General features: G+C 46.3%; 47 protein-coding genes and 3 pseudogenes (1 of these 50 only partly in view). 36 read left to right on the forward strand and 14 right to left on the reverse strand.

Annotation, left to right across the window (positions count from 1 at the left end; all coding sequences use genetic code 11):
* Both ACWGOO_RS15160 and ACWGOO_RS15165 read right to left on the reverse strand, forming a co-directional pair.
* Window positions 1-1,001: the 5' portion of a sensor histidine kinase gene (locus ACWGOO_RS15160; protein WP_452484700.1), read on the reverse strand. 4 nt of this gene lie to the left of the window's left edge; the window shows 1,001 of its 1,005 coding nt (coding positions 1-1,001); it begins with the start codon at window positions 999-1,001; the stop codon falls past the left edge of the window.
* On the reverse strand, window positions 994-1,689 hold the full coding sequence (locus ACWGOO_RS15165; protein ID WP_452484702.1) for a response regulator: 696 nt from the start codon (window positions 1,687-1,689) through the stop codon (window positions 994-996). The genes ACWGOO_RS15160 and ACWGOO_RS15165 overlap by 8 nt, the downstream gene beginning before the upstream one ends.
* A 168-nt stretch (window positions 1,690-1,857) precedes the next feature.
* Here ACWGOO_RS15165 and ACWGOO_RS15170 point away from each other — a divergent pair, with 168 nt between their 5' ends.
* Window positions 1,858-2,487: a YfbR-like 5'-deoxynucleotidase gene (locus ACWGOO_RS15170; protein WP_354450522.1), complete on the forward strand. Its 630-nt coding sequence runs from the start codon at window positions 1,858-1,860 to the stop codon at window positions 2,485-2,487.
* Between the two features lie 146 nt (window positions 2,488-2,633).
* On the opposite strand, the gene ACWGOO_RS15175 is transcribed toward ACWGOO_RS15170, so the two are convergent.
* A complete protein-coding gene (locus ACWGOO_RS15175) occupies window positions 2,634-4,172 on the reverse strand; it encodes an FAD-dependent oxidoreductase (protein WP_452484704.1) in 1,539 nt (512 codons plus the stop codon).
* A 272-nt stretch (window positions 4,173-4,444) separates the two neighbouring features.
* On the opposite strand from ACWGOO_RS15175, the gene ACWGOO_RS15180 reads away from it, so the two are divergent.
* Complete coding sequence (locus tag ACWGOO_RS15180) at window positions 4,445-5,431, forward strand: aldo/keto reductase (protein WP_452484706.1); 987 nt, start codon at window positions 4,445-4,447, stop codon at window positions 5,429-5,431.
* Window positions 5,432-5,514: 83 nt separating this feature from the next.
* Here ACWGOO_RS15180 and ACWGOO_RS15185 read toward each other — a convergent pair whose 3' ends face one another.
* Window positions 5,515-6,138, reverse strand: coding sequence for an acetate uptake transporter (locus ACWGOO_RS15185; protein ID WP_452484708.1), 624 nt, complete (start codon window positions 6,136-6,138; stop codon window positions 5,515-5,517).
* Window positions 6,139-6,366: 228 nt separating this feature from the next.
* Here ACWGOO_RS15185 and ACWGOO_RS15190 point away from each other — a divergent pair, with 228 nt between their 5' ends.
* The 9 genes from ACWGOO_RS15190 to ACWGOO_RS15230 all read left to right on the forward strand — a co-directional run bounded on the left by ACWGOO_RS15190 (window position 6,367) and on the right by ACWGOO_RS15230 (window position 14,168).
* Window positions 6,367-7,038 carry a hypothetical protein gene (locus tag ACWGOO_RS15190; RefSeq protein WP_452484710.1) on the forward strand — a complete coding sequence of 224 codons (672 nt, stop codon included), beginning with the start codon at window positions 6,367-6,369 and terminating at the stop codon, window positions 7,036-7,038.
* 327 nt (window positions 7,039-7,365) lie between these two features.
* Window positions 7,366-8,094, forward strand: a complete 729-nt coding sequence (locus tag ACWGOO_RS15195; RefSeq protein WP_452484712.1) for a YheC/YheD family protein — start codon at window positions 7,366-7,368, stop codon at window positions 8,092-8,094.
* A gap of 42 nt (window positions 8,095-8,136) precedes the next feature.
* Window positions 8,137-9,036: a phosphoenolpyruvate mutase gene (aepX, locus tag ACWGOO_RS15200; protein ID WP_452484714.1), complete on the forward strand. Its 900-nt coding sequence runs from the start codon at window positions 8,137-8,139 to the stop codon at window positions 9,034-9,036.
* On the forward strand, window positions 9,036-10,196 hold the full coding sequence (gene aepY, locus ACWGOO_RS15205) for a phosphonopyruvate decarboxylase (RefSeq protein ID WP_452484716.1): 1,161 nt from the start codon (window positions 9,036-9,038) through the stop codon (window positions 10,194-10,196). The genes aepX and aepY overlap by 1 nt, the downstream gene beginning before the upstream one ends.
* Window positions 10,193-11,305, forward strand: coding sequence for a 2-aminoethylphosphonate aminotransferase (locus ACWGOO_RS15210; protein ID WP_452484718.1), 1,113 nt, complete (start codon window positions 10,193-10,195; stop codon window positions 11,303-11,305). Before aepY ends, ACWGOO_RS15210 begins: the two co-directional genes overlap by 4 nt.
* Window positions 11,306-11,320: 15 nt before the next feature.
* Entirely contained in the window at window positions 11,321-12,061 is a 741-nt protein-coding gene (locus ACWGOO_RS15215) for a YheC/YheD family protein (protein ID WP_452484720.1), read from the forward strand.
* A gap of 105 nt (window positions 12,062-12,166) precedes the next feature.
* Window positions 12,167-12,523 (forward strand): nucleotide excision repair endonuclease, encoded by a 357-nt coding sequence (locus ACWGOO_RS15220; RefSeq protein ID WP_452484722.1) that lies wholly within the window; start codon window positions 12,167-12,169, stop codon window positions 12,521-12,523.
* Between the two features lie 109 nt (window positions 12,524-12,632).
* Entirely contained in the window at window positions 12,633-13,577 is a 945-nt protein-coding gene (locus ACWGOO_RS15225) for a helix-turn-helix transcriptional regulator (protein WP_452484724.1), read from the forward strand.
* 66 nt (window positions 13,578-13,643) lie between these two features.
* Entirely contained in the window at window positions 13,644-14,168 is a 525-nt protein-coding gene (locus ACWGOO_RS15230; protein WP_452484726.1) for a DinB family protein, read from the forward strand.
* Here ACWGOO_RS15230 and ACWGOO_RS15235 read toward each other — a convergent pair.
* Window positions 14,101-14,637, reverse strand: a complete 537-nt coding sequence (locus ACWGOO_RS15235; protein WP_452484728.1) for a Crp/Fnr family transcriptional regulator — start codon at window positions 14,635-14,637, stop codon at window positions 14,101-14,103. The two genes, ACWGOO_RS15230 and ACWGOO_RS15235, sit on opposite strands and share 68 nt — an antisense overlap.
* A 183-nt stretch (window positions 14,638-14,820) precedes the next feature.
* On the reverse strand, window positions 14,821-15,399 hold the full coding sequence (locus tag ACWGOO_RS15240) for a TetR family transcriptional regulator (RefSeq protein WP_452484730.1): 579 nt from the start codon (window positions 15,397-15,399) through the stop codon (window positions 14,821-14,823).
* A 457-nt stretch (window positions 15,400-15,856) separates the two neighbouring features.
* On the opposite strand from ACWGOO_RS15240, the gene ACWGOO_RS15245 reads away from it, so the two are divergent.
* Window positions 15,857-16,585 (forward strand): YheC/YheD family protein, encoded by a 729-nt coding sequence (locus tag ACWGOO_RS15245; protein ID WP_452484732.1) that lies wholly within the window; start codon window positions 15,857-15,859, stop codon window positions 16,583-16,585.
* A gap of 118 nt (window positions 16,586-16,703) precedes the next feature.
* Here ACWGOO_RS15245 and ACWGOO_RS15250 read toward each other — a convergent pair whose 3' ends face one another.
* Both ACWGOO_RS15250 and ACWGOO_RS15255 read right to left on the reverse strand, forming a co-directional pair.
* Entirely contained in the window at window positions 16,704-17,414 is a 711-nt protein-coding gene (locus ACWGOO_RS15250; protein ID WP_452484734.1) for an SDR family oxidoreductase, read from the reverse strand.
* 31 nt (window positions 17,415-17,445) lie between these two features.
* Window positions 17,446-17,997: an NAD(P)H-dependent oxidoreductase gene (locus tag ACWGOO_RS15255; protein ID WP_452484917.1), complete on the reverse strand. Its 552-nt coding sequence runs from the start codon at window positions 17,995-17,997 to the stop codon at window positions 17,446-17,448.
* Between the two features lie 213 nt (window positions 17,998-18,210).
* On the opposite strand from ACWGOO_RS15255, the gene ACWGOO_RS15260 reads away from it, so the two are divergent.
* Complete coding sequence (locus ACWGOO_RS15260) at window positions 18,211-18,561, forward strand: winged helix-turn-helix transcriptional regulator (protein WP_354450500.1); 351 nt, start codon at window positions 18,211-18,213, stop codon at window positions 18,559-18,561.
* A 186-nt stretch (window positions 18,562-18,747) separates the two neighbouring features.
* Here ACWGOO_RS15260 and ACWGOO_RS15265 read toward each other — a convergent pair whose 3' ends face one another.
* The gene (locus ACWGOO_RS15265) at window positions 18,748-19,488 is read right to left on the reverse strand and encodes an SDR family NAD(P)-dependent oxidoreductase (protein ID WP_452484736.1); all 741 of its coding nucleotides are present in this window, start codon (window positions 19,486-19,488) and stop codon (window positions 18,748-18,750) included.
* Between the two features lie 149 nt (window positions 19,489-19,637).
* Between ACWGOO_RS15265 and ACWGOO_RS15270 the strand changes: the two genes are divergently transcribed.
* Window positions 19,638-20,543: a LysR family transcriptional regulator gene (locus tag ACWGOO_RS15270; RefSeq protein WP_452484738.1), complete on the forward strand. Its 906-nt coding sequence runs from the start codon at window positions 19,638-19,640 to the stop codon at window positions 20,541-20,543.
* 6 nt (window positions 20,544-20,549) lie between these two features.
* On the opposite strand, the gene ACWGOO_RS15275 is transcribed toward ACWGOO_RS15270, so the two are convergent.
* Both ACWGOO_RS15275 and ACWGOO_RS15280 read right to left on the reverse strand, forming a co-directional pair.
* Entirely contained in the window at window positions 20,550-20,999 is a 450-nt protein-coding gene (locus ACWGOO_RS15275; protein WP_452484740.1) for a JAB domain-containing protein, read from the reverse strand.
* A 319-nt stretch (window positions 21,000-21,318) separates the two neighbouring features.
* Window positions 21,319-22,187, reverse strand: a pseudogene (locus ACWGOO_RS15280) (AraC family transcriptional regulator).
* Window positions 22,188-22,435: 248 nt separating this feature from the next.
* Between ACWGOO_RS15280 and rlmN the strand changes: the two are divergent.
* The 3 genes from rlmN to ACWGOO_RS15295 all read left to right on the forward strand — a co-directional run bounded on the left by rlmN (window position 22,436) and on the right by ACWGOO_RS15295 (window position 25,285).
* Entirely contained in the window at window positions 22,436-23,533 is a 1,098-nt protein-coding gene (gene rlmN / locus ACWGOO_RS15285; protein ID WP_452484742.1) for a 23S rRNA (adenine(2503)-C(2))-methyltransferase RlmN, read from the forward strand.
* 137 nt (window positions 23,534-23,670) lie between these two features.
* Window positions 23,671-24,372 (forward strand): dihydroorotate dehydrogenase electron transfer subunit, encoded by a 702-nt coding sequence (locus tag ACWGOO_RS15290; RefSeq protein WP_452484744.1) that lies wholly within the window; start codon window positions 23,671-23,673, stop codon window positions 24,370-24,372.
* Entirely contained in the window at window positions 24,353-25,285 is a 933-nt protein-coding gene (locus ACWGOO_RS15295) for a dihydroorotate dehydrogenase (RefSeq protein ID WP_452484746.1), read from the forward strand. The genes ACWGOO_RS15290 and ACWGOO_RS15295 overlap by 20 nt, the downstream gene beginning before the upstream one ends.
* Window positions 25,286-25,385: 100 nt before the next feature.
* Here the strand turns inward: ACWGOO_RS15295 and ACWGOO_RS15300 are convergent, their stop codons facing one another.
* Window positions 25,386-25,568, reverse strand: coding sequence for a DUF2524 domain-containing protein (locus ACWGOO_RS15300; protein WP_452484748.1), 183 nt, complete (start codon window positions 25,566-25,568; stop codon window positions 25,386-25,388).
* Between the two features lie 294 nt (window positions 25,569-25,862).
* Between ACWGOO_RS15300 and ACWGOO_RS15305 the strand changes: the two genes are divergently transcribed.
* The 3 genes from ACWGOO_RS15305 (at window position 25,863) to mmuM (ending at window position 27,700) form a co-directional block, all read left to right on the forward strand.
* Window positions 25,863-26,219, forward strand: coding sequence for a hypothetical protein (locus ACWGOO_RS15305; RefSeq protein ID WP_452484750.1), 357 nt, complete (start codon window positions 25,863-25,865; stop codon window positions 26,217-26,219).
* Window positions 26,220-26,285: 66 nt separating this feature from the next.
* Window positions 26,286-26,531 (forward strand): hypothetical protein, encoded by a 246-nt coding sequence (locus tag ACWGOO_RS15310; RefSeq protein WP_452484752.1) that lies wholly within the window; start codon window positions 26,286-26,288, stop codon window positions 26,529-26,531.
* A 221-nt stretch (window positions 26,532-26,752) separates the two neighbouring features.
* Window positions 26,753-27,700: a homocysteine S-methyltransferase gene (gene mmuM / locus ACWGOO_RS15315; RefSeq protein ID WP_452484754.1), complete on the forward strand. Its 948-nt coding sequence runs from the start codon at window positions 26,753-26,755 to the stop codon at window positions 27,698-27,700.
* A 211-nt stretch (window positions 27,701-27,911) separates the two neighbouring features.
* Here the strand turns inward: mmuM and ACWGOO_RS15320 are convergent, their stop codons facing one another.
* Window positions 27,912-30,215, reverse strand: a complete 2,304-nt coding sequence (locus ACWGOO_RS15320; RefSeq protein ID WP_452484919.1) for a GDYXXLXY domain-containing protein — start codon at window positions 30,213-30,215, stop codon at window positions 27,912-27,914.
* 298 nt (window positions 30,216-30,513) lie between these two features.
* Window positions 30,514-30,930, reverse strand: coding sequence for a hypothetical protein (locus tag ACWGOO_RS15325; protein ID WP_452484756.1), 417 nt, complete (start codon window positions 30,928-30,930; stop codon window positions 30,514-30,516).
* A gap of 353 nt (window positions 30,931-31,283) precedes the next feature.
* On the opposite strand from ACWGOO_RS15325, the gene ACWGOO_RS15330 reads away from it, so the two are divergent.
* The 16 genes and pseudogenes from ACWGOO_RS15330 to ACWGOO_RS15405 form a co-directional block, all read left to right on the forward strand.
* On the forward strand, window positions 31,284-31,901 hold the full coding sequence (locus tag ACWGOO_RS15330) for a xanthine phosphoribosyltransferase (protein WP_452484758.1): 618 nt from the start codon (window positions 31,284-31,286) through the stop codon (window positions 31,899-31,901).
* A complete protein-coding gene (locus ACWGOO_RS15335) occupies window positions 31,895-33,193 on the forward strand; it encodes a nucleobase:cation symporter-2 family protein (protein WP_452484760.1) in 1,299 nt (432 codons plus the stop codon). The genes ACWGOO_RS15330 and ACWGOO_RS15335 overlap by 7 nt, the downstream gene beginning before the upstream one ends.
* Window positions 33,194-33,376: 183 nt before the next feature.
* Window positions 33,377-33,750: pseudogene (locus ACWGOO_RS15340) on the forward strand (ABC transporter permease); the annotation flags it as partial.
* Window positions 33,698-34,139, forward strand: a pseudogene (locus tag ACWGOO_RS15345) (ATP-binding cassette domain-containing protein); the annotation flags it as partial. The pseudogenes ACWGOO_RS15340 and ACWGOO_RS15345, both read left to right, overlap by 53 nt.
* Complete coding sequence (locus ACWGOO_RS15350) at window positions 34,113-34,409, forward strand: ATP-binding cassette domain-containing protein (RefSeq protein ID WP_452484921.1); 297 nt, start codon at window positions 34,113-34,115, stop codon at window positions 34,407-34,409. The pseudogene ACWGOO_RS15345 and the gene ACWGOO_RS15350, both read left to right, overlap by 27 nt.
* 232 nt (window positions 34,410-34,641) lie before the next feature.
* A complete protein-coding gene (gene nikA / locus ACWGOO_RS15355; RefSeq protein ID WP_452484762.1) occupies window positions 34,642-36,267 on the forward strand; it encodes a nickel ABC transporter substrate-binding protein in 1,626 nt (541 codons plus the stop codon).
* A gap of 46 nt (window positions 36,268-36,313) precedes the next feature.
* Window positions 36,314-37,258 (forward strand): nickel ABC transporter permease subunit NikB, encoded by a 945-nt coding sequence (gene nikB, locus ACWGOO_RS15360; RefSeq protein ID WP_452484764.1) that lies wholly within the window; start codon window positions 36,314-36,316, stop codon window positions 37,256-37,258.
* A complete protein-coding gene (gene nikC / locus ACWGOO_RS15365; RefSeq protein ID WP_452484766.1) occupies window positions 37,258-38,088 on the forward strand; it encodes a nickel ABC transporter permease subunit NikC in 831 nt (276 codons plus the stop codon). The genes nikB and nikC overlap by 1 nt, the downstream gene beginning before the upstream one ends.
* Window positions 38,089-38,107: 19 nt before the next feature.
* A complete protein-coding gene (locus ACWGOO_RS15370) occupies window positions 38,108-38,938 on the forward strand; it encodes an ABC transporter ATP-binding protein (RefSeq protein ID WP_452484768.1) in 831 nt (276 codons plus the stop codon).
* A gap of 32 nt (window positions 38,939-38,970) precedes the next feature.
* Window positions 38,971-39,780 carry a nickel import ATP-binding protein NikE gene (nikE, locus tag ACWGOO_RS15375; protein WP_452484923.1) on the forward strand — a complete coding sequence of 270 codons (810 nt, stop codon included), beginning with the start codon at window positions 38,971-38,973 and terminating at the stop codon, window positions 39,778-39,780.
* A 140-nt stretch (window positions 39,781-39,920) separates the two neighbouring features.
* The gene (locus ACWGOO_RS15380; RefSeq protein ID WP_452484769.1) at window positions 39,921-40,730 is read left to right on the forward strand and encodes a transporter substrate-binding domain-containing protein; all 810 of its coding nucleotides are present in this window, start codon (window positions 39,921-39,923) and stop codon (window positions 40,728-40,730) included.
* 30 nt (window positions 40,731-40,760) lie between these two features.
* Entirely contained in the window at window positions 40,761-41,477 is a 717-nt protein-coding gene (locus ACWGOO_RS15385) for an amino acid ABC transporter permease (RefSeq protein WP_452484770.1), read from the forward strand.
* Between the two features lie 4 nt (window positions 41,478-41,481).
* Entirely contained in the window at window positions 41,482-42,249 is a 768-nt protein-coding gene (locus ACWGOO_RS15390) for an amino acid ABC transporter ATP-binding protein (RefSeq protein WP_452484772.1), read from the forward strand.
* Window positions 42,250-42,375: 126 nt separating this feature from the next.
* Window positions 42,376-45,519, forward strand: coding sequence for an ATP-binding protein (locus tag ACWGOO_RS15395; protein WP_452484774.1), 3,144 nt, complete (start codon window positions 42,376-42,378; stop codon window positions 45,517-45,519).
* Window positions 45,512-46,624 (forward strand): response regulator, encoded by a 1,113-nt coding sequence (locus ACWGOO_RS15400; protein ID WP_452484776.1) that lies wholly within the window; start codon window positions 45,512-45,514, stop codon window positions 46,622-46,624. Before ACWGOO_RS15395 ends, ACWGOO_RS15400 begins: the two co-directional genes overlap by 8 nt.
* A gap of 447 nt (window positions 46,625-47,071) precedes the next feature.
* Window positions 47,072-48,514 (forward strand): YVTN family beta-propeller repeat protein (locus ACWGOO_RS15405; RefSeq protein WP_452484778.1); only part of this gene is annotated, 1,443 nt, incomplete at its 3' end.

Here is a 48,514-nt window from a genome sequence, read left to right on the forward strand (position 1 = left end):
ATGCTCACCATACTCACGAAATCATTTCGTTTGGGAAAAATTAAAGTGAAGGTTGTACCCGCGTTCGGTTTGGAGTGCACATCTATATGTATAAGTAAGGACTTTGCTGCCTTTTTCGTTAGATATAACCCCATGCCCGTTGAAGTATGATCAGAATGTTGGGTCGTGGATGTAAAACCTTTCTCGAAAATACGGGGTACATCCTTCGGATCAATACCGCGACCAAAGTCTTGGACCTCAAGCCGTATTCGATCCTTTTGTTCACAGCTGTGAATGATAATATCACTGGCATCGCTATATTTGATGGCATTGGTTAAGAGCTGTCTGACGATAAAAGCAAGCCATTTGGCATCACTCAGCACTTCCATTTGCTCAAGTTGGATGTCAAAACCGATCCCTTTTTGGATGCACCATGACTGTAAGGCTTTGATCTCTTTAAAAACCAGAGATTTTAAATCCACTTGCTCGACATACAAATCATTTTCAATAAAAGATATGCGTTTTTGATGGAGCTGCTGGTCCAGCAGCAAGTGAATTCGTAGCCATTCATAGGTTAACTGAGCCTTTAGGGATTTGTCATCCAATCGCTCAATCATCAAATGCATGGCGGTCAAAGGTGTTTTTACCTCATGAATCCAGGATAATAGTTCATCTTTTTCGTGTTCCAGGGTCAATTGATTTTGCGAGATGATCTGTTGTAGCCGTTCGGTCTGGTCAGTGATTTTTTGTTCAATGATTTGCTCAAATGGACTCTCCGGTTCGCCTATACCCGTTAATTCGAGAGGGCCCTGCCATTCTTCTAGTGATGTATAGAATTTGGTTTCCTTGAGATAGCGAATGATTAAAAAAACCAAGAAAATCATCATAGATAAGAAGACAATATAAAGGATCGGCATCAACGGGATTGCCGCATCCACATAAGCAATGAACAGGATCAGGAATTGCTGACACAGAAACAGTAGAATCCAGCTCCGCCTTTCCATTAGATATTTTTTAATCATAGGCAGGTGCCTCTTCTGTAGCCATGTAGCCTTGTCCCACCTTCGTTTCAATGAAACGGCCCAAATCCAGCTCATCCAGTTTTTTTCGCAGGCGATTCAAGTTGACGGTTAAGGTGTTGTCGCTGACAAAACGTTCATCATCCCATAGGCTTTTAATTAATTCCTCCCGGGCGACAATTTTATTTTTTTGCTCGATGAGCAGTTTTAGAATGAAAATTTCGTTCTTGGTTAATTCGATGGACCCGGCTTCATTGGCAACTACATTTTTTTCATAATCCACCGTGGCCCCGCACCATGTTTTCAGGGAGACGGGTTCTGTATTGTAATTATATACACGGCGAAGAGTCGCCTGTAATTTGGCAATGAGTACATCAAAATGGAACGGTTTTTGGATAAAATCATCAGCTCCAAGCTGCATGGACATTACCATATCCGTAGGGTGATCACGGGATGATAAAAAAAGGATAGGGATGTTAGAGTGAGATCGAATCATTCGACACCAATGAAACCCATCAAATTTTGGCAATTGAATATCAATGACGACCAGATCAGGCTTTATGGCTGAGAATTCCTGAATTACTTTACTAAAGTCCTGAATACCATACACATCATAGGCCCATTGAGTTAACCTGTCCTTCATTTCATAGAACAAAGTTTTATCATCTTCAATTAGCAAGATTTTGAACAACGATTTCACCACTTTTTACTTTTTTATATAAATTGTATAGCAAAATTAGTTTATGTGCTATATGTGTGAGTCTCCACTTTATACTGCGCTAATCTGTAGTTAATAGTTGAGGCCTATAGTAGGATCTATATCCACAAATATCATATAAACTAAAGGATGGATGCAAGCATGGGGATTCATACGTATTTTCGGTCACTAAATGAGTTGGAAAGGATCATCCGTTGTCCTGGTAAATTTAAATTTGAGGAACATAGCGTATCTGCTCATTCCTGGAAGGTTGTACAATATGCCAAAACACTGGCCGATATCGAAGAGAGAAACGGCGTAAGCATTGACTGGAAAAAGCTTTACGAGATCACAAGTAGCCACGATTATGGGGAGATTTTTATTGGAGACATTAAAACACCAGTCAAACATTCCTCCAGGCAGCTTCGGTTATTAATCCAGCAGGTCGAAGAGGGCATGATTGAGTATTTTATTGAAGAGAACATTCCAGAGGATTTCAAAGCCATTTTCCGCAGACAGCTCCGAGAAGGCAAAGACAATTCAGTAGAAGGTTTAATCCTTGAAGTTGCTGACAAGATGGATCAGGTGTACGAAGCATTTGCCGAGCTACAGCGGGGAAATACCGAAAAAGAATTTATAGTCATGTATCGTAATGCGCTTGTGAAAATTAAAAATATTCAATTAAAATGTGTTGATTATTTTCTGGAACATATTTTGCCGGATATGGTTAAGGAAGAAACGCCATCATCCATTGATATTAAAAAGATTACGGAAGAAGCCTTGGCTCTGTAAATGAATTGCCTCACCGTTCAGAAGCTACAGCAGCGCTTCTGTTCATACATAATGATGTTCATTTCTGCTTGCAATGCAGTCACGAAAAAAAGAGCAATAAGGGACAGTGATTGAACTGTTCTTATTGCTCTCTTGGGTTGATGGTGCTATTCGAATTCAACCTTGCCAAGTGATTTTTTGGCCGGTCCTTCGATTACTTCGCCTTGATAGGAATAGCGAGAGCCATGGCACGGGCAATCCCATGTTCTTTCCGCCTCGTTCCACTCGACTTCGCAGCCCATATGGGTGCAAGTTGTGTCCACTAGGTGCAATGCTCCTTGCAGATCTCGGTAAGCGCCCGCCCTTTTGCTATTTACCTGGATGACCGCTCCTTCGTCGTGCTGTAGTTCTTCGGCTTTTTTCTGGATCATTTCCAACTTTCCAGCAATCAAGTGTTTAGCCACATTCGCATTTTGTGTCACGAATGTTTTAATGTCGGGGTCCATATGAAACCTTGAGGGGGAGAAAAGATCCTGGTACGAGCTTTCCTTTCTGGTAATCAGATTCGTATTTAATAAAGCTGCCGCCACACTTGTGGTCATCCCCCATTTTCTATAACCCGTAGCCACAAAGATGTTAGGAATGGTGGATAGCTCCTGTCCAATATAGGGGAGCTTGTCTAGCGTATACAAGTCTTGGGCTGACCAGCGATACATGATTTCCTTTAATCCAAATGTTTGCTCTGCGAACTTTTCTAGAGCTTCATAGTACTGGAAGGTGCAGATTCCTTGGCCTGTTTTGTGGCCTTCCCCGCCGACGATGACCATCGGTTCTCCCTTTACCAGTACCGAGCGAAGCGAACGTTTTGGGGTTTCCGCACTTAGGTACATACCACCCGGATAGATTCTGTCGGTCTTGACGGCTAGTACATAAGAACGCTCGGCATGCAATCGCGCAAAATAAAGACTGTTTGGATCATTGAATGGAAAATGCGAGGAGGACACGACATGGTTGCAGGTAATTTTATGTCCGTCGTTTGTTTTAATGATAGCAGGGTTTCCTTTTTCCACACCTACAACGGTGGTTTGCTCATAAATTTTCCCGCCTTGACGGATGACTTGATTTGCCAAATACCTTAAGAAAGGAACCGGATTAAACTGGGCCTGGTTTTTCATCATAATAGCTGCTTTAGTTGAAAACGGCAGAGGCGTTTGCTCGACATAACTTCCCGAGATGCCCAATTCTTCGTAGGCTTTATATTCGGCAGCGATTTTCTCCACATACGTATCTGCACATGTATAAACGTAGGCATCTTCTTCTGTAAATTGACAATCGATATTGTATTCCTCTACCGTTTGTTTAATGAATTGAAGAGCGTCACGGTTGGCTTCGTAATAGAGCCGGGTTTTCTCCTTGCCAAAATGTGAAAGAAACTCGCCGTAGATCAAGTCATGCTGCGCGGTTATTTTGGCGGTAGTATGGCCCGTTGTTCCATGAAGTATCCGCCCTGCGTCGACGACTGCGACGTTTAGTCCTTTTTTAGAAAGTAAATAAGCAGTGGTAATACCGGTGATCCCCGCACCTACAATGGCAACATCCACCTGAATATCCCCACTAAGCTTGGGAAAACTGGGGATGTCAGTTGAAGCTAACCAATACGATTTCGGAAATTGCGGAAATTTTGTATGAGATTCATTTTGATCCATTATTACAACCGACCCCTTTGATTACACTTTATGTTTATTATTTCTATTTAAGGATTTTATATTCACTAAACGATACTCTGCATGATAAATTTTCCTGTACCTTCCAGGCTTTTTAGTGTTGGCTTTCACTCCTGAAAATTAAAAATTCACCTGAATCATTTGATATAGAGCGTGTAATTAGACAATGTTTGACTTTAAGTAGTAATATACTGGATGTAACGTGATGGTGATTAGAAAGGCCGATGGCATTCTTTTGATAGGAGTGATGGAAATTGAAAAAGAAACAACTGGGTAAAAGTGACCTTCAAGTATCTGCACTGGGTCTGGGCTGCATGGGAATGTCCGAATTTTATGGTGAGTTGAATGATCAGGAGTCGATCAAAACGCTTCATCGTGCGTTGGAGTTGGGGATCAACTTCTGGGATACAGCGGATGTCTATGGTGTGGGAGAAAATGAAAAACTGATCAGTGAAGTTCTGCGAAGCCACCGGGATGAGGTGGTATTGGCTACGAAATTCTCCATTATGCGCGGAGCGGACGGGGCATTCTTGGGTGTCAACGGCCGTCCTGAATATGTAAAACAGGCATGTGACCGCAGCCTGCAAAGACTGGGAGTCGATGTCATTGATTTGTACTACCAGCACCGTGTCGATCCGAATGTACCTATTGAGGAAACGGTCGGCGCGATGAGTGACTTGGTTCAGGCGGGAAAAGTCCGCTATTTGGGGCTGTCCGAAGCTTCTCCTGCACTCATTCGGCGTGCTCACAAGGTTCACCCGATCACGGCCCTACAAACGGAATACTCTTTATGGAGCCGGGAAGCGGAAGATGAAGTTATACCCGCTTGTAAGGAGTTGGGAATCGAATTTGTAGCGTACAGTCCGCTGGGACGCGGCTTTTTGAGCGGGCAAATTCAGAAGTTTGATGATTTTGCAGAAAATGATTTCCGTCGCACCGTGCCACGCTTTCAGCCTGAGAATTTCCAGAAAAATCTCGATCTCGTACAGCATATTAAGGACCTCGCTGCTCAAAAAGGGGTCAAGCCTTCTCAACTGGCCTTGGCATGGCTGCTTGCGCAAGAGGGAATTGTACCGATTCCAGGCACCAAGCGGGTTGCTTATTTAGAGGAAAATGCGGGGGCAGTCGATATCGCTTTATCTACGGAGGAAATGGGAAATATTAATGAGATCATTCCCAAAGGGATGGCAGCTGGCCTTCGTTATGCGGCAGAGCGGATGCCGAGTTGGCAAGCCGAATAATTCCAATTTTATAACCCAAAAAGCCGTCCTTAACGCGGATCGGCGCGAAAGGCGGCTTTGCGGGGCTTACATATACAGTACAGCTAAGGGCGTGGCTTGAAAATACCGAAGGGACGTCCTACAGGCAGGAACGTACGACCAAAATGCGCATTCAGAACTGCGGCTCCTGTACCATACAGTGAGAGCAAAGCAATACCCATTTCTGCATAAGCTGCGAGGGTGTGGAACACCTCTGGAGCAACGCCGAATGCATCGAAGCTAAGACCCAGGAACAGGAAATCAATTAGGACAAAGATAAAGAACAGGACCTTATTCGTCTCCATCGCTCCAATGGTCATGAATAGCGTGAAGATGAGATAGCCCGCAAAGGCAAAACCGAGCTGCTTACCGTCTATAGCAGAAGCCAGCTCAGGGCCGAATACGCCCATTTTGATCATCCAGCTACTAGCTACGGCTAACCAGAAGAAAGCGTAAGCACCAAAAGCCGTCATGCCAAAGGTGTTGTTATGCTTTGCATCCTGAATGCAGGCAAACAGCTGTGCGAAGGCACCGAGGAAAATAGCCCAGGGGATGATAAAGCTCAAGCCCTCAGTGAGACCGAGCTTTTGGGATGAAGCGACAAGCGTTACAATAGCCAAGCCGAATAGACCGATCGCGCTTGGATCGGCTGTTACAATTTTTACGTTTGAATGAGATTCGTTTTGCATGAAAATAGCACCTCCAATAATGTTCAAGTACGTGTTAATCTGCCGATGCCAGAATCACATTATATATTGTAACGGAAACAGAGGAGCTAGCATAGTACGTAATTTTGCTACCGATTGCGATCTCCTGTATTAAAGTTATTACTCTCGCTTGAAAGGTATGCTTTTAATTTTAAATTCAGATTGATGGGGTACAATCAAGGCAATTTTCCTGGAAGGGATGTATAACTAATGAAAACGAAAAAGACCGTTTGGATTCCGGCAATGATTGCAGTTACGGTAGCAGCTTTGCTCGTAATCTACTATTACTACATTTCTTCCGTTTCCGGCGGGGGATCTGGACCTCGACCGCTAGAAGGCGGCGTAAGCAACGTGCCTGCAGGACAAATGGGCCGTCCTCTCGGAGGGGAGGGACGTGGGGGCAACAGGGAAATATTCAAGACTTTGGGTACGATCTCCGTGTTCCTTGGAGCGGCAGCTTTCTCTTGGTTCTGGTTTAAGAAGAAGTTGAGATCGCCATCGAATTTGGTTAGAAAGACAGGGAAGTTGTTACATTCCCTGCATAAACTGCTGGGTTGGGCGACCTTGGTTCTTATTGCCGTTCACGGTGTCTATTTTCTGATTACCAAACTTCAAGATAACAAAACATATACCGGGCTTGCGGGCTTTGCCATTCTGCTGGCGATCGCCGGGTATGGCTTCTTCATTAACAAAGTTCGTAACAAGTGGATGCGGACCGTGCATCGTTCCCTCGGATTGCTTTGGGTTCCCGTGTTGCTGCTACATGCCGGCGGATCCGCGATCATGGCGGTCATCGCCAGCCTTGCAGTGGGTGTTCTTGTCTGGGTATTGGAAAGAATGGCGGGGAAAACGTCGGGACCGATCCTGGGGTCCGATGATTAGCCAAGCAGCAGTCAAGCGGCCGTGAGCCATATACCACCTGGCACGAGAGCAGGCTGCGTCATCAGCGTCTTGCTGGAAATAAAAGATCCGCCACCTTCTGGTAGCGGATCTTTTATGATTTGGCGACAGCCTATTTTCTGTGGCCGGAACCCCGAGCCTGTCTGAAAGGTTTTCTCCTTGGGGTTTTCGTATTTATAACAGCTGGGACATGCTGTTTTGTGACATGAATCTTGGTTTCTAGCAGAGGTAGTGGCCCACGCAGAAGGAAATCTGGATGCATATGCATAATGTGTGCGCAAAAAACCAAAAAGATAAGAGGGATGACTAATGCCCATTGGAAAAATGAAAAAGCATAAAGAAATGCTGCAACATCCCGTTTTGCGTCCGCATTTACCTGAAACCCACTGGTTTACGGATTCAAGGACCTCGCGGATGCTGAATACCTATTCATCGGTCTTCATAAAACCTAATCACGGGAGTGGTGGTAGCGGGATCATCCGGGTCAAGAGATTGAAAAGAGGATATGAGGTTCGTAGGGGTTCAAGTCGAAAGATTGTTGGATCTCGTTTTGTCTTAAAAGCAATGAAGTCATACCGGAAATCCAGACACCGGTATTTGGTACAGAGAGGACTTCGGTTAGCTAAGTACCACGGGTCGATTTTTGACACGAGGATATACTTACAGAAACCAGGGGAGAAATGGGTTATTTCCGGTGTGGCCGCCCGTGTCGCGGCACCTCATAAATATGTTACCAATTATCTTAAAGGAGGGCATGCAGTATCTTTGCATCGAGTGCTTTTCAGCCTTTTTAAGCACAACCGCACGAAAGCGGATGCCTATTTTCGTAAAATCTCCAAACTATCCGTCATCATTGCCAAAACGATCAATGAACGGCATCCGGTTCGCGAATTGGGGGTCGATATTGCCATAGATAAAAAGGGTCGCATTTGGATTATCGAGGCTAATTCACACCCCGGACATATGTTATTTACTCAAATTCCCGATCCTACTATGATCAACACGATCATGAGAAACAAGTGTCTTATTCGGCAGTAGATTCCATGCACGTTATTTTTAGGGGAGAAGGAGTTAGTTTCAATGAAAAAAACAAAGCAGCTTAGAGACTTGATCCATTCACAAAAACCGGAGTTTATCATGGAAGCCCATAATGGTCTTTCAGCCAAAATTGTGGAGGAGACGGGGTTTAAAGGAATTTGGGCCAGCGGGTTATCCATCTCTGCAGCGATGGGAGTAAGGGACAACAATGAGGCCTCCTGGACGCAGGTATTGGATATTTTGGAATTCATGAGTGACGCTACCTCCATTCCGATTTTACTGGACGGAGATACGGGGTACGGCAACTTCAATAATGCAAGGCGGCTGGTGAAGAAACTGGAGCAGCGTCATATTGCGGGGGTATGCATCGAAGATAAGCGGTTCCCCAAAATGAATTCTTTCATTAACGGTCAAGGGCAGACTTTGGCTGATATCGAAGAGTTTTCCGGGAAAATTAAAGCAATGAAAGATACGCAAACGGACGCAGATTTTACCGTGGTGGCCAGAGTAGAGGCCTTTATTGCCGGAAGAGGGCTTAAGGTGGCGCTGCAACGGGCGGAAGCGTACCGGAAGGCAGGAGCCGATGCCGTATTAATCCACAGCAAAAGATCGGATGTCGCAGAGATTGAAGCGTTCATGAAGGAATGGGCCGGAAGATTGCCGGTAGTGATCGTGCCTACCAAATACTATACGACTCCAACCGTCAGGTTTCAGGAGATGGGGATTAGCCTCGTGATTTGGGCAAACCATAATTTGAGAGCATCCATTCAAGCTATGAAACAATTATCTGACCGAATTTATCGGGATGAAAGTCTTGTTCATATCGAAAAGGATGTCGCAACAATCGAAGAAGTATTCCGCCTTCAAGGGGTCGAAGAGCTGCAAGCTGCGGAACAGAAATACCTTCCATCGTCAGAACCGGATTCGGGTGAGCGCGTATAATGGACACGAAATTGTTAGGAGAAGAGCTGAAAAAACTAGGATTTACCTTTTTCAGCGGTGTTCCATGCTCCTTCTTGAAAAGCTTGATCAATTATGCCATAAACGAATGCGATTATGTTGCAGCGGCTAACGAAGGGGATGCGGTCGCCATTGCATCCGGAGCTTATATAGGGGGGAAGAAGTCGGTAGTCCTTATGCAAAATTCAGGGCTGACCAACGCTGTTTCGCCATTGACCTCCCTTACGTACCCTTTTCGTATTCCGCTGCTTGGATTTGTCAGCCTACGTGGAGAACCGGGGATACATGATGAGCCTCAGCATGAACTGATGGGCCAGATTACAACGCAAATGCTGGATTTGATGGATGTGGAATGGCAGTATCTCTCCAAGGATTTAGAGGAGGCCCAAAATCAGCTGATTCAGGCTAATGAGCAAATTTCCCAGCATCGACCGTTCTTTTTTGTCGTTAAGAAAGGGACTTTCAACAAAGAGCCATTGCAAAAACAGCAAACCTCCATTCATTTAAATCAGATTCGACAGCATGGTTCTGGGGATCATCAAATGCCTACGCGGTATGATGCATTAGCTGCCATTCATTCCATGAAAGACGGCGAAACCGTGCAGCTCGCAACAACTGGTAAAACCGGGCGCGAACTTTATGAAATTGAAGATGCAGATAACAACTTGTACATGGTAGGTTCTATGGGATGTATCGGTTCCTTTGGACTTGGGTTGGCTCTGAGCCAATCAAGCAAACATATCGTCGTGATTGATGGAGACGGATCTCTGTTGATGCGTATGGGGAGCCTGGCAACCAACGGGTATTACCATCCAGCCAATATGATTCATATTCTACTTGATAATAACGCCCATGAATCAACAGGCGGGCAAAGTACGGTATCTCATAATGTTGATTTTATAGATATTGCCGCCTCCTGCGGGTATACAAAGTCGATTCTTGTTCACAGCCTTGAGGAACTAAAAGCCTTTTTACAAGAATGGAAAGTGAATAGAGAACTTACGTTTTTGTGCCTGAAAATATCCAAAGATTCCAAGGATCAGCTTGCTCGTCCGCATATGAAGCCTCACGAAGTAAAAGAACGTCTGCAGCGTTTTATTCATAACGCTCCTTTGAAGGGCAAGGAAGTGGGCGGCTCATGAGTTCTTCTGTCAAGAAAAACATTTTGCTTACCCCTGGTCCGACAACGACTACAGAAAGTGTGAAATGGTCACAGGTGGTTCCGGATATTTGTCCTCGTGAAGCCGAGTTTGGCCAAATCATGGAGTATATTTCTACAGAGCTTACCCGGCTGGTTGCAGACCCGGATCATTATGCGACCGTATTGTTTGGTGGATCGGGTACTGCAGCGGTAGAATCCATCATCAGTTCAGTCCCGAATCACGATTCGGTGGTCATAATTAGCAATGGAGCCTATGGAAAACGGATGTGCGAGATAGCGGAGGTTTATGGAGTAGATTATTTTGAATTCAAAAGCCCTCCCGATGATGCTATTGATTTGGCTGAATTAGAAAGGTGTATCCAATCTTCCGAACGCACCGTCTCCCATCTGGCTGTTGTACATCATGAGACGACAACGGGCCTGCTTAACAAGATAAAGAATATCGGAGAATTATGCAAAAGGTATCAAATCGACATGATTGTGGACGCCATGAGCTCATTTGCCGCCATTCCAATTCAATTGAAGGAAATGAACATTGCCTATCTGGCGGCAAGCTCCAACAAAAACTTACAAGGAATGGCCGGGGTTTCGTTCGTGATCGCCGAAAAAAGCAAATTGGAGAATTTGAAAGGCCAGAAACCAAGAAGCTTTTATTTGAATTTGTATGCTCAATACAACTATTTTGTGGAACATGGGCAGATGCGATTTACTCCTCCCGTCCAAACCTTATATGCACTTAGACAAGCGATTGAGGAATTAAAGCAAGAGGGGATGGATAAAAGGTACGAAAGGTACACGACATCCTGGAAAACCTTAATTAACGGGTTAGCCCGGTTGGGTCTAACCTATATTGTCCCTGAAGAGCATCATTCTAAAATCATTACTTCCATTCTTGAACCTCACTGTGCAGGTTATGATTTCCAATCTATGCATGATTATTTTTACAGCAAAGGCGTTATGATTTATCCTGGCAAACTTGAGCAACTAAATACGTTCCGGATTGCCAATATAGGTGATATCACGTATAAGGAAATGGAGTTATTTTTGGAATTGCTTGAACGCTATCTTAGTAGCATAAAATGCGGATGAGAGAGGTGGATTCCCATGTCATCGCCAACAAAGGATAAGTGGTTCAAATATTTGTTATTAAAAAAGCATGCGTCTCTGGCGCGTTACGTACCCGAAACGCGGATTCTGGACGGGTATACTTTTTCGAAGCTCATCTCCAAGTACGGGCATGTTATCGTGAAGCCGGTGTGGGGGAGCCGCGGACAGGGGATCATTCAGGTCTCTTGGGTAGGAAGACATAAGTACGTCGTACACTTCGAGGATATAAAAACTACAATACGGGGTAGAACCAATACCTACCGTTATATTAGAAGAGAAATCGGGAACTCCAGTTATATGGTTCAACGCTTAATTACCCGTCCGACCATCCACAAACGCCCTTTTGATATGAGAGTCATCATTCAACGGAGAATCGACTCATCTGAATGGGTAGTCACAGGAAAGGTTATCAAAGTTGCAGGCAAAGGTTATATTGTTTCCAATAACACACGGAGTAAGGGAACATTATTCACTTTTAAATCCGGCATTAAACAATCTTCCGTTCGGCACCTGTCTGCCAGAGCATTAGAGTCCCATATTAATCGTATTTCCATCCGTTCCGCGAAGAGATTAAGCGCCTTTTTTCCGGGACACCGTATATATGGACTGGACATTGGAATAGACCGAAAAGGACGTATCGGGATTATTGAAGCTAATCTTTATCCGGCAAGGTCCCATTTCCGTAAGCTGAAGGATAAAACGATGTATTACCGCATTACGGATTACAAAAACGGTTGACAGAAAATGAAAAGGTGGCGGACTCATGGGGCAAGGATTATTGAATGGTGTTACACCGGGATTTGTGATAATATTTACACTTATATAAAATGAGGAAGTGACATAGTGATAAATATAACGATTCCAACCCCGGACATCACGATTACCAAACAGGTTAACCCTGAACTGAGCCATATTTACGGATTTACAGATTTCCACCTGATCCCTAGAGATAAGGCTGGTATCTTTATGTTCTACAACGCGCAGGAGGAATTGCTGTTCGTTGGTAAAGCAAGAAAGCTGAGACCAAGAATCAAAAAGCATTTTGAAGACACCGTATCGCCGATCAAGGCCCATCGGAACGAAGTGGCGATGATTGAGGTTTGTATTGTGGAAGATGCGGTAGAGCGAGAAATTTATGAAACCTACATCATCAATTCACAAAAGGCTAAATATAACGTCGAAAAAGTGTTTTTTAAGTAACGAAGTAACTACCGTATGAAAAAAAGAGCAATAAGTCGCAGTGATTGCACTGCTCTTATTGCTCTTTTGTATTACTGCAATTTACTCCTTCCAGAGAGGGTGCCGTGGTATGAACAAAACAGACCGATTGTTAGCCATCGTGCTAGAGCTGCAACGCAAGGATATTTTACGGGCTGAGGATTTGGCGGCTATATTTGAAACGAGCGTAAGAACCATCTATCGGGATATTCAGGCTCTAAGCGAATCGGGCGTACCGATTGTAGGAGCACCGGGCATTGGATATTCCTTGATGGAGGGGTACTTCCTGCCCCCAGTGAGCTTTACCGTAGAAGAGGCTGTGGCGTTGCTGATCGGGACGGATTTTGTCGAACAAAAATTTGATGCAGAATACAGTACCAAGGCGCAAGCTTCCCGCAGAAAGATTGAAGCCATTTTGCCGGAGAGCGTTCGCAGGGAAGTTTCCCGGGTACGTAAGACCATCAGACTGCTGGCGGTGGGTGAAGGGGCACACCGTAGAGAGAAAACCTATTTGGAAACACTGCGTCTGGCTATATTGGAAAAACGGAAGGTACAGTTCGGCTACTCCAAAAGAATGCCAGAGGCCGACGGGAATCGTCAAAGTGTGCGTGTGGTCGCTCCCTACGGTCTTGTGCTGATTCATGGTTCATGGGTTTTGCTCGCGCTGTGCGAATTGCGGCAGCAGCTCCGCCACTTCCGCTTGTCCCGGATGGACGAGCTTACCGTGCTGGAGGACGGATTTCAGTTCCCCGCCGATTTTAATTTGCAGGATTATAAGCAAACCGATGACCGCCATGTATATGTTCGTATATTAGCCCGTTCGGATATCGCTGATAAAGTGAAGGAAGCGAGCAATTTTTACATGGAGGCCATAGAGGAGCGTGTAGATGGATTGCATGTACTCTTCCGCGTTAGACAGCCGGAGGAATTACTGCAATGGATACTTGGATGGGGCGCGGATGTGGTCGTGCTGGAGCCTGAATCGCTCCGGGACCGGGTACGTGCGGAAGCCGAAAAAATGTTGAAATGCTACTGACATAATGCTGTCAGTAGCATTTTTGTATAGTAAAGCTACTTGAAGGAAAGGGGCAGTTAAAAGTATATGAATACAACAACCGAAACATTGCAGCGTTTTGAAGAAACGGTACAACACTATCTCCTTGAATTGGACAGCCTTAGCTTGGAGCAATTGCAGTACACTCCACAGGAGGGCGAATGGTCACTTGGACAAATGTACCTTCATTTGGTGAATTCGGCTCTTTATATGCAACTTAAGAACATTGATCTTTGTCTAAAGCCAGATGGAGAGACGGGGACTAAAACGGAGGCAGGAACGGCCATTTTTGATCTGGGAGGCTTTCCGCCAATACGTATCCAAGTCCCACCATCCCCGCAGTACACTCCCCCACAACCGACTAGCAAAGAAGAAATTGTGGAGGGATTAAACGTTGTGATCCGCAAAATGAGAGAGATTGAGCCGACCATTGGGAAATCAACAGGGCCGTCTACTGTCTCTCATCCCAGATTCGGCGCGTTGAATGCTGGAGAGTGGTTTACGCTCATCGAGATGCATTATCGTCATCATCTTTTGCAGGAGGAGCGCTTGAAGCACGCAATAGCCGATTAATCGTCTCCCGGCGCAGCCCGATGAACTGGCCAATCTCCTCCTGCGTCAGCACGTCCGTTAACGTGGCGGGTGCGATGTAGGAGTGGAACCAGCGTTGAAGCTTCCGAAGCTTCTCGGCAGGTGACACCTCGGTGAGTTGGTCAATTCGTTGCTGCATCATGCGTAATTTGTCCTGTAGCTGCAAAGCGACAGACCGACATTGAACCGGGTCTTGCTCCAGCGCCAGATACCATTCTTTTTGCGACAGAACCTCAATCTCAGAGGTTACCAGCGCCATCGCTGTACCATAATAAGGATTGGGACTGATCAGGGAGTGGTGCGGGATGATTTCATCAGGCACAATCACATTAACTAAGATTTGCGAGCCGTCTTCATGGACTCGGATAATTTTTAACAAGCCGCTCTTTAAGTGATACAGAGGGCCGGATTCCCCTTGTCGAAATAGGGTCTCGCCTTTGTGTAATATCATGAACGTAAACAACCTCCATTTCATGTATTCCAGCTTTTAGATGAACCCGAGGTTTGGTGATCATCAGCCCTGCATTATTAACCAGAATATCCACTTTGCCCAATTCCTCTGGAGGACTCAGTGAAATCGTTGTTTTTCCATCCAAATGCTTCAAATGGGTTTAGTCTTCTTTCCATAACTTTTTTAAGAGATTCCATTTTCTAAAAGCGTCCACACATCTGAAAACTCCTGATCAATCGCAGGACTCTTCCATTCGTAAGCATGAGCGGGATGATGAAAACGGGCTGTGGCATAGAAAAGGGTACGCGCCAGTTGGGCTGGCTGATCCGATGTGATGCCCCCGTGTGCAATGATGTCAGCGAGCTGATCCACAATGTGGGCGATATGTTGGTCGATTAAATCAGCGGCTTGCTCGGTGACCCGGGTATACATTTCGAACATTTCCTCGTCATCGCGGGCATAATACTGCTTGAGTTCGACCAAGGTCTGTATATATCGTTTTAAATGCGGCGTTCCCAGCATAGATGAATCCTGACACACCTCCGTTAACGGGTCGATAATCTTTTCATTCAGCCATTTTTCGGTCACGCCTTCAAGAAGCTCGGCTTTACTTTTAAAGTGTCGGTAAATGGTGCCATGACTTACTCCCAATACTTTGGCAACATCGGTCACGGAGGTTTTGGCTACACCAAAACGTCTAAGTGTGTCTTCTGTAGCGATGAGAATCTGTTCCTTGGTTAATATATCTGAGGATTTTTCCATAGAGACACGGTCAAATTGCCGTGTGAGTCACCTCCTTAAAGTCAGGATAACACAAAGGGAATCAAATGACAAATATTTATTTTTGTCATTTGATTCCCTTTTTCTTCTAAACGCTTACATTCGTTTTCTCAAATAGCGGGGAGAACTTTTCCGCTGTAGTCTGACAGTTTAATCGCCTTCCCGCCAATTAAGGTTGCAATTTAATACATCATATATCCAGAGTGTCTATTGGTCTAATATATTATCCGAATGATCTTTATAGGTAGAAAAAATAAAATAATCGCGTGATTGATACTTAGTTCATCTCGCCCTCCTCGGGATCAAGCAAGACTGAACTAGAAATAGAAGGGGGTTCGCCTCTTTCATAGCAAACTGTGACATTAGCCGTTACCAAGATAGAATCTAGATGCATATTCATGTAATGCGTGCAAAAACCCAAGAGAATAGGGGGATATTCGTGCCCATTGGAAAGATGATTCAATATAAGGAAATGCGACAACATCCCGTTTTAAATTCTCATTTGCCGGAAACCCATTGGATTAGCAATGCAAGGACTTTGCGCATGCTGGATACCTATCGGACTGTTTTCATTAAGCCCAATAATGGAAGCGGGGGGACTGGCATCATACGGGCAAAAAAGCTGGGGAGGAAGTATGAGATTCGTTGCGGCTCCAGTCGAAGAATTGTCAGATCTCACGCGGTTAGGAAAGCGGTCAGAACCTATCGGAGGCCTCATCGCCACTATTTGGTACAGCAAGGACTTCGGTTGGCGAAGTACAAAGGTTCGATTTTTGATGCCAGAGTGTATATGCAGAAGCCGGAATCGGAATGGGTCATTTCAGGGATAACCGGGCGTGTGGCAGCCCCCTCCAAAGTCGTGACCAATTACCGCAAAGGAGGACATGCGGCACCATTGTCCAAAGTGCTTTTAAAGGTCTTTAAAAATGACAGAACGAAAATGGAAGAGACTCTGGACCAGATCATTGAACTTTCTAAAATGGTTGCCGACACGATAGATAAAAATCATCCGTTTCGCGAGTTGGGTATTGATTTGGCTATTGAGAAGAGCGGTCAAATCTGGATTATCGAGGCCAATCCGCATCCCGGATATATGTTGTTCAAGCAACTCCCCAATCATAAGATGATTCGTAACATTTTGAGAAACAAGCGTCGGATTCAGCATTAGGATAAAATTCATGGGTGAGATAGGGAGGAAGGAGGACGCCCAAGCAAAGGCGCGGGAGCGTTCTCCATTTTTTAGTTCAATCTGTACTATATAGCTGACATGATTTTTGGCAAAGCGTTTATGTTAGAGCGTGTCCTCCATCCACATGAAGAACGGTTCCGGTCACAAAATGATTTTGGATTAAATAGAGTACGCCTTGTGCAACATCCTCCGCATGTCCCACTCGTTTTACAGGGAGCTTATTTGCCACCGTATCATAGAACTGATTACGTGCATTTTCAGGCATTTTGCTGCGGGAAGGTGTATCAATAATGCCAGGTGAGACGACATTCACGCGGATGGGAGCAAGCTCCAACGCCAAGGTTTGACCAAGATTCGAAACGGCTGCATTAACAGCACCAAGCGCTGAGGATCCAATCATCGGTTTGTATGCCACCACACCGGAAAATAAGGTAATGGAACCCTTTGCTGAGAGTTTGAGTGCTCCGTATTTAGCCGCATAATATTGGCCCCAAAACTTGCTTTCGAATAGCTTGCGTGCGTGATCCGTTTCCAACTGGAGGAATGCCCCCCCGGATGTTTCTGCCGCGCTAATGACCAGATGATCATGCTTGCCGACTTGTTCAAAAAAGGACCTTACCTGCTGTTCATCAGTCGTATCCAGCACATATGTTGCAGCACGGGGTCCCAGCATTTCTTTGACCTTGTGCAATTTATCTTCCGAGCGGCTGGCGATAACCACTTCCGCCCCAAGCGAAATGACTTGCTTAGCTGTCTCTAAACCAATACCTGAGCTTCCACCAATAATCACAATTTTTTGATTTTTCAAATCAATAACCTCCTATGTTTTACTGAAAATATTAATCATTGAATACGGCTTGTAGATGTGTATCAAGATCCGTAATAAATTTAGGGATATTTGGGTTTTTAATGACGTCGTAGCATGCAAAGCTCTTCAGAGGCTTCATACCGAGAAATGTATGTGCAGAGTGCAAATGACGGAGCGCTCCTTCTAAGCTATCGCCATTAAAAAATCGAGTTGGATCATTAAAGGCTTTTTCCGGGGCATTCCAAGTCGTTGAGAACATATATTTCTTGTTGGTTAACAAACCGCCGCTTCCATATTCACGAGCACCTGTGAAGAATATACCATAAGCGCAAACTTCATCCATATAAGTCTTCAATAACCCAGGAACACTGAACCAATAGATGGGGGTTTGATAAATGACCACATCCGCCCATAAGAACTTTTCTTGTTCTTCGCTAATGGTGTAGCCGTTTTGAACAGATGTTGTTTTGATCTCGTTCTCTTTACTTAAAAGACGCACCATATGGTCCATTAATGTTTGGTTCAATTTTCCTTCGGACGCATCATACTTTTGATGACCATTAATGATTAATATATTATTCATTTCTCCATCTCCTTTTCCCACTGTCTTTGTTGCCCCTGTCCCCAACCGCTAATCACCTCCTCATGTTAGAGAAAGCGTTACTTGCTACATCAATATTGTATATATATTAAATTCATTTAGGGAAGTAGTGATATATAATTCATATAGTTTCCCAAAAGGAATTATTGTGATATTATTGGGTTTAACAGTTATTTTTTGGGGAGGATGGTTCCAATGTACGTTCAAGAACCAATTCAATTGACCAAAGGGATACCAGGCGAGCCATGCCCTATTGCCCAGACGCTTGATTTGATCGGAACGAAATGGACTTTTTTAATCATTCGTGACCTTCTTATCGAAGGAACACTGCGATTTAGCCAACTTCTGAAATCCATGAAGGGGATTAGTCCCAAAACACTTTCCCTACGCCTGAAAGAGCTTGAAGACAATGGTCTGTTAGTGAGAAAGGTTTATCCCGAGGTTCCCCCGCGCGTTGAATATTCGTTAACGGAAAAAGGGAAGCGACTGGAAAGTATTTTTATTGAGTTGAAGAGATTTGGTTTAGATTTAAAAGCAGATCATTGAGGAAATGTTCACTTATGTTGTGGTTTCCACTATCTATATAATAACGAAGGTAAACAGAAGGGATGATGGAAATTGCCAACAACTAAGAAAGAAGATTTTTGTTTTGGTTAGATGATGTGCTTGGGGATGGCCGTATTCATGACATTTTATAATCTATATACCAGAAGTCCCTAAATCTTCGCGTTATTACAGCGTTTGTCCGCTGTCTACCGTAATAATCTGGCCTGTCATGGCTTCCTGTTCCAAGGCAGAGCAAACCATGCGGGCGATATCTTCGGGCGTGGAAATGTACTGTAGCAGCAAATGAGGAAACAGTTGTTTCATTTGATCTTCCCTGCCGGCCCACCATCTTGTCGCTACCGCTCCCGGTACGATGCAATTGACTCGAATATCAGGTGCTAAGGCTCGTGCTAAAGATTTGGTCAGCCCGTGGACGGCCGCTTTGGACACCGCATAAGGAAGTGAGGAACCTAGCCCAGTTTGTCCTGCTATACTTCCCAGATTGATGATAGTTCCTTGTTTACTACGCTTCATAAAAGGAGCTACGGCTCTGGCACAGTAAAACATGCCCTTCACATTTACATCAAAAAGATCATTCCACACCTCTTCCGTGGCTGCCTCCAGATCATCCATAGGAATGTGATGTGTAATGCTGGCATTATTCACGAGTACATCAACCGTGCCGAATTGCTGAACAATCTGGTCCACCATATCTCGTACCTCTTTGTCTTGGGAAACATCCGCCTGTAACGCGATAGCACGTCCACCCTTTTCAAGTATCATTCGCACGGTTTCCTCTGCATCGTTTGTAGAGCGCGAATAGTTGACGATCACCGTAGCCTTTCGATCTGCCAACGCCATACATACGGCTCTCCCAATTCCTGTACCTCCACCTGTAACCAGTGCTACTTTTTGATGTAAATCCATGTATATTCGCTCCTTCTCCATCCATTTAATTTTGCGTCTGAATAAATACGTTCTGATATGTATCATTGTAGGGGATGTACTTGGTTCTGTATAATTGAATTAAACGAAGAGATTGTTCAATGAAATTGAATTTAATTAGGAGTATGAGGATGGATATTAAAACACTCAAAACATTTCAAATGATCGTGAACTATGGCAGTTTTATTCGTGCAGCGGAAGAGATGAATTATGCACAATCTACAGTTACGATGCAAATTCAAAAGCTGGAATCGGATGTGGGAGTTCAACTGATCGAACGGGGCAAGAAAATAAGGTTAACCGAAGCGGGCAGGGTGTTTTACGAGCAAAGTCTACACATTGTAAAGGATATGGAGCAATTGCAGAAAAACATGGAGGATCTGCAATGGGGCACAGCAGGCCATATTCGTTTAGGAGTGACCGAGCCGACCGCCAGCTACCGATTACCGGCGATTCTAAAGCGATTCTTGTCAGATTACTCGAACATTCAAATCTCCGTTGAGTTTGGAAATACCCCTACGTTGAGCGAGTGGATTCTCAAAGGGGATATTGATTTAGCGCTGTGTTCCTCACCAGATTTGGGCACTGAGCTATATTTTGAACCTTTATTTAAGGAGAATTTTGTGGTTTTGATGCCCGAAAATCATCCGCTTGCCGAAAAAACAAGCATTGGACCAGAGGATTTACAGGGACATCGGTTGCTTATTACGTCGACGACCTGTCCATATCGCCGCAAACTTGAAATGGTCATGAAGGAATATGGAATAACCACGTTAGATACCATGGAAATTGGCAGCATGACGGCTCTAAAGTTTTATGTGGAAAGCGGGTTAGGTATTGCCCTTGTGCCCCAAATTCTAGTGAATCCAGTTCCGACAGGAACAACGACGAGGGAATTAAGCGGCAGCTTGATAGATATGACTTTCGGCATTCTCTGTAAAACAACAGAGTACCCGTTAAAAATGGCAGGTTCAAAGCTATATACAGTATTGAAGCAAGAGCTTAAGGGGGAAGCCTTTCAAAATAATTTGGGCTGATGTTCACTACATAAGTCCCTCTTCCTTCATGCTAATGAACGTTTTGTCTCCTAATATGACATGATCCAGCAATTCGATACCGAGTAAAAGCCCTGCGTCTCGTAATCGGAGTGTGGTGCTTACATCTTCCGAGCTAGGAACAGGTGTACCTGAAGGATGATTATGGTAAGCAATGATAGATGCAGAGTTGGCAAGTACGGCGAGCTTATAAGTTTCTCTTAGGTGAACCAATAAGGTATTCAATGTACCGCAAGATACTTGATGTAGCGCAGTAGGCTCATTTTTAGTATTTAAACAAAGAATGCAAAAGGCTTCACGATCATAGTCACCGATAAAGCTTCTGAATAATCCGACTGCATCCTGAGGTGAGCTGATAGTTCGGTTAGGGTAAAGTAACGAAGTTTTCTCCCGAACTATGCGCAAAGTGATAATTTCTACACGCTTAGGTTTATTCATTTTGCGAGCTCCTTTTGATACGTTATAAATATGTAATTTTTGGATTTATATTTCGTAGCGTTTTGTGACCTCGGCATGTTCATTACCTCATTTAAGAATAACCGAGGTACCCAAAGGATTAGCCCTCTATATATGTTGATTTACTGCACTTTAACATCTATAGATAATAATATAGCAGTATTTGTGAATAGTCTTTTATGGGGGGGCAGGATCAGGAGATGGCTCTACAGGTTTTGAAATCAGTATTAGAGTGGGAGAAACACAAAAATCAATAATTTACAGCAGAAAACCGACTGCCTTTGGCAATCGGTTCATTGGTTTACTTTTTGCTAACCGGAATCCATACCTCGCATCGGTAATCCTCAGCACGGCAGTCTCCCATAGTATACACTTCCAGCTCCGGGCCGCCTGAATGCTCATAATTGCTGGCCGGGAACCATTCCTGAAAAATTCTTTGCCATACGTTTTGGATCGAATGAGGCATAGGGCCGATAGATGTAAACACTGCCCAGGTTGCAGCCGGAATGGTTCTGGCTTCTAATCCGTTGGAAGCGGCTACGTCCTCGCCACCCTCTGCGGCAATCAGGTACGTGAATTTCTCTTCACCATGCTTGAAATCCAAACAAATACCGAGGATATCCTCGCTTGTTCCCAAGACTTGAATCCGATCCGACGTACCATCTGCGTTCAGCTCGTCCCAGAATTTCGGGATTTCCCGGAAATTTTCACCGTCTTTCGTTGTAACTTGGATGGACTTTCCAATGACCGTAAAGGCTGCTTTCTCTACAATTTTATAATCCATATCCTGATCTCCCTTCAACGATAGATGGAAGGTAATGCGTGGAAAGGCTTTCAGGTTCACCCCAGGGCTCTGGCCTCAGAGGGAGATATACCATGTACCTTACGGAACGCTTTAGAAAAAGATTCGGGGGAATCATATCCGTATTTGAACGCTACATCCAAGACTTTGGTGGTAGAAAGACTCAATTCCTGTGCAGCCAAGGTCAATCGACGTTTACGTATATAATCGGCTACCGTGACGCCGGTTAGCATATGAAACATACGTTGAAAATGAAAAGGAGACGAATAGGCTGCCTTTGCAATTTCGTCGATATCCAGCGGCTTCTGCATTCTTTCTTCCATCAGATCCAGCGCGTTCTTGATCCGAAGTAACCATTCCAACCGCATCATCTTCCCTGGTTGTAATCATATCATTGGCGATGTCTATAATCCTGTCATTGCGTGCTCTTGTTGAACAGGATACCACCGTCCTGCCCCCTTGTGTTCATAATTAAAATTTGGGACAATAGAAGAAGCGTTTGAATAGCGCAGAGCGCTCAAACATGCTATGATGCAATGATAGTTGAGACGAGTCGTGATGGCTAGGGTTTATATATAGAAATACGAATTTTAACGTTTTGAAAAGAGGATCGAACATGAAAAAAGAATCCATTTATGGATTAACGCTAGATCAGTTGACAACATGGCTCATCGAGCATGGACATAAGAAATCCCGGGCGTTGCAGGTATGGGACGCATTGTACCGGAAACGGATTACTGATTTTGCTGCGATGACGGAGGTTCACGAGAATTGTACCCGCCTGTTGGCAGAACATTTTCCGATTGAAACATTGGAAGAGCATGTGAAGCAGCAGTCGGCGGATGGGACGGTCAAATTCTTGTTCCGTCTACAGGATGGTAATTTGATTGAGACGGTATTGATGCGGCACAAGTTCGGACTGTCTGTATGTGTGACGACGCAGGTGGGTTGTAACATTGGATGCAGCTTCTGTGCGAGCGGACTGTTGAAGAAGAGTCGCGATTTGTCCAGCGGTGAAATTGTAGAGCAAATTATGAAGGTGCAGCTGTATCTGGACAAGGAACGTCCGGGCGATCGGGTCAGTCACATCGTTGTGATGGGGATTGGCGAGCCGTTTGATAACTTTGTGAACCTGTCCGATTTCATTCGGGTCATTAAGGATCACAAAGGACTGGCGATTGGTCCTCGGCATATTACGGTTTCTACGAGTGGACTTGCCGATAAAATTATTGAATTTGCCGATACCGATCTGCATGTCAATTTGGCGATTTCCCTCCATGCGCCGAATAATGAGACTCGTACCCGTATTATGAAGATTAATCGGGCGATTCCGATTGAGAAGCTGATGCAGGCGATTGATTATTATTTGGACAAAACGAATCGTCGAATCACGCTGGAATACATTTTGCTGAAGGACGTTAATGACGGTAAGGAGCATGCGCTGGAACTGGCTGAGCTGGTAGGCCATCGTCGTAATCTGGCGAACGTGAACCTGATTCCGTACAATCCGGTGGATGAACATAGCCAATACCAGCGGAGCGAGCCGGAATCCATTACCAGCTTTTATGATGTACTGAAAAAGCAGGGCATTAGCTGTAGCGTCCGGCTGGAACACGGGACTGACATTGACGCGGCCTGCGGACAGCTGCGAAGCAAGCAAATTCGCAAGGATGCAAAAGGTAGTCACAATTCGGAATGCGAAGCCATTAGTTAAATGCACAAGCGTACTCTCTCACAGGAGTACGCTTTTTTTGTACCACGGATCAGGGGATAAAACATCTGAAAATGTGAAAATAATCACGTAGTAGTTGCTGCTTTTACGTTATAATAAGTGGTTAGTGGAGGGGTTATATGACTAACATAATTTCGAATGTGGCGCTCGTTCCGGGCATCTATGTGATGAAAGTAGAGGGGAACTTTAAAGGGGAAATGGGGCAGTTCTACATGCTGCGCAGCGGGATGAGTTACCCACTGCTACCCAGACCCATTAGCATTTATGATATTGGGGACAATCATATTTCCTTTTTATACCGGGTTGTTGGAGAGGGGACAAGCCTGTTTTCCCAGCTACAGCCGGGTCAGGAGATTCAACTGGAGGGACCGTTCGGCAATGGTTTTCCGCAGGTAGAGGGAAGCCTGGCTTTAATTGGCGGTGGAATGGGCACGGCTCCATTGCTGCTGGCTGCGAAGCATTACCCCCATGCGCACGTTTATCTGGGGTTTGCGCAGCAAGCCTTCGGGGTTGAGGCATTCGAAGCTGTGGCGGCATCAGTGCAAGTCAAGGTAGGGGGAAGCATCGTCGAGCAGGTCGATCCGGCTCTCTATGCGAATATGTTTTCCTGCGGGCCGACTCCAATGTTACAAGCGCTCGCGATGAAAACAGCTGGCTCGTCGTCCCGTTTATATATATCAACAGAAAGACACATGGCCTGTGGGATTGGCGCGTGTTTGGGCTGTACCATGCATACCCGTGGAGGTAATAAGAGGGTCTGTAAGGAAGGACCTGTATTCCCGGTAGAGGAGGTGGATTTTGATGATCTCCATGGCGTGTAATATTGCGGGCGTAACGTTCAAAAATCCGATCATCATGGCATCGGGTACATTTGGGTTCGGGCGTGAGTATGCGGAATTTTACTCTCCTGAACTGTTGGGAGGCATCGTCGGCAAGGGATTAACCCTTCATCCGAAGGCTGGGAATACCGGATCACGAATACATGAAACAGCATCCGGTATGCTCAATAGCGTGGGACTGGAAAATCCGGGTGTTGCCGCCTTTTTGAAGGATGAACTGGATGAAATGACACGCTGGAACACGGCTGTGATTGCCAATGTGGGTGGCTCCAATCTAGAGGAGTACGTTCAGGCCGTAGCCATGATTACGGAAAATGCGCAAAAACGGCGCACGATGAATCGCAGAGGCGTCGATATGCTGGAATTGAACATTTCATGTCCCAACGTCAAGCAGGGCGGGATGCAATTCGGCATCCAGACGGAGGTGGCACGGGACATCGTGCGGCAGGTGCGCAACGTAACGGCGCTTCCGCTGGTCGTCAAGCTGTCTCCAAATGCCGAGAACATCACGCAGATGGCGGTTATGTGCGAGGAAGAAGGCGCGGACGGGGTTTCGCTGATCAATACATTTTCGGCGATGAAAATAGATATACGTCGGCGACGCAGTGTTTTCGCAAATACGTACGCAGGTCTTTCCGGCCCGGCGATCAAGCCAATTGCCTTACGCATGGTTCATCAGGTGGCGCAGGCGGTGTCGATTCCGGTGATCGGAATGGGCGGCATCAGCTCGGTGGAGGATATTATCGAATTCACAATGGCGGGAGCGGCTGCGATTCAGGTGGGAACATACAATTTTGTCCACTTGCACGCAGGAGCTGAGCTGGTCTACGGTCTTGAAGAATGGATGCAGCGGGAAAAAGTGCAGTCGTTGGATGAGATACGGGGAATTTTGTGAATTTCGTACCCCATTGTATAAACTTAAGCATACAAAACCGGCTTGTCTTCTAAGGCAAGCCGGTTTTGTATTTTTATTGTACCGAAACAGCCAAGCTCAACTAGTGGTTAATATCGCATTTGTTCAAGATGAACGAAATTTGGTTTTCCAGCCGATGAATGGTTTCCTTGGAAGCTTGGTCGTTAACATCTTGTTCCTGAAGCGCAGCGAGTTCCTGCTTGAGCTGATGAAGATCCTGCCCTGCATTGGCGCAGTTGTAATTACTCTCGAGATTGTCAATCATCCGATGTCCTCCATTTCGCTAGGTATACGTCCTTATTATGGAGAATTGGTCCTTCCTTATTCACCATATTGTTTTATTTCAGATAGAGGCTACGTTTGTTCTCGTTGGGAGTTTTTTTAGAGCTTGCAGATTAAGAAGGAATTTGTCAAATGGTGTCGAATATCGAGGGATTATAGGAGTAAAAGACATACTCTTCTTCCCAATGGAGAGCTTGAAAAAAGAAGCTATGTGATGGGATTGTGGTTCAAACGCAAGTCGGAACCGAGACGACAATTCAAAGTTTCGCTACAGTTCATGAATATTATTTCGGTTGTTTTAGTTACCATTATTTCCTTAATTATTTCCTTGCTTCTCATTCGTAATTTCGTGATTAACAAGCATTTTGATAATACGAAGGAAAAACTTTCGGGTATTGCCAAGGTCATTGCAAGTGACAGCGATGTCATTCGAAATTTCGAGCAGGGAGTTCCTGTGAAGCAGATCCAGGACTATTCGCTTAGAGTAATGAATAATGTTAATGTGGATTTTGTTGTCATTCTGAACCGAAATTTAATTCGGCTATCCCATCCAGATGCAACGATGATTGGCAAACCGTTCTCTGATTTGAATGATGCCAGGAAGAACGTTGTCCGGTCAGGGGCATTTTTCTGAAAATATAGGTATTTTGGGCTCAGGCTACCGATATTTCGCGCCGGTATATTGTAGGATTAATCCTGCATGAAAGAGTTAAAGGCTAGCGCTGGTAAAGCCACGGTTAAAACATTGGACAGCCGCTTTCCTACTTGTGCTGTAAAAATCCCCTTCTTGCGGCAAAAGAAACCGAGAAGGATAATAAAAACGGTGGAAGCGATGGAACTGAGAATATTATTATCTGTTAAGGTCGATGTAATCATTTGTAGTAAAGACATAGATAAAACCCTCTCTTGTACCTTTTTTCACAAAAGTGACTATGCAATTCCCTGATCTTTTGGCCAAAGTGGTTGGTTTGCACCTTTATAGTAAAAATGACTTTGTGAAAAAAAGAACAATATCTAATTAATTTAACTTATGAAACTAATTTAAAAATTTATACGTTACATCATTGGGCAAATGAGAGGTACTCATCAACATACATGTTATAATATAAATCATTAAACCCCACTTAATTAGTGGGTTAAATAGAAAAGACGAGCAGGAGGTACCCCGTGAATCCGATACAACATATACTGGACGAATTTCAGCTGATCGTGCTGGATGGCGCAATGGCTACGGAGCTGGAGCGTCACGGGCATGATCTGAACGACAGCTTATGGTCGGCTAAAATACTCCATGAGTACCCGGAGTCGATCAAGCGTGTGCATAGAGACTATTTTGAAGCGGGTGCAGACTGCGCGATCACTGCGAGCTATCAGGCTACCGTTGAAGGCTACGTCAAACGGGGCTTGAGCGAAAATGAAGCGCTGGATTTGATTCAGTCCTCGGTACGGATTGCCGTACAGGCACGGGATGAATTTTGGGCAGACACTACGGCCGGTGCAAAACAACAGCATCGTCCCAAACCGCTGATTGCGGCCTCTGTTGGCCCCTACGGGGCGTTTTTGGCGGATGGCTCAGAATATCGAGGTGATTATACGCTGAGCGAGGAACAGCTTGTGGAGTTTCACAGGCCGCGTATGAAGGCTCTCGTCGAGGCTGGGGCGGATATTTTGGCTTGTGAAACGATACCGTGTCTGGTTGAAGCCAAGGCTATTGCCCGATTGCTGAAGGAATTTCCCGGCACATATGCCTGGATCAGCTTTAGTGCAAAGGACGGGCAGCACATCAGCAATGGAGAGTCTGCCGCCGCGTGCGCCGAATGGCTGGATGAACATGAGCAAGTGGCTGCTGTAGGTATTAATTGTACTTTGCCGCATTACATCCCATCACTCATCCACGAAATGCGCAATAATACGGATAAGCCTGTGGTGGTGTACCCCAATCTGGGGGAGGCATATGACCCGGTCACCAAAACATGGCACGGTACCGCTTGTACAGAGTCTTTTGGACAGAGTGCCCGCCAATGGTATGAAGCAGGAGCTCGTCTGATTGGTGGCTGTTGCCGGACTCAGCCGGAGGATATCCAAGGGATTGTGGCATGGTCGAGAGACGCGTAAGCGGGGCTGGGCGTAGGATGAAGGCAATCATGCTGGACGTCCTTCGACTGTCCTGTACAAGTAAACAGGCTGAACCAAGTGGTTCTCCAGTAATGGAGGGGCTTGGTTCAGCCTGTTTTTTGTAATGGCGACGGGGTCTTCGCATCATGCAGGAGTGACGTACAACAGTGGGATAGCATCCCACTTGGTACACAATCCCCATGATCTCCGGTTAGCTGTCTGACAGCCGTTCCAGCAACGCATCCCCGTTCTGGCTTACCCGAATGTAGGCATAATGAGCGTTCTGTTCAACATTACGCCCGGTTCCCTCAGGGATGAAATAATTTTCAATACCGTACTGAATACGTGAACCATCCCATTGCCCATTCAGAATGACCTCATGATTAGCCAGCTTTTCGCCCTCCTGATACAGGCGGTCAGCGATGTATACTCCCTGAGAGCCTGGCGTGAGAACGACTTTAACCTTGCCCCGGTTCCAATTGTCCTGCGAAAAAGGGGTAGAGATATCGTAATTCAGCATGACATAATCGCCTTGTAACAGAGAGTGAGGGTCTACAGGGGCTAGTTTGAGCTTGATGGAAGCGCCTGTGGCAAGCAGGGTTTCACTTCTCACGGTCTGATAGCCGATCACACCGAGCTGTAGCACGATGACTATGGCAATCAGGAGCGGACTTAAGCGCATGAAGCTAAAGCTGCGGTGGTCGGCATCAAACGCTGTCTTGCCGCTATGGGCCATCCGCCGATCTGCCCACCACGTAATACCGAGTGCTATGATGCCCAGCAGCGCCAGCGTATAGGACTTATACAGTAGCGTCCACAACAAATCATAGTATTTGAAGCCAATAAAAATAAACCAGAACGCTACGCTTGTGATGGCCTCCGATCTTTGTTTTAGTCGGATGAAGGCAAAGACCATACTTGTAACGATAACGAAATAAAGTATGTTAATCAGCACATAAGAGTGTGGAATGACATCCTTGAAAAAGGTCGCCCACAACATAAACAGCAGGCTGAAAAATAAGGAGCTATCCCGAAGGTGTACCCGCGGTGCCGTCTTGGGTATACAATAACTTGCTGCATACAGCACAGCATTGACCAAGAAAAGAGAAAGGATAATGGACTCAAAGGACCAGCTCCAAGAATCCCACTCCTGAAACTGCTGAAATAGAATGGTCGCCAAATTCAGGTTTACAAAGGTATAGGTAAAAAAGAGCGGCCTTTTCCCCTTGGAGCGAAACCATCCGGCGATGGAAACGATCAGAAATAATACCGAAAGCAACGTCTGATCTGACCATAAAATAGCCACCCAGCCTGTAATATAACTGATCGTCAACAGGGTATAACGTATTACAGAATCCAGCCTGGATTCCGGAATGGCAATCATCGAGATCATAAGCAGCAGCGACACACCCAACAGTACATATTCGGTGTGGTTTACATTCGTGCTAATGTTAATCAGTCCGATCAGGGATATACTTCCAATTAGCACTCCAACCACTTTGATCACGCGGGATACGGTTTTGCTGATCCATTCACTGCTACGTTCTTCGGGAACCGCTGTTTCAGACTCCGATGCACTCATGTCCGATGTCTGTGTATCAGACTCCGCAGCATCCCGTTTTTCCTCGTTGGTTATTGCTCCATCCTCCGGCGATGATTTCCCCAAACGATTCAAATAACGGAAAAACCATACATTACCCGTCAACAGCAGCGCCACAAAAATCAATCCAAAGACAAAGAACAGCGATGAAGAGTACGCTTCTGCCAACTCGATAAATTTAAAGACAGCAAAAGCGGAGGCCGCCAATGCATTCAAGGTGAGCAGCGTTTTACTCAGTCGGACCTTGGTAAACACATAAAATCCAATAGCGATTACAGCGATACAGGGTATGTTCATAACGAGACCATATCCATCCAATGCAAAAGAGTTGGTCATCGTCAGCAAGGCTATATGGAAAGCGATAAAGCTCATATATTTCAGTGGTTCAGAGCTTAGACGATGGAGGAACGTCAATAGAAACAACACGAGATTGACCAGTGCGAACACTCCGGCAATGGACAACGATTCCAGTTCGCTATAAGACGTACTTTGCATCGTAGGATAAAAATAAAGCCACAAACCGAGATGAATCAGTACATAAGACAGTATATAAAAAGGATTGTAGCGGGTGATCAAGCTAAGTAACAGAGCCGGAACCGACCAAACCAAAAACAACCCGTAACTGTCCGCGTGGGAATTGTATATTTGACCGAGCAACGCCACGGAAATGCCAAAGGCTATACAGCCAGCCACCAGAAATATATTCGACAGAAAGGCTTGCTGACCGGGAACGGCGCGTATACGTGCAAATACAAAGGACAAGCCATAGAACAGAACGATAAGCGCAGCAGCCAGCACAATCTTGACCGTTCGATCCAGCCCACCCCAATTGGAGGCGAAAAAATAAATGATCGCGGCCAGTACCAGTGAGATGCCCAGCAGATAGCCCGTACGTATCGCATTGAATCGCAGCATTCGTTTCACGTACCTTTCCTGTTGGTTTGATGCCTATTATAGCGTTGAAAGGTCTGAGAACCAAGCAGGAATTAGGATCAGGTCATAAAAAAAGGAGAGCCACCGTACACGGTTGTTCTCCTGCATCGCTGCTGGAACCTATGCCAGCGTACTCGTGCTATCTTTTTTGCGCCACATGGAATCGGCATAAAGGAGTGAACCACGTATTCTTTGTTTATCTCCAAGTCCTCCTAAATTTCTTATGAATGGAGAGCTTAAAGATAAAATCAGAATTGGTCAAGGTACTAGCACATTTTGTTTACTCATTTACACGAATCTTTAAGGCATACTCTGCGGTTCTATCATTAGCCCATGTTGAATAGACAAAAATAATATGATCACCATTTGTTTCCGGGACAATTATTTTTTTATCTTTTACATCAATATCTTTAAAGTCCTTTTTATTTAGAATTTCACTAGCAGCTACCTCTTCGGGCTCAGAATCGAATACAAGATTTATAGTTGCACCTTTCGGCACAGTAACAGCAGGCTTTGGTTGCATAATTTCCCAAGGGCTACCGTACTGAGTCTTTGCACCCCATAAATAGGAAACTAAAACCGTTGGGATTTCCGTATCATCAGACTTTGCAGTCATGCTGGGTAGGGGAGCACTTTTGAAAAGACCACAGCCACTTACTATAAGTATAAAAATAAATATGGGTAAAACTTTACGCATTTTAAGTTCCCCTTTCTTATACTAAAGTATAATGGAGACAGTTGATGTTGTCTCTGTCTCCATGTTGATTTTATGCTAATATCCTAATTACCTTAGAGTTACCATTTCCCCAGCTCTGATTTTTGCGATAACTCTATTTTGTAGATCACCATCAGATACAAAGAATTGGCTATCCGATAAAACATTCCAACAGTCTCTTCCTTTCTGATTATTATGTAAGTCCATATTGGTGTGTTGTCTTCCAGTGAATCCATCAGGAAAAACTTTACTAAAGTATCAAGGGAGCCTGTCTTTTTTTTGGTTTTGTCCGTTCTTATTCTATTTTAAAGTAAAGAAGGAGCGATACCCGTATAATGAAAGTTTTGGAGGAGCGTATTCGTCAAGAGGGACAGATTTTATCCGACACGGTATTAAAGGTAGATTCATTTTTGAATCATCAGGTAGATACAGCATTGGCGCTGGAGATTGGTAAGGAGTTCGCACGTCTGTTCGGCGGTGCTCCCATTACGAAGGTGCTTACGATAGAAGCAAGCGGTATTCAGTTTGCCATGGCTACAGCCATTGCATTGGGAGTTCCGTTCATCTATGCGAAGAAAAAGAAGGCAATCACGCTGAACGAGCAGGTATATTTCGCTGAGGTTCACTCGTTTACACGGCAGGAAACCTATCAGGTGAGCATTTCCCAAAAATATCTCGATGCCAGCGACCATGTGCTGATCGTGGATGATTTCCTGGCGACCGGTGCAGCATTGGTCGGACTTACGGATATTGTGAAGGAAGCAGGAGCGGAGCTGGCCGGGGTTGGCTGCGTGATTGAAAAGAGCTTTCAGGAAGGCCGTGGACTGCTGGAGCAAAGAGGCATTGCCGTACGTTCTCTTGCACGTATCGCTTCGATGGCACCCGGCGAAGTTCATTTTATAGAAGAAGATGATACGGTGATCCGTTCAGTCAAGGAGAATATGGGATGCTAAGCAAACAAAAGTTATTCGCGCTGGGCTTCCAGCATGTGATGGCGATGTATGCTGGAGCGATTGCCGTCCCTCTAATTGTAGGGGGAGCATTGCACCTGACGCCAGCCCAGATGGCCTATCTGGTGGCTGCCGATTTGTTCACTTGCGGGATCGCTACGTTATTACAGATTATGGGCACGCGGTTTTTCGGCAGTAGATTGCCTGTCATTTTAGGCTGTACGTTTACGGCGGTGGGGCCGATTATCGCGATTGCGTCGACCTCGAATTTGGCGACCGCGTACGGGGCCATTATTTTATCCGGTATATTCGTGGTGCTCGCGGCACCGCTGTATGGCAAGCTGCTACGCTTTTTCCCGACGGTGGTTACGGGGTCGGTGGTTACGATTATCGGCCTGTCTCTCATCCCGGTGGCGATGAATAATGTAGCAGGGGGTCAGGGAAGTGCGGATTTTGGACAGCCGCGTAATTTGTTGCTGGCGTTAGTTACTTTGCTGGTTATTTTGCTTGTGAATCGGTTAGCAAAAGGCTTTTTGCGCTCGATTTCCGTGCTCATCGGTCTGTTTGCGGGTACGGTGGTTGCTTATGCGATGGGAATGGTGCATTTTGCTCCAGTGGCGCAAGCGTCTTGGGTAGTTGTTGCGCAGCCGTTTTATTTTGGTAAGCCTGAGTTTAGCATTATGGCAGTATGTACGATGATTATCGTTAATATTGTCAGCATGGTCGAGTCTACGGGCGTTTATTTGGCAGTAGGCAAGGCGATTGATCAAAGGGTGGAGCAGAAGCAAATCGTCAATGGTCTGCGCTCCGAAGGACTTGCGATTATGCTCGGGGGTATTTTTAATGCGTTTCCTTACACGGCATTCTCGCAAAATGTTGGCCTGATTTCGCTGACACGCGTCAAATCGCGGAACGTTATTTTTGCTGCGGGTGGTATCATGGTTGTTCTTGGTTTGCTGCCTAAGCTGGCTGCCTTGACGACAGTGATTCCTAATGCTGTGTTGGGCGGGGCGATGATCGTCATGTTCGGTTCGGTTGCTGCATCGGGCATGTCTATTTTGTCGGAAGTGGATTTACGGAAGGAAAGCAATCTGCTGATCGCGGCATGCAGTATTGCGGTGGGCCTCGGCTCTGCCGTACTGCCCCAAATGTTCGATCAACTGCCGAGCTTTGCCAAAATGCTACTTCAAAATGGCATCGTATCCGGCTCGATTACGGCGATTGTTTTGAACATCGTTTTAACGAAAAAACAAGACGAATCGGTCAAAGGCGTGACGGTGTCGGAGGTTCCGTAGAAGGTTTAATGATTAGGAATAAGCAAAGGCAGCCGGAGAGAGAGGGAAAAACCTCTTTTTCCGGCTTTTTAGCATGGGTTTATCCAGAAACTGATTATTTATGAAGCAGCATGAAGCAGTAACAACAAAATAATATAGGTCTAAATCGTAATGAAAAAGAATAAAGGAAGAAAGTAGGTGTGAGCCGGGTATGCTCGGTATATTCACACCCTTGTTCAAAAAGCTTGTCAGGAGGACTATGTCCGATATGCCCGTTTATCCAGTAATTCCGATGTACGCGTGCTAAGAGGCTATGTGTTGCCGCAGGTGCTGCCACAGCTGCTTGTGTATGCGGTCTGGGACATCGGGCGAGTGGTGCTATGGTTGCCGGACTTTCCTTTCTTGGGTTGGGTGTACAGCCGCCTAAGCCGGAATGAGGCGTGATGCTGCATGATACAACCTCTTATTTTCAGGTGGCGCCGCATCTCATGATTTTTCCGGGCTTGGCGATTATGCTGTTTGTGCTTGCTTGCCAGCTTCTGGGCGACCGTTTTTCGGAAAAGGTGGCGGCGAAATGAAGGATGGGACAGGGCATATGAAAGGGGATATGGCAGGGTGCAGGCCACTGTTGCACGTGGAACATCTGGAGATATGTCGCATAGGCACAGGAACAGCCGCTGGGACGGAAACAGGTGCAGAAGCAGGCGAGGGAACAGGGATAGGGGGAGGAACGGGTACACGTATTGGAGCAGCAACAGGTGCGGACGCAGGTAGGAAACCGGGCGCGAATGGGAAAATAATGCGGATAAGTAACAATCAACCGTTGCTCCGGGATGTCAGCTTTTCCGTATATCCGGGGGAAATTGTGGCCCTGACCAGGCCGAGCGGATGCGGCAAGAGTCTGACCGCGCATGCGATCGCGGGTATGCTGGAGTCGGGGATCGGCGTTACGCAGGGGCATATATGGGTGTGGCTGGACACGGACTGTCTGGAGAAATACTCATCGCAGCTAAGCGGCGGGCAAAAGCAGCGGATGTGTATTGCCAGAGCGCTGGCGGTGGAACCGGATATCATCTTGTTCGACGAATCGGTCGCCAATCTGGATACGGCAGCGCAATCTTCTGTGCTGGACATGCTCAAGAGAGCGCAGGTGGAGCGCCAGCTGTCCTATCTTTTTATCACCCATAATCTTCAATCCACGCAGCAGTTTTGTGGTCGGATTGCCGTCATGCATTAGGGGGAAATCGTGGAGGTATTTAGGGAATGGGATGAACACCTGCTACAGCATGAATACACACGTATCTTGTTTCAAAATATGGAATATTGATCCATATATTTGATATTATATAAATTTAAAATAAATTAGAGTGTAGCTTGTCGAATAGTGTTGACAAAACGGGATGTAGTACCTATTCTAAATATGATTATGATAATCATTATCACATATATAGAAAAGGGGAAATCCATTGATGTCCGTTCGACACCGAAAGACTGCCACCCTTATGTTGGTGGCGCTCCTCTTATTATCCGTTATTTTCGGCTGCGCGAAGCAGAAGAACACACCTGCATCCATCTCAACTGACGGAGCTGCCAATGAAAAGTCGATCACGCTATCGTGGCCGCGCGACATTGGTACGATGAATCCTCACGTATACAATCCTTCCCAACTTTTTGCTCAATCCATGATTTATGAGCCGTTAGTCAGTTACAAGCAAGGAGGCAAGCTGGAGCCTGCTTTGGCTGAATCCTGGTCTATTTCCAAGGACGGTAAAATATATACGTTCAATCTGCGCAAAGGCGTTAAGTTTTCAGATGGCACACCATTTAATGCGGCTATTGTCAAAAAGAACTTTGACGCTGTCATGAAAAATGAGAAAATGCACAGTTGGCTTGGTGTGGTAGGCGTTCTCGACAAAACCGAAGCTGTAGATGACAGCACTTTCCGAATGACGCTCAAAGAGCCATACTATCCGTTGCTTCAGGACTTGTCTGTTGTTCGCCCGTTCCGTTTTCTGGGTGAAGCCGGATTCCCGGATGATGGAGATACGTCCAAAGGGATCAAGAAACCTATAGGCACAGGCCCTTGGATGCTGGATGAATACAAGCAAGATGAATATGCAACCTTTAAGTGTAATCCAAATTATTGGGGTACTGCACCGAAGGTCGATAAAATTACGGTGAAAATCATTCCCGATGGCGAAACACGTGTGCTGGCTTTTGAGAAAGGCGATCTGGATTTGATTTACGGTGAGGGCGTCATCAGTTTGGATGCTTTCAAGCAGCTTCGCGACACAGATCAGTATGTCACCAAGTTGTCCGAGCCTGTCGGTACAAGAAGTCTGTTGCTCAACTCGTCCAATCCCAAGCTGGCAGACCTTCGGGTACGTCTGGCGCTCCAGCATGGCTTTAACAAGCAGGCGATGGTGGAAGGGGTAACCTCGGGGTTGGAGGAAAAAGCGGATACCGTTTTATCCAAAAACTATCCGTATACAAATGTGGACTTACAGCCCGTTGACTATGATGTGGAAAAGTCCAAAGCATTGCTGGATGAGGCTGGCTGGAAGCTGCCCGCAGGCGGTACAGTACGAGAGAAGAACGGACAACAGCTGGATTTTGAGCTGATTTTTGATAAAACCGATCCGATCCAAAAGGCGATGGCCGAAACCATTCAGGCGGAATGGGGAGAACTGGGGGTCAAGGTGAACCTGACTGGGCTGGAGCTGACAGTTCAAATCAAGCGGCTTAGATCCAATCAGTTTGATCTGTACTTCTGGTACAACTACGGCGCGCCTTATGATCCGCATTCCTTTATTAACGTCATTGCCAAGAAGAGTTTCGGCATTTCCGAGACGCTAAGCGCTCTTCCGATGAAGAAGGAGCTGGATCAGCAGGTACACGAGGCGCTCTCATCGACAGATGAAACCAAGCGTCAAGAGCTGTATGGTTCGATTCTGAAGACGCTTCAGGAGCAATCTGCCATTGTGCCTATTTCGTATATTAAGAAAACTGCGGTATATCAGAAAAAGATTACTAATTTTGTATTCCCGGCCAATCGGGATGAAAATCCGTTTGAGGGAATTGAAATCGGAAAGTAGTTAAAACCGGAGAATAACGATCGTTTACAGGATAGGAGGACAACTCATGATCAGCTATATCGGGAAGCGAATGGTAGCGGTCATTCCTATTGTTCTCTTTGCCACCCTCGTTACCTTTGCACTCATTCATATTTCACCGGTTGATCCGGCCGAGGCCTATTTGACGGCTGCTCATATTTATCCTACTCCGGAAATTCTGGAGCAGAAGCGGCATGAATTCGGACTGGATCAGCCTTTGCTGACACAGTATATGCAGACGCTGCAAAGAATCAGTCGGCTGGATTTCGGTACTTCGTACCTGACAAACAAGCCGGTGTGGGATGAGGTGAAGGTTCGGTTGCCTGCCACTGTCGAGCTGGCCTTGAGCAGCATGGTGCTATCTATCGTGGTGAGTATCCCGCTGGGCGTACTGGCCGCGATACGTAGAAATGGCTGGATCGACATGCTTAGTCGAGGGATTTCATATGTTGGAGCGTCTATTCCCCAATTCTGGCTGGGATATCTGTTGATTTTCTTTTTCTCCGTTCGGCTGGACTGGCTGCCTGTAGAGGGCCGGGGAACGTGGCAGCATCTGGTGCTGCCTACGTTGACCCTGTCGCTGGTTCTGATTGCTCTATATACGCGCCTGCTGCGTTCCAGTGTATTGGAGCAGTTTCAGGAAACGTATGTCCAGTATGCGAGAACCAGAGGAATTCGTGAGCGGGTGATTATGCTCAAGCATGTGCTCAAAATTGCCATTACCCCGCTGATTACCGGTATGGGCATGAATCTGGGCAAGCTGCTGACCGGAACGATTATTGTCGAGCAGGTGTTTTCATGGCCCGGGTTTGGCCGTTACTTTGTGGAAGCGATTTTTAATCGGGATATTCCCGTCATACAATGCTATGTGTTTTTGGCGGCCTGCCTGTTCATCGTATGCAATTTGCTCGTTGATCTGGTGCATTTGTATATGGACCCCCGAATTTCAGCGAAGGGACGAGCAGAGCGGTGATGATAAGGTTGCGTACAATGTTCAAGGGTCAAAAGGTGATCGTGGTCTGTTCTATAGTGCTAGTGGTTCTTTTTATCATTATGGCGCTGGCCCCGTGGCTGGCTCCCCATGATCCCGTTAAAGTCAATTTACTGCACAAGCTGGAAGGCCCTTCAAAAGAATATTGGCTGGGAACCGATCATTTGGGTCGGTGTAATCTGTCCCGGCTGCTGTATGGAGCACGGATTTCGCTTGGCTTTGCGACACTCATTTCACTGTCCTCGCTTAGCATGGGTGTCGTGATTGGATCGGTTGCAGGTTATTTGGGCGGCTGGGTCGATAGTGTGCTGATGCGGTTTTGCGAAGGGATTATGGCGTTTCCGAATCTGGTGCTGGTGCTGGGGATTGTCGGCATTTTTGGGCCAGGCCTCATGCAGGTGCTGCTTGCCTTGATGATGGTACAGTGGGTGTATTATGCCAGAATGTGCCGCAATATGGTCGTCAGTCTGAAAGAACGGAATTTTATAGCTGCTGCACGGATTAGCGGGTCCTCCTCAGGGGCCATTATCCGGCGGCATATCATTCCGAATGTGCTGCGTCCGATTGTGGTCATGGGTACGCTGGAGATGGGCTGGGCAATCATGGACATTTCCGCGTTGTCATTCCTCGGTCTGGGCATTCAGCCGCCGACTCCTGAATGGGGAGCGATGATTCATGAGGGAACGGGATACATCCGCAGTCATCCGGAATTAATGATCTATCCGGGCGTCATGATTCTGGTGGTGGTGGTGGCCTTCAATCTATTGGGAGAAGCGCTGTCTGACCGATACGGAATTGCCAAACGTCAGTAAAACAGGAGTGAAAACAACGATGGACGACAGGGCGAAGTCGAAGGTGCTGGAGGTCAACGGCTTGCAGGTGAAGCTCAAAACCGACGCAGAGGCGGTGTTTCTGCTGGAGCCGATCCATTTTGAACTGAAAAAGGGACAGGTTCTGGGTGTTGTCGGCGAGAGTGGAAGCGGCAAAACGGTAACCTGTAATGCGCTGCTCCAGTTGCTGGATCGCCAGACGATGGACGTGAAAGGCAGTGTCCGTCTGAACGGGCGCGAGCTGAACGGAATGGCAGCCGAGGAGATGCGGCGTATTCGGGGCAAGGAAATCGCGTTTATTATGCAGAATCCGATGAGCGCTTTTACGCCGGTGCATACGATCGGGGCTCAGTTTATGGAAACGATTCGCACGCACACCGGATTGACCACACGACAGGCCCGTGATCTTGCTATATCGGCTTTGGAAAACATGAATCTGCCCGATCCGGCCAAGCTGATGAAGCGTTATTCGTTTCAGTTGAGTGGCGGGATGCTGCAACGGGTCATGATCGCCATCTCCATGTGCCTGCGGCCAGCAGTGGTTATTGCGGATGAACCGACGACGGCGCTCGATGTGATCAATCAGCTACAGGTTCTGAGAGAGCTGGATCGCTTGCGTACGGAATACGACACTTCCATTTTGCTGATCTCGCATGATCTGGGCGTCATTTCCCAAATGGCGGATGAAGTGGCAGTCATGCAGCGGGGACGTATCGTTGAGCAGGCGGAGGTTCATCAGTTGTTCGACGACCCGCAGGATGAATATACAAAAATGCTGCTGCATGCCAGACCCAAGTTGTCCCTTCGGGGCATAAATCGGCTAGGAGGTTAGTCGCCGGTTGGACACTTTCAAAAGGGGAGCGAATACGCGTGCTACAAGTGAAGGAAGTAACTCATAGCTATAGAAGGCGCAAATGGTTGGGCCGCTCCGAACCACGCCCCCCTGTGCTGACTGACGTGTCACTTACTATAGAGAGCGGATTTTGTCTGGGCTTGCTTGGAACCAGTGGAGCGGGGAAAAGCACGCTGAGCAAGGTTATTCTGGGGCTGGAGAAGCCGCAGGAGGGTCAGGTGCTGTTCCAGGGTCAGGACATTTATAATGGAAGCCAACAAGTCCGCAGGGGACTGCGACGGGATATGCAGGTCGTATTTCAGGACTGCTATTCGGCTGTAAATCCCCGGATGACCGCCGGGCAGATTATCGGGGAGCCTCTGGACAATTACGAACGGTTATCGGTGCAGGAGCAAAGGAGAACGGTCGAAAACCTGCTGGAACGGGTTGGTCTCAAGCCGGAGGATCGGAATAAATATCCGCATCAATTCAGCGGCGGACAATTGCAGCGGATCAATATTGCACGGGCGATTGCGCTCAAACCAAAGCTAATCGTTCTGGATGAGTCCGTCAGCAGCCTGGATATGGTTCACCAGATGCACATTTTATCCCTATTGGGAGAACTGAAATCTTCGTTTGGATTGTCGTATCTGTTCATCACGCATGATATTCGGGCGGCTTATGCTGTCTGTGATGGCATTGCTGTAATGGAGCAGGGGAAATTGATCGAGCGCTGTGATGACAAGGACCGGATTTTTGAATCCGCTCATCCTGCTGTGCAACGGCTGATCTCGTCCATTTTGCCGGAACATCCAGCAGACCGTCTCCCGTTTCATGGATGACAGCGGACCCGCAAGGGTCCTTTTTTTGTAAAATACATGGATAAGTCATCGAAATCAAGTTTACCTGTTGTATTATTTGAATAAAAAGCTATAATATAAAATCATAGTAAATCACTTGGGTTAAGAAGGGATACATATATATGAAGAAATCTGCTTTTGTTGCAGCGATTGGCCTATCTCTCGTGTTATTGACGGGGGCCTTGAGCGGGTGTTCCTCGAAGGAAGCAGCATCAGGGGATAAGGTGATTTATGTGGGCACACAAAATGACTACCCGCCGTTTGCTTTTACGAATGATAAAAATGAGTTGACTGGATACGATGTGGACGTCATCAAGGCAATTGACAAGAAGCTGGACGGCTACAAGTTTGAGTTTGTACCTTCCGGCTGGGACGGCATTTTCCTGGCACTGGAATCGAATAAAACTCAGGTCGTAGCGGATGAAGTCGCCAAAAATCCTGAGCGTGAGCAAAAATATTTGTTCTCGGATGAATCCTACTTTCAGGCGCAATCCGTCATTATCGTGAAAAAAGGTAGAACGGATATACACTCTCTCAAGGATTTGGAAGGCAAGAAGGTAGCTGCTTCCATAGGGGATTCCTACACTCAATTACTGGAACAATACAATGCAAAGAACGGCAATAAAATTATTTTAAAATACAATGACACGGGCACTTCATCCGACAACCTTCAGGATGTGCAAAATGGCCGGGTGGATGCTTATGTGAATGATCCAGTCATGACGGCTGCTACGATCAAGAAGGAAGGCTTGCAGGTCGAAGCTGTGGGCGGGTCGGTGCAAAGCGATAACATCAACCTGGTGTTCAAAAAGGATAAGCAGGGCGAAGAGTTAAAAGCCAAAATCGACCCGATCATTAAGGAACTAAAAGCGGACGGAACGCTGAAAAAGCTGTCTGAACAATGGACAGGCGGGGAATATATCCCGCAGTAACAACAATGCAAAGGGTAAAGTGGGGTTCATATGGAAAAGCTATTTGACCTTGATTATATGCTGAAAAGCCTTCCCCGGATCGTGGAATATCTCCCCGTTACGCTATGGATTGCATTTTTGTCCATGCTGCTGGGTTCAATCATCGGGTTGGGGACGGCCTTAATTCGGATATACAAGGTGCCTGTATTGGCACAACTGTCCACGCTGTATGTCTCGTACATTCGGGGAACACCGCTCATTGTGCAGTTATTTCTCGTATATTATGGAATACCCAAGTTTTTATATTATTTTCAGAGCGAATACGGTTTCTTACAGCAATTAAATATCTACGTGATTCCACCCGAGGTTTTCGCATTGTTGTCATTTTCACTAAATCTCGGGGGTTATCTGTCGGAGACGTTCCGGGCGGCGATTCATTCGGTGGACCGGGGGCAATTTGAGGCGGCCAATTCCATTGGTATGAGCCAAACACAGATTATGCTTAAAATTGTGCTGCCACAGGCATTGACGGTGGCTTTGCCCAATTTGGGGAACACGCTGATTAGTACGGTGAAAGATACGTCTTTTATCTTTATGATTGGTGTTGTCGATATGATGGGACAGGCCAAAATTATGGGCGCACGTGCGCTGGCCTTTTTTGAGGTATACGTTGCGGTGTCCCTGATCTACTGGCTGGTGTGCATCATTATTGAGCGTGGGCTTGTCGTGCTGGAGAAGCGTATTCGAATTTACGAAAGAAGTGAGTAAGGGCATGATTCAACTTCATCAAATTCATAAGCATTTTGGACAGCATCATGTGTTGAAGGGTATAGATCTGACCGTAGGCAAGGGAGAAGTCGTGGTTATTCTAGGGCCAAGCGGATCGGGCAAGTCTACGCTGCTGCGCAGCATCAACTTTTTGGAGCAGCCGACCAGTGGTGTCATTGAGATCGACGGCGTGAAGGTGGATGCAGCCAAGGCGGGGAAAAAGGACATTCTTGGACTGCGTACGGCAACGGCGATGGTATTCCAGCAATATCAACTGTTCAAAAACTTGAATGCTCTCCACAATGTCATGATCGGCCTGACTAGTGTCAAAAAGCTGGATCGCAAGCAGGCGAGGGAGATCAGTGAAGGCATTTTGGAAAAGGTCGGGTTGAAGGATCGCATGACCTACTACCCTGCCCAGCTTTCGGGTGGACAGCAGCAACGTGTGGCGATTGCCCGCGCCTTGGCGCTGAATCCGCAGGTGCTGCTGTTCGACGAACCTACGTCCTCACTCGACCCCGAGCTGGTGGATGAAGTGCTTTCGGTCATTCAAAAGGTAGCGAGTGAAGGCAATACGATGATTATCGTCACGCATGAGCTTGGCTTTGCGAGAGATGTCGCGGATCGGGTCGTGCTAATGGAGCATGGCGTGATCGTGGAGCAAGGGCCGGTAGAGCAGTTTTTCACCAATCCGAAGGAAGAACGGACACGGCAGTTTCTGGGCAAAGCGTTGGTACAGAGAGCGCCGCAGGAGCAACCGGTATCTTCGTAAAATACGTGGAACGGGGTACAACGAGGTTCGCCTCCATCGTACAAATCCACAACTTGTAGCATGTCACTTATATCAGTCTTGTGATTTTTTGTGAAGTACGTAATGTATAGAATGAAAAGTGTTGAAATGAATTCCGAGGGGGAGCCATGTATCAAAAGGGGGCAATATCGCAAGGCCATCGGAATTGGCTTGATCTTTTCGCTCTCCATTGTGTTGTTCGTCGCTATTTATTCCCAAACGATACCAAATCAGGACATATCGCCTGCGAAGCGGGGAGTACTGGATTTGTCGAATTGGGATTTCCACAAGCAGGGATGGGTTAACCTGGATGGAGAGTGGGAATTTTATGAAGGTGAACTACTAGAGCCTGCCGATTTTCACGAAGGGACGCGTAAAGAGGTCTCGTATTTATCCGTACCTGGCACGTGGAAAGGAAAATCAGCGAATGGCGGTATGAACCGAACAGGGTATGGTACGTACCGGTTGAAAGTGCTGATTAAAGATACGGATGAAGTTTTAGGTTTAAAAATAAGGAGTATTCGCCTTTCCCATCGATTGTTCATTAACGGCAAGTTAGAAGGCGAAAGTGGGCGCCCAGCAGTCGATATCAAGGAGCATCAGCCTGGAAATACGCCCTACAGTGTGTTTTTTCACACGGATGCCAAAGAAATCGACATTGTAATTCAAGTGTCTAACTACGTATTTGTCACCGGTGGTATTGCTGGCTCGATCCCATTCGGATTGGCTGAAGATGTGATGAAGCTAAACAGTATACAGATCGGCACCGATATCGGAATTATATTGATTCTTGGCATGTTTGGCGTGTATCATCTCAGCTTCTTCCTGCTAGGGCGAAGAGAGAGAACATATTGGCTCAGCGGGCTGTATTTGCTGCTCCTTTTATTGGAAAAAGCACTTTTTGGCGAAAAGATTTTACAGAGGGTACTGCCTGGTCTCCCTTTTGATATTGCTTACAAGCTGCTAGATTTAAGCGAATTTGTCGGCGCTGTGGTGCTCATCCTGTTTTTCAGTTCAGTTGAAGCCCGCCTCATGTCGTCTCGGATGATGAAGCTGATACTGGCTCCATTAGGCCTATATATTACGGCGGTTGTCGTGTTGCCTTATCGTGTGCATATCCAGGGAAAATACGTTTTCTTTTTTTACTTAATCATCGTTTTCCTATACATTATTGGCAGAATGGCATATCTGTACATTCAAAGCCAAGGCGGCTCATCCGATCGGAAGGAATTAATGCTTTTTATTGGCGGAAGCGTTTCGATGATGATCTTTTTGGTGGACGGAAGCCTCTATTCGGAGAATATAGTTTCGACCGATCTGGTGGGAAAACTCGGAGTAGTTTGTTTCATCATCATCATGAATATCCTGCTCGTGGTTCGATTCTCGAATGCTTATGAGAAGACGGAGCTACTTTCCTATCAATTGACGGTTTCCAATCAGCTCAAGGACGAGTTTTTGATGAACACATCCCACGAGCTCAAGACTCCACTGCATGGCATCCTGAATATGACGTCTTATTTGCTGGATGATGAGGAAAAAAATCTGTCGCCGAAGCAAAAACGGAATCTTTCGCTGATCAAGGATACGTCTATCAAGCTGTCCATGCTCATTCACGATTTAGTCGATGTTACCCGCTTGAGGCATGGGGAACTGGGTCTGCATCCGACCGCTGTGGATGCCAGAATGGTAACACAGATTGTATTCGATGTACTGCAATTTGAGCTTTTGGGCAAAGCTGTGCAACTGGATAATCAAGTCGGTCCCGACGTCTGGGTACAAGCGGACGAGAATCGTCTGCGTCAAGTTATGTACAATTTGGTTAGCAATGCCATTAAGCATACAGACAAAGGGTCGATCAAGGTGGTATCAAGCGTTGCCCAGGGAACCGTAACGATTTCCGTCGAGGATACCGGAACAGGGATTTCCCAGGATAAGCATGCTGTGATTTTCGAATATTTTGAGCAACTTGATGGGCCTCTGCCGAAGGATGGATATACAGGAATGGGCGTTGGTTTGTACATTAGCCGCAAGTTGGTCGAACGGATGGGTGGAGAAATTCGGGTGGATTGGTCGGAGGTCGGTCAAGGCACGCGTATGACGTTTACATTGCCAAGCGCTGTCAAAGTACCGGCTAATCGTGAAACGGCATATGCGTTGGAGGAGCAGCAGCGATATACCGATAAGGATCAGGAGCTGAATATTTGGAATGGACACGAGCGTACCGTAATGATTGTTGACGATGAAGCCTCCAATATCCACACCTTGTTGAATATTTTGAAACGGCACCGCTACAATGTTGTTACCGCTTTCTCGGCAAAAGAAGCATTGGAGAAAATAGAAGAGTACCCGCAAATCGATCTTGTCATTCTCGATGTGATGATGCCGGGGATCTCGGGCATTGAGTTGTGTCAAAGACTGCGCAGTAGCTACTCCATTCTCGACCTACCCATTTTGTTCGCAACGGTTAAGGATACGCCGCAGGATATTGCGCTCGGCTTCCGGGCCGGGGCGAACGATTATTTGACCAAGCCGTTTGAGGCGGAAACGCTCATTGCCAGGATCCAAACCCTGATCGCTGTGAAAACATCACTCCAAGAAGCGATTCGCAATGAGCTGGCGTTTCATCAAGCGCAGATCAAACCGCATTTTCTCTACAACGCCTTGAGCAGCGTTATTTCATTTTGCTATACGGACGGGGAAAAAGCTGCGTACTTGTTATCGATGCTTAGTCAGTACTTGCGCTACATCCTGGACATGGATTCTTCTACGCTGTTCGTCCCTCTCTACCGAGAAATGGAGTTGATCCAGGCGTATGTCGAGATTGAGAAAGCCCGTTTCGGAGAGAGGTTCGACTACGACTTTCACTACGATAACCGTATAGGGCATTTGGAAATTCCTTCTTTATGCATCCAGCCTTTTGTCGAGAATGCGATTCGGCACGGTTTGTTCGAGAAGGAAGGACACGGCAAGGTGACGCTTGCGATCAACGAGGAAGACGGATATATCCGGGTGGTAGTCGAAGACGACGGCGTCGGCATACCGGAGGGTCTGTTGGACCGCATGTCCAAAGGAGACCTGCAGGATTGTGGCATCGGCATCCATAATATCCGCAAGCGTCTGGACTCTCTGCCAGGGGCAACGCTAAACATCAGCTCCGATAGGGGAAGAGGAACTAAAATAACGATGTATTTGCCTGTAAGGAATAACGAAAAGATCGGTTCGGGTAAACGGAGGAGGAGCGAGGTTGTTTAGTGCGGTCATTGTGGAGGACGAAATACCGATTTTGAATTTAATGAAATATGTCATCGGGCAAAACCCGTACTTTACGATCATAGGTGCTTTTACCAGCTCGCTTGAGGCGCTGGCCAGCCTTCCTGAGCTGCGTCCGGACGTTGCTTTCCTCGATGTGGAAATGCCAAAGATGAATGGGCTGGAACTCGCGGAAAATATCAACGAAGCGTCGGAGCAAACGAAAATTATCTTCGTGACGGCTTACAAGCATTATGCGCTGGATGCATTCAAGGTTTATGCCTTCGACTATATTTTGAAGCCCGTGACACCCGCGGCGATCGAGCGGGTCACCAACCGGTTGGTCAAGCTGCATCGACCTGTCAGCGGTGCTGAAAAGCGGGTGGGGCTTGCCTCGATTCGGTGCTTCGGAGGATTCGAGGTCCGAAGTCGGGAAGGATCGCTAATCCGCTTTCCGACACGCAAGACGGAGGAGTTATTCGCTTATTTCCTCTGTCATCCGGGTCAGGATCTCAACAAGTGGCGATTAGCGGAATTGCTGTGGCCGGATATGAGCGAGGACCGTGCGTCGCATAATTTGCACAACACGATGTATCGTTTAAAGAAGCTGTTGAAAGAGCAAGAGATCGGCATGGAGATCCAGAAAACGAACGAAGGATACATGCTGGAACCATCGGATCGAACGTACGATGTGCTGGAATATGAGCGGTATGACTTTTCTCTTGCGGGAGGACTTCAGGATGCGGCGCAAGCGGAACATGTATGCTCGCTCTACAAAGGTCCGCTGCTGGATAGAAAAGATTACTTCTGGAAAGCTCCGCTGGAGGAAGTATTCTGCAAACAGTATACATCGCTTGTACGCAGTTTGGTCCAACAGGATCTCGCCAGGGAGGATTGGAAAAAGGCGGAGCAGAAGATTGATTCGTATTTGAACATGTATCCCCTGCATGAGGAGATGAATCAGACTTTGTTGAGCATCTATGCAAGCAGTGGGGACAAGGAGAAAATCGTCAGGCATTACGCGCGGTTCGAGGCTTCTTATCGCAAGGAGCTGGGGCTGGAGCCGCCGCAGGAGCTGAGAAGCCAGAAGGCGTCATATTTGGAGTAGGTCGGCAAGTCGATGTATGGGGGTAAAATAGTGGGCAAAGTTGTTCTTGTTCGACCGTTTTTACCGAAAACTGAATACTGGATTAATAAGAAAGTGATTATTCCCAGTTGAACAATCTATTAGGGGATAGTCTCTTTTTGTTTTTTCGACAGTATTCGTGGTTTTGTGAGAATTTTGTGAGAACAGTTTGATAGAATAGAATGTATTGCAATGGGGGGAGGCAATATGGGGCGAGTGAATCAAGCGATACTGTTGGGAGTTCTGGCAAATCGAGCGTTTCAATCCCGATTTATAACTAGGATGAGCAGAAACACGTAAGTAGCGACAGTAGATAGCACTACTAGAGATATATAGAAATTTATGTAAACCATCAAACGTGGAAAGCGGGGTCATGTTTAGATTCAACGTTTTAAAATTCATTTTGCGAAACGATCAGGGGGGAACAAAATGTTTAGAAAAGAAAAAATGAAGCTTGTGGCAGTGGTAGCTATTCTATGTATGATTTCAACTTTGTTAGGTAATTTTAATGCCGCTTCTGCGGCTACTACTGACATATTAAAGAAAGCCTATATTACAAGCTTCAATACTGGCAAAGTTGATGTGGTGAATTTGGAAAGCGGTACGGTGGAATTGGGCAAAATTACGGTCGGGAGTGAGCCTAATAGCGCAGCGTTCAATCCGAACGGTACCCAGGTTTTTGTTACCAACAGAGCGAGTGGAACTGTTTCGGTGATTAATCCGGCTACTGATACAGTGGTTGGCACAATAACAGTGGGTTCACAACCTCATGGAGTAGCCTTTAACTCGGATGGCAGCAAAGCTTATGTAGCTAATATGGGCGGCAACACACTGTCAGTAATCAATACAGCAACGCTTACAGTTACGGGCACAATAAGTGTATTATCACGTCCTGTAGCAATGGTAGTGGCAGGCCAGAAGCTTTATCTGACTCAGTCTGGCGTTAGCAAAGTAGCAGTCGTGGATTTTACCAACGATACGATTATCAGTCAAATTACGGTAGGAAACAGTCCGTATGGTCTTTCAGTTAATCCTGCAGGTACCAAGATTTATGTAGCTGATCAAGGGAACAATGCAGTTTCTGTCATCAACGTTGTGGACAACACGGTGGAAGCAACTGTAACTGTGGACAGATTCCCGTCGGCTACTGAGGTGTCTCCTGACGGGAGCAGGGTTTACGTGGCTAATAGTGGATCTGGAACTGTTTCAGTAATCAATACCGCTAGTAATACAGTGGAAAGCACCGTTGCGGTTGGTTCTTATCCCTATGTGGTCGGTATCTCGAGCGATGGCAGTAGAGCCTTTACGGTCAATTATGGGAGCAGCAACATGAGTGTAATCAGAACATCCGATAATAAGGTAATTCAGACAATAACTTTAAGCAGAGGTCCCTTTATGGTCGGTACCTTCATGGTTTCTACGGCTATGGCTGCTAGCCAGAACCCTCCTGTTTCTTCGGATGCCACGCTAAGCTCGCTGAATTTAAGCGGTATTACGCTCGATCAAACGGTAACTGGAAGTGTGTACGCCTATACTGCAACTGTGCCTAACGATGTTTCTGTCACGACAGCTACGTATACAACTACGGATAGCCACGCGACAGCGGCTTTACAGCTCAATGGGGCTCCAGTTAACAATCCGATTAATCTAAGTGTGGGATCTAATGTCATCAGCCTTGTAGTGACTGCACAGGATGGAACGACGAAAAGCTATACGGTAACTGTTACACGAGCTGGTTCAAATAGTGCTGCCTTAAGCTCGCTGAATTTAAGCGGCATTACGCTCGATCAAACGGTAACTGGAAGTGTGTACGCCTATACTGCAACTGTGCCTAACGATGTTTCTGTCACGACAGCTACGTATACAACTACG

This window comes from Paenibacillus sp. NPDC055715, from assembly GCF_053617595.1.

Coding starts and splice junctions, on each gene's coding strand:
- ACWGOO_RS15170 (WP_354450522.1), top strand. CDS start 1,858: ATGGGGATTCATACGTATTTTCGGTCACTAAATGAGTTGGAAAGGATC.
- ACWGOO_RS15175 (WP_452484704.1), bottom strand. CDS start 4,172: ATGGATCAAAATGAATCTCATACAAAATTTCCGCAATTTCCGAAATCG.
- ACWGOO_RS15185 (WP_452484708.1), bottom strand. CDS start 6,138: ATGCAAAACGAATCTCATTCAAACGTAAAAATTGTAACAGCCGATCCA.
- ACWGOO_RS15190 (WP_452484710.1), top strand. CDS start 6,367: ATGAAAACGAAAAAGACCGTTTGGATTCCGGCAATGATTGCAGTTACG.
- ACWGOO_RS15195 (WP_452484712.1), top strand. CDS start 7,366: ATGCCCATTGGAAAAATGAAAAAGCATAAAGAAATGCTGCAACATCCC.
- aepX (WP_452484714.1), top strand. CDS start 8,137: ATGAAAAAAACAAAGCAGCTTAGAGACTTGATCCATTCACAAAAACCG.
- aepY (WP_452484716.1), top strand. CDS start 9,036: ATGGACACGAAATTGTTAGGAGAAGAGCTGAAAAAACTAGGATTTACC.
- ACWGOO_RS15210 (WP_452484718.1), top strand. CDS start 10,193: ATGAGTTCTTCTGTCAAGAAAAACATTTTGCTTACCCCTGGTCCGACA.
- ACWGOO_RS15215 (WP_452484720.1), top strand. CDS start 11,321: ATGTCATCGCCAACAAAGGATAAGTGGTTCAAATATTTGTTATTAAAA.
- ACWGOO_RS15225 (WP_452484724.1), top strand. CDS start 12,633: ATGAACAAAACAGACCGATTGTTAGCCATCGTGCTAGAGCTGCAACGC.
- ACWGOO_RS15230 (WP_452484726.1), top strand. CDS start 13,644: ATGAATACAACAACCGAAACATTGCAGCGTTTTGAAGAAACGGTACAA.
- ACWGOO_RS15235 (WP_452484728.1), bottom strand. CDS start 14,637: ATGATATTACACAAAGGCGAGACCCTATTTCGACAAGGGGAATCCGGC.
- ACWGOO_RS15240 (WP_452484730.1), bottom strand. CDS start 15,399: ATGGAAAAATCCTCAGATATATTAACCAAGGAACAGATTCTCATCGCT.
- ACWGOO_RS15255 (WP_452484917.1), bottom strand. CDS start 17,997: ATGAATAATATATTAATCATTAATGGTCATCAAAAGTATGATGCGTCC.
- ACWGOO_RS15260 (WP_354450500.1), top strand. CDS start 18,211: ATGTACGTTCAAGAACCAATTCAATTGACCAAAGGGATACCAGGCGAG.
- ACWGOO_RS15265 (WP_452484736.1), bottom strand. CDS start 19,488: ATGGATTTACATCAAAAAGTAGCACTGGTTACAGGTGGAGGTACAGGA.
- ACWGOO_RS15270 (WP_452484738.1), top strand. CDS start 19,638: ATGGATATTAAAACACTCAAAACATTTCAAATGATCGTGAACTATGGC.
- ACWGOO_RS15275 (WP_452484740.1), bottom strand. CDS start 20,999: ATGAATAAACCTAAGCGTGTAGAAATTATCACTTTGCGCATAGTTCGG.
- rlmN (WP_452484742.1), top strand. CDS start 22,436: ATGAAAAAAGAATCCATTTATGGATTAACGCTAGATCAGTTGACAACA.
- ACWGOO_RS15290 (WP_452484744.1), top strand. CDS start 23,671: ATGACTAACATAATTTCGAATGTGGCGCTCGTTCCGGGCATCTATGTG.
- ACWGOO_RS15295 (WP_452484746.1), top strand. CDS start 24,353: ATGATCTCCATGGCGTGTAATATTGCGGGCGTAACGTTCAAAAATCCG.
- ACWGOO_RS15300 (WP_452484748.1), bottom strand. CDS start 25,568: ATGATTGACAATCTCGAGAGTAATTACAACTGCGCCAATGCAGGGCAG.
- ACWGOO_RS15305 (WP_452484750.1), top strand. CDS start 25,863: ATGAATATTATTTCGGTTGTTTTAGTTACCATTATTTCCTTAATTATT.
- ACWGOO_RS15310 (WP_452484752.1), top strand. CDS start 26,286: ATGAAAGAGTTAAAGGCTAGCGCTGGTAAAGCCACGGTTAAAACATTG.
- ACWGOO_RS15320 (WP_452484919.1), bottom strand. CDS start 30,215: ATGCTGCGATTCAATGCGATACGTACGGGCTATCTGCTGGGCATCTCA.
- ACWGOO_RS15325 (WP_452484756.1), bottom strand. CDS start 30,930: ATGCGTAAAGTTTTACCCATATTTATTTTTATACTTATAGTAAGTGGC.
- ACWGOO_RS15330 (WP_452484758.1), top strand. CDS start 31,284: ATGAAAGTTTTGGAGGAGCGTATTCGTCAAGAGGGACAGATTTTATCC.
- ACWGOO_RS15335 (WP_452484760.1), top strand. CDS start 31,895: ATGCTAAGCAAACAAAAGTTATTCGCGCTGGGCTTCCAGCATGTGATG.
- nikA (WP_452484762.1), top strand. CDS start 34,642: ATGTCCGTTCGACACCGAAAGACTGCCACCCTTATGTTGGTGGCGCTC.
- nikB (WP_452484764.1), top strand. CDS start 36,314: ATGATCAGCTATATCGGGAAGCGAATGGTAGCGGTCATTCCTATTGTT.
- nikC (WP_452484766.1), top strand. CDS start 37,258: ATGATAAGGTTGCGTACAATGTTCAAGGGTCAAAAGGTGATCGTGGTC.
- ACWGOO_RS15370 (WP_452484768.1), top strand. CDS start 38,108: ATGGACGACAGGGCGAAGTCGAAGGTGCTGGAGGTCAACGGCTTGCAG.
- ACWGOO_RS15380 (WP_452484769.1), top strand. CDS start 39,921: ATGAAGAAATCTGCTTTTGTTGCAGCGATTGGCCTATCTCTCGTGTTA.
- ACWGOO_RS15385 (WP_452484770.1), top strand. CDS start 40,761: ATGGAAAAGCTATTTGACCTTGATTATATGCTGAAAAGCCTTCCCCGG.
- ACWGOO_RS15390 (WP_452484772.1), top strand. CDS start 41,482: ATGATTCAACTTCATCAAATTCATAAGCATTTTGGACAGCATCATGTG.
- ACWGOO_RS15395 (WP_452484774.1), top strand. CDS start 42,376: ATGAATTCCGAGGGGGAGCCATGTATCAAAAGGGGGCAATATCGCAAG.